Annotated in this window: 45 protein-coding genes and 1 pseudogene (2 of these 46 running past the window's edge); 41 read left to right on the top strand and 5 right to left on the bottom strand. The window is 44.4% G+C overall.

Annotation, left to right across the window (positions count from 1 at the left end; translation table 11 throughout):
* A protein-coding gene (locus AC50YO_RS20335; RefSeq protein WP_494850001.1) for an ABC-F family ATP-binding cassette domain-containing protein crosses the window boundary here: on the bottom strand, positions 1-1621 show its 5' portion. It extends 314 nt beyond the left edge of the window; the window shows 1621 of its 1935 coding nt (coding positions 1-1621); the start codon lies at positions 1619-1621; its stop codon lies off the left edge, out of view.
* 160 nt (positions 1622-1781) lie between these two features.
* On the opposite strand from AC50YO_RS20335, the gene AC50YO_RS20330 reads away from it, so the two are divergent.
* The 11 genes from AC50YO_RS20330 to groL all read left to right on the top strand — a co-directional run bounded on the left by AC50YO_RS20330 (position 1782) and on the right by groL (position 11253).
* On the top strand, positions 1782-2408 hold the full coding sequence (locus AC50YO_RS20330) for a 5-formyltetrahydrofolate cyclo-ligase (RefSeq protein ID WP_494850000.1): 627 nt from the start codon (positions 1782-1784) through the stop codon (positions 2406-2408).
* Positions 2409-2412: 4 nt separating this feature from the next.
* Complete coding sequence (moaC, locus tag AC50YO_RS20325; protein ID WP_494849999.1) at positions 2413-2886, top strand: cyclic pyranopterin monophosphate synthase MoaC; 474 nt, start codon at positions 2413-2415, stop codon at positions 2884-2886.
* Positions 2887-2925: 39 nt separating this feature from the next.
* Entirely contained in the window at positions 2926-3420 is a 495-nt protein-coding gene (locus tag AC50YO_RS20320; RefSeq protein ID WP_494849998.1) for a MogA/MoaB family molybdenum cofactor biosynthesis protein, read from the top strand.
* On the top strand, positions 3417-4460 hold the full coding sequence (locus AC50YO_RS20315) for a molybdopterin-binding protein (protein ID WP_494849997.1): 1044 nt from the start codon (positions 3417-3419) through the stop codon (positions 4458-4460). Before AC50YO_RS20320 ends, AC50YO_RS20315 begins: the two co-directional genes overlap by 4 nt.
* A 45-nt stretch (positions 4461-4505) precedes the next feature.
* Positions 4506-4736 (top strand): twin-arginine translocase TatA/TatE family subunit, encoded by a 231-nt coding sequence (tatA, locus tag AC50YO_RS20310; RefSeq protein WP_494849996.1) that lies wholly within the window; start codon positions 4506-4508, stop codon positions 4734-4736.
* A 110-nt stretch (positions 4737-4846) separates the two neighbouring features.
* Complete coding sequence (gene tatC, locus AC50YO_RS20305) at positions 4847-5578, top strand: twin-arginine translocase subunit TatC (protein ID WP_494850008.1); 732 nt, start codon at positions 4847-4849, stop codon at positions 5576-5578.
* A gap of 327 nt (positions 5579-5905) precedes the next feature.
* Positions 5906-7048, top strand: coding sequence for a YhgE/Pip domain-containing protein (locus tag AC50YO_RS20300; protein ID WP_494849995.1), 1143 nt, complete (start codon positions 5906-5908; stop codon positions 7046-7048).
* Positions 7049-7052: 4 nt separating this feature from the next.
* Positions 7053-7655 carry a TetR family transcriptional regulator gene (locus AC50YO_RS20295; RefSeq protein ID WP_494849994.1) on the top strand — a complete coding sequence of 201 codons (603 nt, stop codon included), beginning with the start codon at positions 7053-7055 and terminating at the stop codon, positions 7653-7655.
* A gap of 795 nt (positions 7656-8450) precedes the next feature.
* Positions 8451-9026: a hypothetical protein gene (locus AC50YO_RS20290; protein ID WP_494849993.1), complete on the top strand. Its 576-nt coding sequence runs from the start codon at positions 8451-8453 to the stop codon at positions 9024-9026.
* Positions 9027-9264: 238 nt separating this feature from the next.
* Positions 9265-9546 (top strand): co-chaperone GroES, encoded by a 282-nt coding sequence (gene groES, locus AC50YO_RS20285; RefSeq protein ID WP_494849992.1) that lies wholly within the window; start codon positions 9265-9267, stop codon positions 9544-9546.
* Between the two features lie 78 nt (positions 9547-9624).
* Positions 9625-11253 (top strand): chaperonin GroEL, encoded by a 1629-nt coding sequence (gene groL / locus AC50YO_RS20280; RefSeq protein ID WP_494849991.1) that lies wholly within the window; start codon positions 9625-9627, stop codon positions 11251-11253.
* Positions 11254-11826: 573 nt separating this feature from the next.
* Here groL and AC50YO_RS20275 read toward each other — a convergent pair.
* Both AC50YO_RS20275 and AC50YO_RS20270 read right to left on the bottom strand, forming a co-directional pair.
* Positions 11827-12123, bottom strand: coding sequence for a hypothetical protein (locus AC50YO_RS20275; RefSeq protein WP_494849990.1), 297 nt, complete (start codon positions 12121-12123; stop codon positions 11827-11829).
* A gap of 51 nt (positions 12124-12174) precedes the next feature.
* Positions 12175-12801, bottom strand: a complete 627-nt coding sequence (locus tag AC50YO_RS20270; protein WP_494849989.1) for a hypothetical protein — start codon at positions 12799-12801, stop codon at positions 12175-12177.
* Positions 12802-13152: 351 nt separating this feature from the next.
* On the opposite strand from AC50YO_RS20270, the gene AC50YO_RS20265 reads away from it, so the two are divergent.
* Positions 13153-14235 (top strand): hypothetical protein, encoded by a 1083-nt coding sequence (locus AC50YO_RS20265; protein WP_494849988.1) that lies wholly within the window; start codon positions 13153-13155, stop codon positions 14233-14235.
* A 521-nt stretch (positions 14236-14756) separates the two neighbouring features.
* Here the strand turns inward: AC50YO_RS20265 and AC50YO_RS20260 are convergent.
* Positions 14757-15731 (bottom strand): tRNA dihydrouridine synthase, encoded by a 975-nt coding sequence (locus tag AC50YO_RS20260; protein ID WP_494849987.1) that lies wholly within the window; start codon positions 15729-15731, stop codon positions 14757-14759.
* 288 nt (positions 15732-16019) lie between these two features.
* Here AC50YO_RS20260 and kduI point away from each other — a divergent pair, with 288 nt between their 5' ends.
* The 11 genes from kduI to AC50YO_RS20205 all read left to right on the top strand — a co-directional run bounded on the left by kduI (position 16020) and on the right by AC50YO_RS20205 (position 33875).
* A complete protein-coding gene (gene kduI / locus AC50YO_RS20255; RefSeq protein ID WP_494849986.1) occupies positions 16020-16850 on the top strand; it encodes a 5-dehydro-4-deoxy-D-glucuronate isomerase in 831 nt (276 codons plus the stop codon).
* A gap of 13 nt (positions 16851-16863) precedes the next feature.
* Positions 16864-17628, top strand: coding sequence for a 2-dehydro-3-deoxy-D-gluconate 5-dehydrogenase KduD (kduD, locus tag AC50YO_RS20250; protein ID WP_494849985.1), 765 nt, complete (start codon positions 16864-16866; stop codon positions 17626-17628).
* Between the two features lie 157 nt (positions 17629-17785).
* A complete protein-coding gene (locus AC50YO_RS20245; RefSeq protein WP_494849984.1) occupies positions 17786-19849 on the top strand; it encodes an alginate lyase family protein in 2064 nt (687 codons plus the stop codon).
* Between the two features lie 165 nt (positions 19850-20014).
* The gene (locus tag AC50YO_RS20240) at positions 20015-20953 is read left to right on the top strand and encodes a carbohydrate ABC transporter permease (protein ID WP_494849983.1); all 939 of its coding nucleotides are present in this window, start codon (positions 20015-20017) and stop codon (positions 20951-20953) included.
* A 15-nt stretch (positions 20954-20968) separates the two neighbouring features.
* Positions 20969-21805: a carbohydrate ABC transporter permease gene (locus AC50YO_RS20235; RefSeq protein ID WP_494849982.1), complete on the top strand. Its 837-nt coding sequence runs from the start codon at positions 20969-20971 to the stop codon at positions 21803-21805.
* A 218-nt stretch (positions 21806-22023) separates the two neighbouring features.
* On the top strand, positions 22024-23382 hold the full coding sequence (locus tag AC50YO_RS20230; RefSeq protein WP_494849981.1) for an ABC transporter substrate-binding protein: 1359 nt from the start codon (positions 22024-22026) through the stop codon (positions 23380-23382).
* Positions 23383-23498: 116 nt separating this feature from the next.
* Positions 23499-25220, top strand: coding sequence for a sensor histidine kinase (locus AC50YO_RS20225; RefSeq protein WP_494849980.1), 1722 nt, complete (start codon positions 23499-23501; stop codon positions 25218-25220).
* A 5-nt stretch (positions 25221-25225) separates the two neighbouring features.
* On the top strand, positions 25226-26806 hold the full coding sequence (locus tag AC50YO_RS20220) for a response regulator transcription factor (protein WP_494849979.1): 1581 nt from the start codon (positions 25226-25228) through the stop codon (positions 26804-26806).
* A 179-nt stretch (positions 26807-26985) separates the two neighbouring features.
* Positions 26986-28131: a glycoside hydrolase family 88 protein gene (locus AC50YO_RS20215; RefSeq protein ID WP_494849978.1), complete on the top strand. Its 1146-nt coding sequence runs from the start codon at positions 26986-26988 to the stop codon at positions 28129-28131.
* Positions 28131-30758: a beta-galactosidase gene (locus AC50YO_RS20210; protein WP_494849977.1), complete on the top strand. Its 2628-nt coding sequence runs from the start codon at positions 28131-28133 to the stop codon at positions 30756-30758. The genes AC50YO_RS20215 and AC50YO_RS20210 overlap by 1 nt, the downstream gene beginning before the upstream one ends.
* A 216-nt stretch (positions 30759-30974) precedes the next feature.
* Positions 30975-33875, top strand: a complete 2901-nt coding sequence (locus AC50YO_RS20205; RefSeq protein WP_494849976.1) for a polysaccharide lyase family 8 super-sandwich domain-containing protein — start codon at positions 30975-30977, stop codon at positions 33873-33875.
* An 80-nt stretch (positions 33876-33955) separates the two neighbouring features.
* On the opposite strand, the gene AC50YO_RS20200 is transcribed toward AC50YO_RS20205, so the two are convergent.
* Positions 33956-34501 carry a DUF2569 domain-containing protein gene (locus tag AC50YO_RS20200; RefSeq protein ID WP_494849975.1) on the bottom strand — a complete coding sequence of 182 codons (546 nt, stop codon included), beginning with the start codon at positions 34499-34501 and terminating at the stop codon, positions 33956-33958.
* A gap of 259 nt (positions 34502-34760) precedes the next feature.
* On the opposite strand from AC50YO_RS20200, the gene AC50YO_RS20195 reads away from it, so the two are divergent.
* The 18 genes and pseudogenes from AC50YO_RS20195 to AC50YO_RS20110 form a co-directional block, all read left to right on the top strand.
* Positions 34761-34895 (top strand): hypothetical protein, encoded by a 135-nt coding sequence (locus AC50YO_RS20195; RefSeq protein WP_494849974.1) that lies wholly within the window; start codon positions 34761-34763, stop codon positions 34893-34895.
* Complete coding sequence (locus AC50YO_RS20190; RefSeq protein WP_494849973.1) at positions 34886-36910, top strand: CdiA C-terminal domain-containing protein; 2025 nt, start codon at positions 34886-34888, stop codon at positions 36908-36910. Before AC50YO_RS20195 ends, AC50YO_RS20190 begins: the two co-directional genes overlap by 10 nt.
* A 14-nt stretch (positions 36911-36924) precedes the next feature.
* The gene (locus AC50YO_RS20185) at positions 36925-37359 is read left to right on the top strand and encodes a hypothetical protein (protein ID WP_494849972.1); all 435 of its coding nucleotides are present in this window, start codon (positions 36925-36927) and stop codon (positions 37357-37359) included.
* 374 nt (positions 37360-37733) lie between these two features.
* Entirely contained in the window at positions 37734-38879 is a 1146-nt protein-coding gene (locus AC50YO_RS20180) for a copper amine oxidase N-terminal domain-containing protein (RefSeq protein ID WP_494849971.1), read from the top strand.
* 156 nt (positions 38880-39035) lie between these two features.
* On the top strand, positions 39036-40175 hold the full coding sequence (locus AC50YO_RS20175; protein ID WP_494849970.1) for a copper amine oxidase N-terminal domain-containing protein: 1140 nt from the start codon (positions 39036-39038) through the stop codon (positions 40173-40175).
* A gap of 70 nt (positions 40176-40245) precedes the next feature.
* Complete coding sequence (locus AC50YO_RS20170; protein ID WP_494849969.1) at positions 40246-40506, top strand: hypothetical protein; 261 nt, start codon at positions 40246-40248, stop codon at positions 40504-40506.
* Positions 40507-40746: 240 nt separating this feature from the next.
* Positions 40747-41892: a copper amine oxidase N-terminal domain-containing protein gene (locus tag AC50YO_RS20165; protein WP_494849968.1), complete on the top strand. Its 1146-nt coding sequence runs from the start codon at positions 40747-40749 to the stop codon at positions 41890-41892.
* 49 nt (positions 41893-41941) lie between these two features.
* Entirely contained in the window at positions 41942-43087 is a 1146-nt protein-coding gene (locus AC50YO_RS20160) for a copper amine oxidase N-terminal domain-containing protein (RefSeq protein ID WP_494849967.1), read from the top strand.
* A gap of 49 nt (positions 43088-43136) precedes the next feature.
* Positions 43137-44279 (top strand): copper amine oxidase N-terminal domain-containing protein, encoded by a 1143-nt coding sequence (locus AC50YO_RS20155; RefSeq protein ID WP_494849966.1) that lies wholly within the window; start codon positions 43137-43139, stop codon positions 44277-44279.
* A gap of 127 nt (positions 44280-44406) precedes the next feature.
* A complete protein-coding gene (locus tag AC50YO_RS20150; RefSeq protein WP_494849965.1) occupies positions 44407-44757 on the top strand; it encodes a hypothetical protein in 351 nt (116 codons plus the stop codon).
* Positions 44758-45210: 453 nt separating this feature from the next.
* Complete coding sequence (locus AC50YO_RS20145; RefSeq protein ID WP_494849964.1) at positions 45211-46356, top strand: stalk domain-containing protein; 1146 nt, start codon at positions 45211-45213, stop codon at positions 46354-46356.
* Positions 46357-46451: 95 nt separating this feature from the next.
* Entirely contained in the window at positions 46452-47858 is a 1407-nt protein-coding gene (locus AC50YO_RS20140; RefSeq protein ID WP_494849963.1) for a zincin-like metallopeptidase toxin domain-containing protein, read from the top strand.
* A gap of 17 nt (positions 47859-47875) precedes the next feature.
* On the top strand, positions 47876-48340 hold the full coding sequence (locus AC50YO_RS20135) for a hypothetical protein (protein WP_494849962.1): 465 nt from the start codon (positions 47876-47878) through the stop codon (positions 48338-48340).
* Positions 48341-48613: 273 nt separating this feature from the next.
* Positions 48614-48934 (top strand): annotated as a pseudogene (locus AC50YO_RS20130) (deaminase domain-containing protein); the annotation flags it as partial.
* Between the two features lie 21 nt (positions 48935-48955).
* The gene (locus AC50YO_RS20125; RefSeq protein WP_494849961.1) at positions 48956-49318 is read left to right on the top strand and encodes an Imm3 family immunity protein; all 363 of its coding nucleotides are present in this window, start codon (positions 48956-48958) and stop codon (positions 49316-49318) included.
* A 592-nt stretch (positions 49319-49910) separates the two neighbouring features.
* A complete protein-coding gene (locus AC50YO_RS20120) occupies positions 49911-51053 on the top strand; it encodes a copper amine oxidase N-terminal domain-containing protein (RefSeq protein WP_494849960.1) in 1143 nt (380 codons plus the stop codon).
* Positions 51054-51541: 488 nt separating this feature from the next.
* Entirely contained in the window at positions 51542-56896 is a 5355-nt protein-coding gene (locus AC50YO_RS20115; RefSeq protein WP_494849959.1) for a glycine rich domain-containing protein, read from the top strand.
* Between the two features lie 147 nt (positions 56897-57043).
* On the top strand, positions 57044-57671 hold the 5' portion of the coding sequence (locus AC50YO_RS20110; protein WP_494849958.1) for a glycoside hydrolase. It continues 1679 nt past the right edge of the window; 628 of the gene's 2307 nt are visible here — the first part of the coding sequence; the start codon lies at positions 57044-57046; its stop codon lies off the right edge, out of view.

The following is a 57671-nucleotide window of genomic DNA, read 5'->3' as shown; positions in this document are numbered from 1 at the left end:
CTAATTCGCTCTTTTTCTCAATCATTTCGTCATAATTTCCTAGGAAATGTTCGGTTCCTGTTGGCGTGAGTTCGACAATCCGCTCAGCCATTTTGTTCAAGAAGTAGCGGTCATGGGAAATGAAGAGAAGGGTACCTTCATAATCCAATAGAGCGGCTTCAAGTACCTCTTTGCTAAAGAGATCAAGATGGTTGGTAGGCTCGTCCAAGATGAGGACATTGGCCTGAGCCAGCATAAGCTTGGCTAGCGATACTCTGGCCTTCTCCCCGCCACTTAGTGAAGAGATTCGCTTAAGCACATCCTCCCCGCTGAATAAGAAGCTGCCTAGTACGGTGCGAATACGTGACTCCTCCATATTAGGATATGTGCCCCATACTTCTTCGAGTATCGTATTGGCCGTATTCAGACCTGTCTGCTCCTGATCATAATAGCCAAGCTTAACGTTCGTTCCCCATCGGACGGCTCCGGTCGTGGGCTGTCTTTGCTCGACAAGCACCTTGAGCAAGGTGGATTTGCCAATACCGTTTGGTCCGATTAAAGCGACAGTCTCTCCACGCTGAAGTCGGAAGGATACGTGTTGGAACAGTGATTGTGTTCGCTCTGGGAACGTTACAGACAAATCGGCAACATCAAGAACATCCTTGCCAGACTGTCGTTCGATCTGGAAGGAAAAGTTGGCCTTCTTCAAGTCGCCTAGCGGCTTGTCTGTTATTTCCATCTTTTCTAGTGCCTTACGGCGGCTTTGAGCTCGCTTGGTGGTAGAGGCACGAACAATATTTTTCTGAATAAAGTCTTCCATCTTGGAAATCTCTACTTGCTGCTTCTCATAGACCTTCATATTTGCTTCATATTCCGCAGCCTTGAGCTCCATGTAACGTGTGTAATTCCCCGTGTAGCGTTTCGCGGCATGCCGTTCGATCTCTATAATTGAAGTGGCCAGTGCATCGAGGAAATAGCGGTCATGGGATACGACAAGTATCGCTCCCGAATAACTGCGCAAATACCCTTCGAGCCAAGTCAGCGTTGGAATATCCAAATAGTTGGTCGGCTCATCGAGCATAAGCAGATCAGGAGCCTGCAGCAGAATGCGAGCTAATGCGAGCCTAGTTTTTTGCCCGCCGCTCAAGGTGTGAATGAAAGTGTCAGGCGGGAAGGTTCCGAAGCCCATACCATGAAGAACGCTGTTAATGCGGGTATTGATCTCGAATCCGCCTTGCTCACGGAACCAATCCGAACGCTTCGCATAGCGGTCCAGCACTTCTTCATAGCGCTTAGGGTTATCATGGAGCACCGGATCAGCAATCTGCTGCTCCAGCTCGCGAAGCTCCTGCTCCGCTGCCAATAGATGAGAGAATACCGCACGCATCTCAGCATCAATGGTACGATCGGATTGAAGGCCGCTATTCTGCGCCAGATAACCGATTCGAGTCTCCTTCGCTTTATGTATGGCACCTGAATCGAAGGAGAGCTCTCCTGCAATGATTTTTAACAGCGTAGATTTGCCTGCACCGTTAACTCCGACGAGACCGATGCGTTCTCTTTCGAGCACCTGCATGGATATATTGGACAGTATGACGTCTACGCCATAGCTCTTACTTATGTTGGATACTTGGAATAGCATGAATGATACCTCCAGCAAATAGTGGCCTGAAGCGGAAGCCCGCTTATTGTTTCATTATATCTTATCACAAACGGGCGTCGCCATTGGCGAAAGTTGCATAACAATGGTAAACTACAAATAATAAGAAGGAATGATGGGAAGGCAGAGTAAAATTCAGATTATGAGACAAGAATCGTATGGGGCAAAGGAAGAGAAATCGTCACTTCGCTCGCAGCTAAGGGAGCTGCGAGATGGCATGGCTAACGATGAGCGGGCCATTCGTTCAAGCGCTGCGTGCGAACATTTCATTCTTTGGCTGGAGAGGAATGCTGTGGAGAAGATAATGGTATATCTCCCGTTTCGATCCGAGCTTGATTGCAGGCCAATAGTGGAATGGGCATGGCAAGCAGGTGTGCAGGTGATTGTGCCTCGATGTATTCAGGCGGATCGTTCTATGACGCTGCATGAGCTGCTGGCTTGGAGCCAATTGCAGCAAGGAGCCTATGGCATTATGGAGCCAGATCCGGCGCTTAGCCCCGCGCTGCCAGAGACCTGCATCCCTGACGTTATCTTGGTGCCAGGGCTCGCTTTCGATCTTCATGGCGGAAGGCTCGGCTATGGGGGCGGTTATTATGACCGGTTCGCAGAGCGGCTTCATCTGCATGCTGCAGGCAAGCGGACGAGATGGATTGGAGCAGCCTTCGAAGCCCAGCTTGTCAATCGCTTGCCTATGGACAGACATGACAAGCAAATGGATGGGCTGCTGACAGAGAACGGGTTACAGGACAATATGATTGTGACGGAGTGAAAGTATGGAACTAACGCATTTCAATGAGCAAGGCAGAGCGCGAATGGTCGACGTAAGCGATAAGGAGATCACTTCACGGACGGCAGCTGCCCGCACGACCGTCAAGATGCAGGCGGATACGCTTGCACGCATTAAGGGAGGCAAGATCGGGAAAGGCGATGTATTAGCCGTCTCTCAGGTAGCCGCCATTATGGCAGCGAAGAAGACATCCGATTGGATTCCAATGTGCCATCCGCTGCCGTTGACAGGAATTAATGTGATATTCGAGGATAACGGTACGGATGAGCTTTATATAGAAGCAACAGTGAAGACCACCGGTAAGACAGGAGTCGAGATGGAGGCACTAACCGCAGTATCGGCTGCCGCATTAACCGTGTATGATATGTGTAAGGCGCTTCAGAAGGATATCGTCATTGGGCCTACTTATCTGGTATCCAAGACCGGAGGCAAGAATGGCGATTATAGCAAGGCAGAGTAGGATAACCCATGATCGGACTAGAATGGGAGGAATAAGCAGATGCGGTGGAAAGTAGCCTTATTGACGGCAAGCGACAAAGGCTCACGAGGAGAGCGTGAGGATACAAGCGCCCAAGTTATTCGAGAGCTTGTAGAAGAGGAGCTGGGCGGCGAGATCGTCGATTACCGAATTGTCCCGGATGAGCAGGACGAGATTATGGCTTCCATTATCGAGATGACAGAATATTATCAAGCAGATCTGGTGCTGACGACAGGCGGGACAGGCCTTGCGCTCAGGGACGTGACACCGGAAGCAACGCTCAAGGTGATTGACCGCATCGTACCGGGTCTATCGGAAGCGATGCGTATTGGCGCCTTGCAAAAAACAAGGCGTGCCATGCTATCCCGCGGAGTATGCGGAATACGTGGCCGGTCACTCATCATTAACCTGCCAGGAAGCCCGAAGGGTGTACATGAGAGTCTTATGGCGATTATGGATCAGTTGCCGCATGCCCTTCAGATTTTGTCTGGACGTCAAGGAGAGCATGAGGAATGAATAGCAACGAGCAGCCAGAGGAAGCAGCAAGAGGTACGATATTAAAGGAAGTGCCCGTTCATGAGGCTGTCGGGATGCGGCTGGCTCATGATCTGACCCGGATCATACCCGGGCAGTTCAAAGGACGCCTATTCAAGAAAGGCCACATAATTGCAGAATCGGATATTCCTGATCTGCTGGATATCGGCAAAGAGCATATCTATATTATGGAGCTTGGTTCAGAGGAGCTTCATGAGGATGATGCTGCGATTAGAATGGCAAAGGCTCTGTATGGAGACGGAATTACGTTGACTGAGCCGCATGAGGGCAAAGTAAGCCTTCGGTCTGATAAGCTTGGCTTAGCCCAGATAGATGCAAGACTTGTGGAGACGATTAATAGATTAGGCGAGATTGCCCTTGCTACCGTGAAGACGAATACGGTCGTGAAGCAGGGACAGCCTCTAGCTGCAACAAGGGCAATTCCGCTTGTCGTCTCAAGGAGTAAGGTGGAAGAAGTAGAGCGGCTGGCTGCGGAGTATCGGGAAGCAAGCGGCGGCCAAGCTCCTGTAAGCGTTCTGCCATTCCGTAAGCTGCGAGTCGGGCTGTTAACAACAGGCGGTGAGGTGTACAGCGGCCGGATTGAAGACAAGTTTGGCCCTGCTGTCCGTGCGAAAATCGAAGCCTTGGGCTCTGAGATCGGAGAACAGCGATTTGTACCAGATAATGGACAAATAATTGTCAAGGAAATAAACTATTTGCTGGAGCAACAGTATGATATGATAATATTGACAGGTGGAATGTCGGTCGATCCCGATGATCGGACACCCGGCGCCATCAAAGCTGCAGGTACGGATATTATCAGCTATGGTACGCCAATGCTGCCTGGCTCGATGTTATTGATAGGTTATTTGAACGGGGTGCCGATTATGGGCTTGCCTGGTTGCGTCATGCATGATCCCTATACTTCCTTTGATGTGCTGCTTCCACGTATATTAGCTGGACAAACCATTACTAGAGAAGATATAACGAGTATGGGATATGGCGGATTATATGGCTGCTAAGCGAATTATGACGTACTGTGATAACAAATCTGGGAGGTTACAATTATGTCAGGCATAGGTGCAACAGGTATTATTCTGCTTGTGCTCGTCGCTCTGCTGCTGTTCGGACCGAACAAGCTGCCTGAGCTGGGTCGTGCTTTTGGCCGTACGCTGCGAGAATTCAAGGCTGGAGCCAAGGATATGATGGAAGACGATGACAAGCAGAAGGATGACAAAAGAATCGAAGTTAACCGGACGGAAAATAACGATTCGGACAATAAGCGGCTTCCGGACTAAACCGGGCCCGCTTTTTTGCTGAAAGGATGCGGTTGTAAGTGGGAACGTCATCGCAGAGCGAAGCTTCCAAGCAGCAATTCGACAGAGAGCGGATTCGAGAAGAAGGGCTCATGCCTTTGCTGGAGCATCTGGGAGAGCTTCGCAAACGGATTATTTATATGTTGGTTGTTATCGTAATTGGTCTGGTGATCGGTCTGATCTTCGCCGAGCCGGTATATAACTTCTTAATGAGCCAAGAGCCAGCCAATGGTTTATCGCTGCATGCGTTCTCCTTATGGGATGGCATTGGCATGTATATGAAGTTCGCGCTAGTTATCGCGCTTATTCTGGCGATTCCGTTCGCAGCGTTCCAGCTGTGGGCGTTCGTAAAGCCGGCGCTTCGAGTGACAGAGCAAAGAGCGACGCTGAAATATATTCCTTTTGCGTTAATTATGTTCTTGATCGGTCTAGCCTTTTCTTATTTTGTGGTATTCCCGCTTGCCTTTCATTTCACCCGGAATGTTGCGGCTAGTCTGGAGCTGGAGGAAACGATCGGTATTATTCAGTATTTTTCGTTTATGTTCAACATACTGATTCCGATCTCCCTGCTATTTGAGCTGCCACTCGTTATTTTATTCCTTACCGCTATTCGCATTCTGAATCCAATTCGACTGCGTAAAATGCGACGCATTGCCTATTTCGTTATGATCCTCATCGGTGTAGTCGTTACACCGCCGGATTTCATCTCAGACATACTGGTCGCTATACCATTACTTCTCTTGTATGAAGTGAGCGTGTTCTTATCAGGAACGGTGTACCGCAAGCAGCTTGCGGCTGATAAGAAGTGGGAAGAAGAGCAGTAGGTAGCGAATAAGAGCAATAAACAATGGAGAAGAGCAATTTCCTTAGAAGGGGATTGCTCTTTTTTGTCTTTCAATTTTTATAACTAATATTGCTGCATGAGAATACATAGCTGATTATACGGTGAGGATGGAATTATGTTATATGCTATTGTATTGCAGTATTAAATTTTATCGCTGTATTGGGTTGGAAAATCGCATTGTTCCTTTAAGGCGGAAGTTTTTGTTGACATATAGATGTTCTTCGGTTATTTTTAAACATGTGTTTTAAACAATTGTTTAAGAGAGAGTGGAGTGAGAGAGACAATGAAACAAGCTTTTCAAGCTTTTATGAAACGTCCAACAACATGGGTGGGTATTATAACGGCACTTGTTTTTCAGATTATTTTTTCCGTGATTTGGATGACAGGCTATAATGGTGTGACGGACCGTACGGATCAATTGCGAATTGCAATTGTGAATGAGGATCAGCAGCTGGGGCAACAAATCACAGGCTCACTTGTTAAGGAGCTTCCATTCGATATGGTACAGCTTGACAGCATTGATGAAGCAAAGCAACAATTAGATGATAGAGAGCTGCAGATGGTCATTCATCTGCCTAAGGATCTCTCGCAGAAAGCAATGGCAGCAGATAGCCAAGCAGCTATATCGTATTATATTAATGAGTCCAATCCTGCTCTTATCAAAAGCATGATGAGCAGCATTGCCACGCAAGTCACCTCTGAGGTGAATCGCCAAGCAGTAGCAGCGGGCGTGCAAGCACTGCTCAGCAATACGACGCAGATTCCTGCTGATCAGGCGGCTGCAACAGCCCAGACGTTGGCAGAGCGTGTCACAGCTGATATTCAATCGACCAATGTGGTCCAAGGCATGAACAATCAGATGGTGCCTATGATGATGGTGTTGGCTTCGTATGTCGGTGCGATGATCATGGGGATGAACCTAGAGCAATCCGCGATGGCTGTACGGGGCACTGTGAGCCGTTGGAGAAGATTCGCGGTAAGAAGCATGATTAATGTGTGCACCGCCTTCTTTGTATCGCTAACAGGCTCTTCCTTATTGATGCTGCTAGGCGGACAGGTTGAACAGGGTTATTTGCATCTATGGCTATTCCAATTCGTATTTTTACTTGTCTTTATGTTCGTATCGCAGTTGTTCCTGTATGTGTTCGGCATGGCAGGCATGCTGTTCAACATTATGATGCTGTCTGCACAGTTGGTATCCTCAGGGGCGATTGTGCCAAGAGAGCTGTTGTCAGATTTCTACGTGGGATTAGGCAATCTGCTTCCGGCTACTTATGCGGTGGATGGAAATATGAATATCTTGTTTGGCGGCCCTAGTATCGGCAGTGATGTGCTAGCCCTCCTGCTCATAGGCGGAGCCGCATTCCTACTCAGCGCAATCACTGTTGCAATCAAACGTGACTCCTCTGCACCACAGCAGCAAGGAGGGGCTATCAAGCAAGTCAGCTAATATGATGGAGGGGAATATGATTATACCCGATACGGATATCAAAGTCCGAATATTGCTAGCAGCCAAAAAGCTGTTTGCTGAGCAAGGATTCGATAAAACGACGGTGAGACAGATCTGTGAGGCGGCAGGCGCTAATGTAGCGCTCGTATCTTATTATTTTGGGGGAAAAGAAAATGTGTTCGGCGCGTTGTTCGAGCACTTTTTTCCGAATGAAAAAATCGCAACTATTAACAAAGAGCTGGAGCCATTAGAAGGCATCAGACTTATTGTTAGGGAGGTTGCCCGCTTCAGGCAGAGTGATCCACAGCTTATTCGTATTATTCAGCACGAAATTCTCTTGAACACAGTCCGCATCCAAAAAATTCGCGAGCATGTTGTGCCGATGTGGCAGTTGCTGCGACACTGGTTGGAGAAGGGACAAGCACAGGGGCTGTTCGTATATCAATCCGTGGATTCGATCTTCATGTCGATTATAGGCATCTTGCTATTCGATCGACAATCCGCGTATTGGCAGGTGCTGCTGGAAGATCGCCCGGTCGATATAGATGACATGATCGAGGAAATGACCCGTTTTATATTAGGCGGATTGCAGGCCAAGCCGTGTTGATTAGATAGCCGTAAGGGAAGCGATATCTCCCACGTTGTTTTCAGAACTAATTATGAGTGAAGGAAGAACCTTTTTTGCTACTGTTAGGGTGGCATGGAAGGTTCTCTTTTTCGTATTTAAAGGGAATTGCCTATCTAGATGCCTCCTTATGAGATGGCTACTCGTGCGCTCGTAGCGGAAGGTTCGTTAATAGAATAAATGATTGTCTAGATTAGTTGAACAACGTACTGATTAACAACTTGCGCTTCTCATTGGGATGCGAGCCATTCTGCCGTTGGACGGCAGCAGGTATGTTGAAGCTGTTAGTTGATTTAGTGGGAGCTAGAGGCAAGTTAGCTGGAATTAAGCAGAGTTTGAGCTGGAGTCAATTTATATGAGTCGAACTCATATAAGTGTGAGGGGAAGCGTATATATTTTGGGCGACTTGTGAGAGGGAGCGGAGGATATGAGGTAAAGCTCATATCTCGGGAGGCTAAGCTCTTGAGGTATGAGGATAGCCTCATAGAATGTTTGTTGTGGATGGGGAGCAGCTTGCGTGAATGAGGCTGACCTCACAGAATGTGAGGTTATCGGTGCGTGCGCAGGGGAAGGCTCGTTGTTGGAGTAAATAATTATGGAAGCTTGTTGAAAGCCCTGCTGTTAGCAGTTGTGTGCTTAACACGGGGGGGACGCTCGAGTAGAAGATTTTTTAATGGAGTAAATAATGGTGCAGATTTGTAATGATGGTGCAGCCATGTAACTAATGAAAGAGGAAAGCCGTCTGTTAATATAATTGGGGAAAACAGGGGGATATGAATGAGGCGAGCTATGGTTATGTTGCTTCTGATCGTTTTGCTTGGAGCTTGCAGTAATAGCAGTGTTCCTTCGAGAGGGCCTGGTGCAGCCGCAGACAAGATGGAACAAGCTTATCCGGGTATGAGCGTCGTATCCGAGGTGAGAAAAGATGATTTTGTGCTGCAGATTGGCTCCGAGAAGTCTTCCTATGAGAAAGGAGAGCCGGTGAAGCTGGAGGCCAGATTAATGTACGTAGGGAATAAAGACGAGGAGAAAATTTATCATGCGATGACTCCTTTGGCTTTTGATATATCTGAATCGACCCGACAATTCAATTTGGGCCACGTGATGGAGCAGCCGTTGATTGAGAGAATGATGAAGCAGCAGCAATGGTATGTTCAGGCGTACAAGAAGGGAGGCGGCTATAGCGAGCAAGACGGATGGAATGACTTCATGAAGGAATTCATGCAAGGGGATGGTTTTCCTGAAGGAAACTATTCGGTCAAAGTAATCGCTGATTTCTATACGCTGGTGGAGGGTGAAAAAATTCCCTATCGGTTCGATACAGAAATCAATCTGACGGTAGGCAAGAAATAATGGAGCAGTTGTTGCTGTACCTTATAGAAATGAAGGAAAAGGCTATAATGGATAAAGGTTATAGATTGAGGATAGGCGTATTTATAGCTTAGAAACGAATTTCTATTCGAAAATACCATGAACCACTTGAAATTAGAGCGGAAAATGAGTATGATAAAAATGGTTGTTAGCACTTCAAGCTTATGAGTGCTAATAAAAAACAATAAGCGACAAATTTTTTGAAGGAGGCTATTTTCAAATGATCAGACCTTTGGGTGAACGCGTATTGATCGAACCGATCGCGAAAGAAGAAACGACTGCAAGCGGTATCGTATTGCCGGATTCGGCAAAAGAGAAACCGCAAGAAGGTAAAGTGGTGGCAGTAGGTATCGGCGCACTGAAAGACGGCGTTCGTGTTGCGTTGGAAGTGAAAGAAGGCGACCGCGTTCTTTTCTCTAAATATGCGGGAACGGAAGTCAAATACGAAGGCAAAGAGTATTTGATTATGAAGGAAAGCGACATTCACGCGATCTTTGGATAAGCCCCGTTTGGGACACATAGAGGGCAAGACGGAACATTACTTAGCTTGACATTATCTATTTTGGGAGGTAACTGAACAATGGCTAAAGATATTAAATTTAGTGAAGACGCTCGTCGCGCGATGCTGCGCGGTGTTGATGCTCTTGCAAATGCAGTAAAAGTAACGCTCGGTCCTAAAGGCCGCAACGTGGTACTTGAGAAGAAATTCGGCAGCCCGCTCATCACGAATGACGGTGTATCCATTGCCAAAGAAATCGAGCTGGAAGATGCATTCGAGAACATGGGTGCTCAGCTCGTTAAAGAAGTAGCTACAAAAACAAATGATGTTGCCGGTGACGGTACAACAACTGCTACAGTTCTTGCACAAGCGATGATTCGCGAAGGCTTGAAAAACGTAACAGCTGGCGCTAACCCTATGGTTATCCGCAAAGGTATTGAAAAAGCGGTTAAAGCAGCGGTTGAAGAGCTGAAAAACATCGCTAAGCCAATCGAAGGCAAACAATCGATTGCACAAGTAGCATCGATCTCTTCGGCTGACGACGAAGTAGGCCAACTCATTGCTGAAGCAATGGAGAAAGTCGGCAACGACGGCGTTATTACAGTAGAAGAATCCAAAGGCTTCGTAACGGAGCTTGAAGTGGTTGAAGGTATGCAATTCGACCGCGGTTATGTTTCTCCATACATGATCACAGATACGGATAAAATGGAAGCTGTCCTTGACAACCCATACATCCTGATCACTGATAAAAAAGTTGCCAACATTCAAGAGATCCTTCCGGTTCTTGAGAAGGTTGTACAATCCGGCAAGCAATTGCTGATCATCGCTGAAGACATCGAAGGCGAAGCGCAAGCTACGCTTGTGGTGAACAAACTTCGCGGTACATTCACTTGTGTAGGCGTTAAAGCTCCAGGCTTCGGCGACCGTCGCAAAGCAATGCTGCAAGATATCGCTGCTCTAACAGGCGGCCAAGTGATCACAGAAGAGCTCGGCCTTGAGCTGAAATCGACTACTGTTGAACAACTGGGCTCCGCTCGTCAAGTACGCGTAACGAAAGAAAACACAATCATCGTTGACGGCAGCGGCAACTCCGCTGACATCGTTGCTCGCGTGAATCAAATCCGCGCTCAACTGGAAGAAACAACTTCCGACTTCGATCGTGAGAAGCTGCAAGAGCGTCTGGCTAAATTGGCTGGCGGCGTAGCAGTAATCAAAGTTGGCGCAGCTACTGAAACAGAATTGAAAGAGCGTAAGCTCCGCATCGAAGATGCTCTGAACTCGACTCGCGCAGCGGTTGAAGAAGGTATAGTATCCGGTGGTGGTACAGCTCTTATTAATGTATATAACGCTGTATCAGCTGTTAAAGCTGAAGGCGACGAGCAAACAGGCGTTAACATCGTATTGCGCTCCCTCGAAGAGCCGCTTCGCACAATCGCTGCGAATGCTGGTCAAGAAGGTTCCGTAATCGTTGAGCGTCTGAAAAACGAAAAAGTTGGCGTAGGCTACAACGCTGCTACTGGAGCATGGGTTAACATGTTCGAAGCAGGTATCGTTGACCCTGCCAAAGTAACTCGTTCCGCGCTGCAAAACGCAGCTTCCGTTGCAGCTATGTTCCTGACAACTGAAGCGGTTGTTGCTGACAAACCAGAAAAAGACAAACCAGGCATGCCTGATATGGGCGGCATGGGTGGAATGGGCGGCATGATGTAATAAGGTTGAAAAGGCCTTATGCATCAAAGGTTTCCGCAAGCAGAAATCTTGTGTGACCACATTTTGACCACGTTGTCTAAATTAGAGGCTTCTCATAAGTTCTCCGAACTTGTGGGAAGCTTCTTTTTTCATGGTTTTCGTCACGTGTAAATACACCTTTCTAGTAATTTGATCGTCCTGATGACCTAAATCTCATGAATTCCTACTCCGGCTTCTGCGAGCAATGACGTGTGTTTGTGTCGCAATGAGTGTGGGGGTAAGACTTGGATTGAGTCCAGTGAGCTTTAGCAATCGCCTCAAGCGGTTTTCAATCGTCTTTATAAACTCGGGTTAACCCATATACCTTTCAGTCTTTGCAAATACAAAGTCATGATCATAGCAAGTGTTTCGGTGTAATATTTTTAGCTCATCTTGTCTTGCTTTTAATTTTGTCAACTTCTTAAAGACAATAGGATCAAGCTCGATTGTCCTCCGTGAAGTATTGGTTTTGGGTGTCAGAAGAAGATGATACTCAGTTGCTCGATTTGTAGGGTTGTAGTAAGTTTTCGGAATACTAACTGTATGGTCAACGAATTACAGATCCCGCCATTTAAGGGCACACAATTCACCTACTCGCAAACCGCTATAAGCTAAGATGAGAAAAATAACATAATTACGATCTAAGCCTTTTTCCTTGGAGGTTCTTAAAAATTGTACTAGTTCCTCTTTTTCAAGATAATTTACATTTCCCCCCTCATTTTCTATTTCCTTAACAGTTTTTTTGCGAACTCGGGATTTTAGCGTATTTAGTTTAATCTCAATACCCTTTCGTGAAGATACACAGTTAATCGTGAGAGCATAAGAAAAAGACTTGTGTAAATGATTAATCATACTATACAAGTCCTGTAGGTTTATATTCGAGAAATTTAGAGTTATGAAATATTAGAAATGTGAGATATTGAATCGTTTACGTTGTTCAGTTGTCATAAACTGAGATACAAAATTTAATTCAGTTTGATTAAGTGTACCGATTTGCTCTTGTTCTCTCTGTTTTCTTAAACTTACTTTCACAATACTTCTAAATGCTCGTTTTCCCATATCACTAAGGCCTTGATAGAAATTGAATAAATGTTTTAATTGACTTGGTGTTAATTTTCCGTTTTTTTTAATTTGATTAGCAATGCTCTCGTAGAATGAATTATTTAGATTGGCTAATCTCTCATCCAACGCTACATATAATATTTTTTTGAAGTATTCATTCTTATCTTTTGATAAGCGCTTTTCATTAACAAGATTACCCTCTATATCATAGAAATCAGTTTGAAAATCATCAGTAAATTTCTTAATACATTCTGAACCAACAATCATTACATTTTTATTCAAACTATTGATAATAGTGTACTCGTAGCGGATTTCTTCATGGTTACATAATTCACACTCTGCTTCACAATACTCATTATCCTCTAGTCCGTTATAAAGCCATTCATTACTTGCTTTTTGGAAATCATATTTTTCTTCACTATTTTTAAAGAGATTTTCCATTGCACGTTTTAACCAACTGTTACTCATTACTATCCCTCCACATATTCCATTTCAAAATAATTGAAAAATATATGTAAAAAGCATAACATAGTAAATTTTAGTTTGATAGAGAAATAGAAATGTAGAACCTAAAATAGATTAAAAAAGAGATAATAGCAGTGAAGTTCATAAATAAGCTCGGACTCAAGAAAATATATTCTATAATATTAAGAAAGAGTATAAGAGAAATTAGAAATAAGTAACTAATAATGTATCAGTTAACCTTTGCTTCTTTTAGGATGATATTTAAGCCAATCGGATAGACATTTAAATGTTTGTAGAATAAAATAAGGTAATTATTCATTTTATATACAAACTGAAATAAAGAATGGTGAGGACATGCAAAAAGAACTAGATACAATATATAAGAAAATTATAGACAATTATAAAAAAGTATCTGATAAAGAGTTGACCAGACTTGTTGAGTTAGTCAATTCAAGATTTTCTTGTCATGATATAATTTTATCCTCCTTATCTCAAAAACAGATATTTCAAATTATTGACCATATTACACGGGCAACTTATGAGTTAACACAGCCTGTTTTTTCACGTTCAAAGCACTATATTCTATCTAATTTATGTAAAGCAAGATATGCATTTGAATCAGAATCCAGAAAAGCTATTTTTAGAAAACATAATATGATAATTGAAGACGAGTTTGAACTTAGGAAATGCTATGTTAGTTTTAAGTTCTTCTACGATGGAGAGAACCCTATATTATTATTTAAGCATAATTATGGATTTGGTAGTATTACTAACTGGGTAGAGGAATTTGTAAAGCATATTAATGAGAATTACCTAGAGGACATAGGGGTAGATGTTATGAAAGATAATGTTTCCATATATTATCGTGAAGTAGTGATTGAGAATGTTCCTATTTCGTATGATAAAGTTGAATTTATTAATGAAATAAAAAATCCCATATGGAAGAGTGTAGAAGAAGAATGGTTTGAAGATATATGGAGTCAACATTGTTTAGATGTAAACAATGAAGATAACTCAATATTTTTCGAAGGAAATACTCCATATACAGCGAATAAAAAAATAAGGGAGATTTTGCTTTCCAGTAAGAAGAGCATATCAATTATCGATCCGTATACCGATTCCAGTTTGTTGAAATTACTTGAAATTGTTCGGGTAGATATTCACATCAGAGTGGTATCCGATTTTTTACAAGGAGATTTTGAAGATATCTATAAGCTCTTTAAAAAAGAACGTGGAAAAATTGATATGGTTGTTCATAAAAAAAAGATTCATGATAGATATATAATTATTGATGATAGACATTATTATCTGCTAGGCTCTTCTATTAACTCCTTTGGTGATAAAGCTACTACATTAATTCAAATAAAGGAGCCGAAACTCAAAGAAGACATCCAAAATTTCTTTAAAAATGTTTGGACAGGGAAGGAATTCCTATAATATAAGATATGTAATTAAGGTTCACTACCTGGAGCCTAGATGTTTACTTAAGGAATAAGCAGCATCAAGATAAAATGCTTTTAATTATAATTCAGAGCGGACTCTTTATGAGAAACTAGCGAATAACAGCAAATGTGATGTTAGTAGTCTGATCGTTTTAATTTTTTCAATAGTTATTAAGTGATCGAGGAAACTGGGATATGGAGTATCAATTCTCATACAAGTAGTTGGAGAAATCAATTATTTGATAAGATAGAGAAGAAGGCAGAATTTCGAATTTCAAAAAGTTTAAATAAGATAAAAGATGTATTAAATGCAAAGTCAGCAGCTATAGCTCCCAATATGATTGCTGTTACGAATTCGTGAAACTTCATGTTGGGGAGGGTTTGATTAATATGACTGGCCTTTTCTCTACTACATCGCAAAAAATGAGAGACCCCTCAAAAGTTCATTGAACTTTTGAAAGGTCTCTCATTTTTTTCAATAACAAGTCTCTTTTATCTTGCACATTTGAGTATGATCTAATCTAGTTCCTGCTCCATAACCGCATGTACCAAACGACGTACTTCATCCGTTGACTTGGTATCCATCAATTGGTTTCTTAGTTCGCCTGCGCCTCTAAATCCACGGACATAGATTTTGAAGAAGCGAAGAAGCGGTTTAAATGAACGTGGTGCGATTTCTGTTGCATATTTATCATGAAGATCCAGCTGTAAAAGTAGTAAATGGAGAAAATCTTTCGCGCTATGTTCTTTAGGCTCTTTTTCAAAAGCAAAAGGATTGGTGAAGATGCCGCGGCCAATCATCACACCATCTACACCGTATTGTTCGACTAGTTTTAGTCCTGTTGCGCGATCAGGAATATCTCCGTTAATTGTTAACAACGTATTTGGAGCAATTTGATCGCGTAATTTTTTGATTTCAGGGATTAGCTCCCAGTGCGCATCTACTTTGCTCATTTCTTTTTTCGTACGCAGGTGAATGGAAAGATTCGCAATATCTTGCTTCAATATATGTGCTAACCAATCGTGCCACTCCTCAACCTCAGAGTACCCCAATCTTGTTTTCACACTAACGGGTAACCCGCCTGCTTTGGCTGCTTGAATAATTTCTGCTGCAATTTCAGGATGGCGGATTAATCCAGAGCCTTTTCCATTGGATGCGACGTTCTGTACAGGACATCCCATGTTCAAATCAATGCCACGAAAACCGAGTTTTTTCATATCTATACTCATCTGAGCAAACAGTTCCGGCTTATTGCCCCAAATGTGAGCGACGATCGGCTGCTCATCCTCTGTGAACGTTAACCGACCGCGAGTGCTCACTCTACCTATAGGATTACAATAGCTATCTGTGCTTGTGAATTCCGTGAAAAATACGTCGGGTTTTGCAGCTGTACTAACGACGTGACGAAATACTACATCTGTGACATCTTCCATTGGCGCTAATATAAAAAATGGCTTCGGCAAATCAAGCCAAAAATTCTCGTTACTCATATGATCTCCTTCTTATGCAACATATAAAAATGATTTGGTATTGTAAAGTCCTTTACCCATCATACATAGTATCATTTTTTTTCGTACTTAACCAACCATCGTTTCAAATGAAGTTAATTTCTTTTTCCATATAAACAATTACTATGTTGATGGGAGAGTGAAACCCATTCGCCATCGCTTGTCCTAAGCCTAGTGTCAAAATAATGCACAAAGGGGTCAGAATTATGACCTGTTATGGACCGCTCCATGCTTCATAGTAGTAGGAAACCACAAGAAGGAGCGGATTACATGGAAAACAGATATGCAGTACACCCTAGCGATGCGCGTAATTACGGAACGAAAGAGCTGAGAGACAACTACCTGGTCGAGGGCCTGATGGTTGAAGGTTGTCTGCGGATGTGTTATTCCCATGAAGACCGTATGGTTATGGGAGGGGCAGTACCGACGGCAGAAGGACTTAAATTAGAAGCCGGAGAGATGCTGAAAACCGAATATTTCCTAGAGCGCCGGGAAATCGGCATTATTAATGTAGGAGCGTCTGGCTATATCATGGTTGGAGGCGACCGCTATACGCTTGCTGCGAAGGATTGTCTGTACATTGGCCTGGGACATCAAGAGGTAACCTTCCACAGTGATGATGCGGCTCAGCCTGCACGTTATTATCTCGTATCGACACTTGCTCATCGGTCTTGCCCGACACGCAAGGTGGCTATTGCCGAGGCAGCGCCTACCCATCTTGGCTCGATCGCGCAGTCGAATGAACGGACGATCTACAAGTACATTCACGCTGACGGCATCGAGAGCTGCCAGTTGATGCTTGGCATGACGCTGCTTGAGCCGAACAACATGTGGAATACGATGCCGGCACATATTCATGACCGTCGCAGCGAGATGTATTTCTACTTCGATATGCCTCAGGACGGCCTTGTATTTCACTTAATGGGTCAGCCCGAAGAGACGCGCCATCTTGTCGTACGCAATGAACAAGCGGTCATCTCTCCGGCATGGTCCATTCATTCCGGCGTTGGAACTAGCAATTATACGTTTATCTGGGCAATGGCGGGAGAAAATTATACCTTTACGGACATGGATGGAGTCCCGATGGATGAGTTGAAGTAAGGAGGCTGCGGACATGAGCGAATACAGAGGACCTTTCTCGCTAACGGGAAAAAAAGCACTCGTCACAGGTGCAGCATCTGGAATCGGACAAGCCATTGCAATTGGTCTGGCGGAAGCGGGTGCTGAGCTGCTGCTGCTTGGGCATCGCAGCAATATGGAGGATACAGCCGCACGAATCGCTGAAGTCGGCGGCAAATGCCGTGAAGTGCTTATCGACCTGCGGGACCTCCAGAATTTGAACGACAATTATCAGGAATGGATCGGTGATGAGCCGATCGACATTCTAGTGAACAACGCAGGCATCATTTGGCGGGAGCCAGCGGCGGAGTATGATATGGACAAATGGCATGAAGTGATCAACATTAATATGCATGCCGTGTTCCAGCTCTGCCAATTGACCGGCAAGGGCATGTTGGAGCGAGGGCAAGGTAAGATTATCAACATCGCTTCCTTGTTATCCTTCCAAGGCGGCATTCTGGTACCGGCCTACACTGCAAGCAAGCATGCGGTTGCCGGGCTGACGAAGGCGCTGGCTAATGAGTGGGCAAGCCGCAACGTGCAGGTGAATGCAATAGCTCCAGGCTATATCGCAACAGCCAATACGAAGGCGATTCGAGAAGATGCAGAGCGCAACTCCTCCATTCTAAGCCGAATCCCGGCAGCGCGCTGGGGCGAAGCATCGGACTTGGCAGGGGCCGCGGTATTCCTTGCATCGGATGCGTCGAATTATGTGAACGGACATATTATGGCAGTAGACGGAGGCTGGCTGGCTCGTTAAGCCTGATAGATCGGCAAGACCACACAATAATCAAAGTCTAAGGTATTGAAGAAGCAAGCAGCTAAGCTGCGAAATCAGAATAAGAGAAGGGGGAGCAAGTGTTCAGCGGAGGCTGGGACTTGCTCTTCTTTATAACTAGATACAGGGAGAGGACCTTATGAAAATGAACAAGGAAATGAGCAATCGTCGCCGAACCCCTCAGTTTTATTGGTCACAGACGGATCGGGAATTTATCGTTCAGGCTTGCTTGGAGCTGTGGCCGGAGGAAGTGGAGGAGGTTATTCGCAGAGCGAGGCTGGCTGCGGAGGACACCTTTATCTTCACATCCCGCTGGGACATGGAGCCTTGTCCCGAGCCCATCTCCTTCCGGGAGGGAATAGATTGGAGCTATGTCCGTGAAGGCGATGTGGAATGGACGTATATGCTCAATCGAATGAGCTATATGAGGGATCTGGGACAAGCCTATTGGCTGACGGGGGAGGAGAGCTACGCTGCTGCCTATATCCGCTTGCTCCGGGATTGGTGCGCACATAACAGCATGAGTCTGAAGGACATGGAAGATAGTGAGCAGCGCGGCTACAACGTGAATGCACAGTGGCGTCGCATTGACGCCTCCATCCGAATGACCAATTGGCTTAAAGGCTATGCATGCGTCGTACACTCGAAGGCATGGAGTGAGGAACGGTCAGTGCTGGAGGAGCTGCTGAAGGCGCAGGCTGAGCAGCATGGCCTATTTTTGCATATGGCCTATACCGCCTTCGATGTTCAGAGCAACTGGGGATTCATCTCCGCTAATGGCTTGTATCAGATCGGAATGATGTATCCCGAATTGAAGCATTCTGCCAAGTGGAGAGCTGATGCCCTGGCTCGAATGGAGGAGATGGCATCCGCACAGTTCTTTGCGGACGGATTCCATGGCGAGCAGTCGCCGCAGTACCATCATGAAGTGATGCATCATCTCTTCGAGACGGTATGGCTTGGCGAATTGAACGGTGAACCTGTACCTGAGCCATTGCTCCATACGCTGTCTGCGATGCTGGATGCGTCTGTTGCGATCGTGAAGCCAAGCCGTAAGCAGCCGATGCTAAGCGACAGCGACGATGTCGATGTGCGGGACAAGTGGTGCCAAGGCGCACTTCTTCTGCGAAGGCAGGACCTGAAAGCTCTATCTTATCCTTGCCCGGACTACGAAAGCCTGTGGTACTTCGGCGCACAAGGAGCGGCTGATTATGCGGAGCTGGCTGGCGAGCTGCCGGCATATACCTCCACTTCGCTTGAATCTTCCGGCCTTATGATGATGCGCTCAGGCTGGGGCGAGCATGATGATTATCTGCTCATGGATGGGGGACATCTTGCCCTGTCCGGTCATGGGCATGATGATTTGCTTCATATGGAGCTTCATGCCAAGGGCAGGGAATTTCTAATCGACACGGGCCGATTTACGTATAAAGAGGGAGCGGATCGACGTTATTTCAAGCCTTCCCTTCAGCACAATACCTTGTCAGTGGATGGTCTCCCCGCGGCAGAATACAGGGATACTTGGACCTGGGGCAGACCTGCCATCCCGATGAATGCGGCATTTAGTGCGAAGGAGGCATACGACTATGCCCAGGCGGGGCATGACGGCTATTGGAGGCTGGACGCTCCAGTCAGCGTAACCAGACAGATTCTATATATCAAGCCGGAGTATTGGATCGTGGTAGATACATTCCGCTCAACGGGCAAGCATATGTACGGCGTTCATTTTCACTTTGCGGAGAATACGCCGCTCCAGATAGATCAAGAACGGGGGAGCATTACAACTGTGCACAAGGAAGGGGGCAATCTGCTTATTCATGGCTCCGCGACAAGTATTCAGCAAGAAGAATGTTGGATTGCAAGACATTACAACGAAAAGACCCTTTCAAGCAAAGTGGTGCTGGAGAGCGCAAGCGAGGGAGAATTCACGACGCTGATCACCATTCTCTGCCCTTTTGAGAACTTGGAGTGCCCGGATATTACCGTGCTTCCGCTTGAAGTCAAGTGGAAAAGCGAGCAGCCGATGACTTCGGAGCAGGCACTCGGCTTCGCCATTACAAGAGATGGAGCTGGTACGGATTATATTGTCATCTCGCGCCAGGGCCCGCAGAGCTACCGGTTTGCCGGTGTTCAGCTGACAGGGGAAGTGTTGTGGCTGCGCCGTCGCCATGGGGAAGAAGATTCCACCTATGTGGTTAGATAGCTGTTGAATCAGCTAAACGAAGAAATCGTATGATGGAGGGCGGAGCGCAGCCGCCTGTACAACAGGTCAAAAAAATGCACGTTTCAGTCAGAATTGTGTCCTGTAGGCATAGGGCCTGCGGAAGTAAGATGAGGATACAATAACAGGTAGCAGAGGTGAGGCATGATGGAAATGAGCAAATCAACTGGAGCGGAATCTCCCGCTCCCAAACGCCGTTATTGGAACAACAGTCGCAAAGAAGCGCTATTCGGCTGGCTGTTCCTAGGCCCGGAAGTCATTGGCATTATATTGCTCTATGTTTTTCCCGTCTTTTTTTCCTTATATTTAAGCTTTAGCGAATGGAACCTGATGGGCGGATTGTCTACGGTGAAGCTGATCGGCTTCGACAACTTTGTTGAAATGCTGGGGGATCAGAAGGTCCACATGGCGCTGAAAAACAATCTGATCTATACCCTAATGACGGTGCCTATCAGCATGATCTTATCGCTCATTCTGGCGGTCATTATTCACAATCGGGTTTATTTCCAAAGTTTTTTTAAAGTGGCGTTTTTCATTCCCTACATTTCCTCCATCATTGCGGTCGGAGCGGTGTGGAGCGCTCTGTACCATCCTTCAGAGGGACCTATTAACCGAATGCTTATCTCGATTGGCATTACCAATCCTCCGAAATGGCTTGCAGATCCTGACTTTGCCTTAATCTCGATCGCAATTATCGCTGTGTGGGCAATTGTCGGTTATATTATCATCATCTATCTTGCAGGCATGACCAATATCCCGGAAGAGATGTATGAGGCGGCCAGTATGGACGGCGCTACAAGCCTTCAGAAGTTTTATAAAATCACGCTGCCGCTGCTTGCGCCAACAACGACATTCCTGTTCATTACGCTGCTGATCGGCTCCTTCAAAGTATTCGATATCGTGGCGTTCCTGACCTCAGGAGGACCGTTCAACTCCTCCACCGTGCTCGTCTATCGGATTTACGAGGAAGGCTTCCAGAACTTCCGTATGGGCTATGCATCCGCCCTGTCCTGGCTGCTCTTCATGATTGTAGGCTTACTGACGCTGCTGACATGGCTGTTCCAAAAACGTTTTGCACAAGATTAAGGAGGAGGCACACAAATGCATACAACAACGAATAAAGTTTCTAAGATTATTACTACAGCATTAATGGGCGTCTTCTCGCTCATCTTTCTTGTGCCGCTTCTATGGATGATGTCCGCAGCCTTCAAATACGAGAAGGATGTTATGGCTTTCCCGATTCAATGGATACCGGAAGCTTGGAATATCGTCGGCAACTTCAAGGCGGTATGGATGGGCAGTGTTCCGTTCCATCTGTTCTACTTTAACTCCTTGAAGCTGTCGATTATAATGACGGTCCTTACTATGATCATCAGCTCCATGGCGGCTTTTGCCTTCACGAAGCTGCAATTCAAGGGGCGTGGCTTTATCTTTACCCTGCTGCTCACCTTCATGATTATTCCAGAGCAGGCCACACTGGTTCCCCGCTTCCTGTTGATGAAGTGGCTGGGACTGTATAATACACATACCGGGCTGATTACCATGGGGATGTTCTCGATCTACTTCACCTTCCTAATGAGGCAGTTCATGGCCAGCATTCATAACGACTTTCTGGAAGCGGCCAAGATGGATGGCGCGGGGTACTTTACGATTTTCTGGAAGATTATATTGCCGCTGTGCAAGCCGATCCTGGCGACAGTCGGTATTATCAAGTTCATCTGGACATGGAATGATTACCAGAATCCGCTTATCTTCCTGCTGAGTAAGAAGCTTTACCCCATTACGCTCGGCATTCAGCTGTTCCGTGATGATTATGCGGATAACTTCGCCGTGCTGATGATGGCCTCACTATCAGCCATTATCCCGCTTGTCATCATCTTCATTCTATTGCAGAAGCATGTGATTAAAGGCATCTCGCTCGGCGGAGTGAAAGGTTAAGAGGAAGCAATTCCTCGCAAGGTGAAGCTAGCAGGCATTCCGCTGAGCGGCAGCATGCATGAGCTGTTGTAGAGTGGCCGCAGAACAGCGTTGTGCCATAAAGTCAAATCTTTGCACGTATAGAATCAAATTGTACACACTCAGGCAAGAGCAGCAATTATATAATCAGTCATGTAATCGCGATCGCGCTCAACATTCTATACTCAGGGGGAAATAACATGAAAAAGCACGCGACATTGCTGCTAAGCGTCATTCTGCTTACAGTTTCGGTATTGGCAGGCTGCTCGTCCTCAAATGGCAACAACAGCTCCAAAGGCAATACGGATTCCAGCTCGAAGCCAGCGGCAGAGGAGAAAGTAACCATTCGCTACTTCAACTGGGACAATGAAGTACAAGCCCAGACGACAGCAGAGTATATCAAGCAATTTGAAGCGGAAAATCCGAATATTAAAGTAGAGTCCGTAGCGCTGGTTCCCGGCAACTCGCTGGAGACGATGAAGAAGCTCGATTTCCTCGTCGCTTCTGAGGAGCAAGTCGATCTCATCGCATTCCCGAACTCTTCCGAATTGATAGCTCGTGCGCAGAACGGTGTGCTTGCGCCGCTGAATGAATTATATGAGGCTGAAGGCATCAAGCCGGCAGAAGAATATATGGTTAATCCCATGATGAATGGAAACTATTATGCCATACAGACCAATGCCACAACCAACTTCATCCTGATGAACAAGGATGCGCTGGACGATGCGGGTCTTGAGGTTCCGAAGGTAGGCTGGACATGGGACGACTTCCGTGACTATGCCAAGAAGCTAACGAAGGACAACGACGGAAAGAAACAATACGGAGCTTATTTCCACAGCTGGCCGCTGTATATGAATCCGGTGGCGCAAGTGAATATGAGGCATCCGTTCATGACGGAAGAAGGAAAAACGAACTTCAGCGATCCTTCCTTCAAATATTTCTTCGAGCTTCGCCGCGCGATGGAGAACGAAGATAAGTCGGCCAAGCCTTACTCCGATGTCATTGGAGCAAAGCTGGCATACCGCACAGAGTTTTTTGACGGCAAAGCTGCCATGCTGCTGGCGGGGAGCTGGATGATCTCCGAGATTGGCGATACAACCAAATACCCGCATACGTTCAAGACAGCCATAGCTCCTGTTCCGCTTCCTTCGAAGGGTGCTGATCCATCCGTCTACATCGGCGGCAACTTTGTATCAGTAGGCGCAAGCTCGAAGCATAAGGAAGAGTCGTACAAGTTCGCACGCTTCATCTCGACGAATCTGAGCGAAGCGCGCATCGAGCTTCCGGGCTGGAGCAAAGGCGACGCTAAGCCGATTGTGGAACGCATGATCGGAGAGAACGAGGAGCTGTACGATCTTGATTCCCTTATGTACACCTTATTCACGGATGAGATTAAGCCGCTTCCTGCTTCCAATGTAGTCGTGACTTATGACAAGGAATTGGATCAAATTCTGACAGATGGGTTCAGCAAGTTCATCCTCAGCGACGAGTCGGTGGATAACATTCAGAAATGGATGGTTGATGAAGCCAACAAAGTCATTCAGAAAAACAGCAAATAACGATGGCGTTAGGGACAGCGTCAGGGGACACCTTCGGGTGTTCCCTTTTCCCTTTCTTCTCTCTGTTCATGACACAAGGGAGCCAGTATAATGGATAGGCGGAAGGGAGGCTGCAGATGTTTCAATTCTCATATTACAGACGTATTCAACTCTCGTTCCTAATTCTGGTGCTGCTGCCGCTTATCGCAGTGTCATTGCTGTCCTATCATACGACGAAGGCCAACATTGTGGACAAGATTCGTGCCTCCAATCAAGGAACGCTGAATGTGATGGCGCGGGACATCTCGAAGACGATGGATGACCTTATTTTTGCCTCCGACTTTATTATTCAAGATAAGAATTTGCGTCCCAGACTAAAGTACTTTATGAACATGAAGGGCATTGAGCAATATGCTGATTATGAACAATATATCGCCCTAAAGGATACGTTCAGCCCGATCTCGATGAAAGCATTGAACTCGGAGCTGCATATGTTTCTCGTCAATCCTCAAGGCTTCATTATTCCATCTGTCGAAAGCCCCGGCGGCATGGCCTATCTGGGCAATCACTGGAATCAGGTGAAGGATGGACTCGATGCAACGCTGCAAAGCCGTGTCCAGTGGCTCGGCATGGCGCATGGAGAGCATGGAGACAGCAATGAATATTATTATGCTGCAAGAGTAATGCGCGACTATGGGGCAGATGAATATATGGCTTCGATCGTGATCGGCATCTCCAAGAGCTACTTCGAGAAGCTGTTCAGCCAGTCCATCGAGGGTACTTACGCTCTGCTCGATAGCAAAGGAGAGCTTATTGCCGGAGACCGTTCCTTGCTGAAGGAGGAGCAAATCAGCTCCGTGCGCAATGAAGTGGTAATATCCAGAACGAATTGGCGGCTGATCTATGATCTGCCGGAAGAGGATGTGCTGGGCCAGATCTCCAAGACCTACTATACCAGTGCATTGCTGATTATCCTGTTTGTCGCATGCTTCTATCTGCTTTCTTTGCTGTTGGCTAGAGGATTGCATCGTCCAATTCGCAAGTTGGAAGCGGTTGCACGTAAGTTCGGCGAAGGTAATTACAAAGTGCGCTTTCCGGTCAAGGGCAAGGATGAGATCAATGCTTTGGGGAGCACCTTGAACAATATGCTGGATCGCATTAACCAGCTTATTGCCGATATCGAGCAGGAGCAGGAGCAGAAGCGGACAATGGAGATGCAGGCAATCTTCTCCAAAATCCGTCCTCATTTCCTGCTGAACACGCTCAATTCGATTAAATGCAGTCTTTCGCTTCACGATGATCGGGAGCACAGCATGAAGATTGATGCGCTGATGAGCCTGCTTCGTGCCTATATGAAGGTGCATGAGCCTTCAACGGTGAAGAAGGAATGCCAGCTGCTGCAGCACTATATTGAAATTATGGAAATGCGCAATGACAAGCATATTGTGTTCCTGACCGATATTCCTGCTGAGCTGGAAGACGTGATGCTTCCGAAGCTGCTGCTGCAGCCGCTTGTGGAGAATGCCATTGTACATGGCTTTGCCGATATGGATGAAGAGGAGCAGGCTTATATACGCGTCGAGGTTAGCCGTGATGAAGGCAGGGTGACCATCAGGCTAAGCGACAATGGCACCGGGATGCAGGGAGATAAGCTGGAGAAGCTGAATAGACTGTTCACGCCTTTGGAGGCGGATGAGCATGCCTCTTATGAGCGCGTTGGATTGATCAGTGTCTACCAAGGGCTGCAGCTCGCTTACGGCTCCAGTGCCGAGCTTAAGCTGTCCGGCTTGGAGGATGGGGGCATTGCGGCGGAGATTGTTATACCGGCAGGAGCTACAGGCAACGATAGAGGAGTGTGATGGTGATGTACAAGGTGATGCTCATTGATGATGATGTACCGATGCTTAAATATTTGCGGCAATTAGTGAATTGGGGAGAGCTGGGCCTGCATGTTTGCGGCGATACGTACTCCAGCGTCAAGGCTCTTCGAATGTTCAAGGAGCTCCAGCCGGACATCGTTATCTCGGATATCGGTCTTCCCAAGATGAACGGTCTGGAGCTTGCTGCGGAATTCAAGCAGCAGAATCCGGAGACACGCATCATTTTCCTGACCTGCCATGAAGATTTCTATTACGCCAAGAAGGCGTTAACGTTGAACGCCAATGATTATCTCATTAAGGATGAGCTGACATCGGAGCAATTGGAGACCAGTCTGCTGAACTGCGTGCGCAGCCTGCGCTCAGCCGCGCAGCTGCCGGATGGCGTATCTTATCGCGATGATCTGATCCGCAATGCGGATGTGTTGAAGCTGTCTCTATTCCGCCAGCTTGTTAAGGGCGGAGACACTGCATCGCATATTGCGGCAGCGAAGCGACTCGGAATTTCTTGGAGCCATCCCGCTTATATGATGGCGTTTGGCTTGCTGGAATATGCTTCGCTGCTGCCGCGGTATGAAGCGAAAGACATCCATCTCATTCGTTATTCTATCTATAATATTGCCAGTGAGATAGCTAGAGGATATGAAGGCATAACTGTATTTAATGAGGATCACGGTATAGTTGCTCTTCAGAATTACAAGCCTTCGCTGAACTTTAATTATGAGCAGCGCATGCAAGCTTACTTGAAGGAGGTTCAGGAGCGGTGCAGCCAGTATCTCCAGGTACAGGTTCGGATGCTGTGCGGACCGGGCAAGCTTGCGGCGGAAGGGATTGGACCTGTCTATAAGCAGCTGCTGCGCATGAAGGCACGAAGCTACTACACGAAGGGCGCGATACTGGCCTGGAAAGGAGATAAGGAAGATCTCTTCTTCTATCCGCTTGGCAGCTTTCTGGAGCAGGAGAAGCGGGAGCTGTCCAATGCCGTTCGAGACGGTGATCGGGACAAGCTGCTCCGCAGCATGGAGAGCATGACCGAGACGGCGAGCAGCCGAGGGGTTGATCCCGCTGAGCTGATACAATTCGCGGTACAACTGTTGAGGCTGCTGGAGCTGCAATATGCGCCGCACAGTGTCAACGAACAGTATTACGCCTGCTTGCAGGCGACGGTGACACTGGGGGACACGATGGATATGCTGCGCTGGCGGCTATTGAGACTGCTGGATATTCGTCAGGAAGCGGAAGAAACGGTGAATAAGGAGCCCAAGCTTCAGGAAATTGACCATTATATTGCCGACCACTTCTTCGAGAACATTACGTCCATTGATGTCGCCAACCATCTATGCTTGAATTCCAGTTATTTCTCCCGTTACTTCAAGCGGCTGACGGGGGATAACTTCACCGATTATTTGCACCGTCACAAAATGGGAATGGCAGCGCGCATGCTGGAGCAGCGCGAGGAGTCGGTCGAGATGGTGGCACTGAAGCTGGGGTATTCAGATCGAACCTATTTCTCTAAAGTGTTCAAAAAATATATGGGCGCAACGCCTCGGGAGTATCGGGAGAAATAACATCCGATCTCCCGGTTTTTTTTGCCCAAACAGGAGCATAAGGCTATCAGATTTCGATGCAGTTTATTTCCTCAACTCGTATAGATCAAAATTATACACATTGGAGCAAAAATACGCTCTAGGTCATCGGCTCGGAAGAGGGTACAATGCGGGGAACAAGCACGAGGAGGGTGAAGTAGATGAGAAAGCTAGCGATTGAAGATGCTATTAAACGCATAAGACGCAATATAGAATCATTCGACGGGAAGTTCCCTCATATTGGACATGACGGCAGCTATGAACGTATAGAGAATGACGATTGGACGAATGGATTTTGGCCGGGGATGCTGTGGCTGTGCTATGAATATAGCGGTGATCGCGTATTCGCGGATGCGGCCCGCAAGGTGACGGAAAGCTTTGAAAGAAGGCTTAATGACAAAATCGTGCTGGATCATCATGATATTGGATTTCTGTACTCCCTGTCCGCTAAAGCGGAATGGCTCGTAACAGGCAATAAGACAGCGAAGGAGCTGGCGCTGCGAGCAGCGGACAAGCTGATGGAGCGTTGGCGTGAGCAGGGCCAATATATTCAGGCATGGGGATCGGCCGGGGATGCAGCCCAAGGGGGGCGTATTATTATCGACTGCCTGCTTAATCTGCCGCTGCTCTTCTGGGCTGCCGAAGAGACGGGGAAGGAGCGTTATCGCCTTGTGGCTTTGCGGCAAGCGGAGCTGACGAGACGTTATCTGGTACGCGGGGACGACAGCTCGTACCATACCTTTATATTTAATCAGGACACTGGCGAGCCGATTGGCGGCACGACGCATCAAGGCTACAGCAATGGCTCCACTTGGACAAGGGGGCAGGCATGGGGCGTATATGGCTTTGCGCTGGCTTATCGGTATACGGGCGATCAGGTCTATCTGGACACCTCCAAGCGGATGGCGCTTTATTTCCTTCGTCACCTGCCAGAGGACCATGTCGCTTATTGGGACTTCAATGCTCCTGCTGGTCCTGACACGTATCGGGACAGCTCCGCTTCAGCTATTGTTGCCTCAGGCCTGCAAGAGCTGCTGGAGCATCTCCCACCGGATGATCCGGCTAGGCAGGAGCTGAGCGATGGTTTAACCGCTTCCTTAGATTCCCTAGTGGAGCGTTACGCGACGCTGGATGATCCGCAAGCGGAAGGACTGCTGCGAAGAGGCTCTTACCATGTCAGAGGCAATCTTGCGCCGGACGACTTCACGATCTGGGGCGATTATTATTATCTTGAAGCGCTAATGAGGCTGGAAAGCGGTATTCGGGGATATTGGTACAGCTCCCGGATGGCCAGAGGAGGTCAATGATGAATAACCAACAACTCGTAGCCTATGATCGGCATAGCTGGAAGATCGGAGGCCAGCGTTTGTTCATTCGCTCCGCAGCGGTACATTACTATAGGTTGACCCGTGGAGAATGGGCAGAGCTGCTGGACAAGGTGAAGCAGGCTGGCTGCAACACAGTAGAGACCTATATCCCGTGGAATTGGCATGAAGAGACGCTTGGGGAATGGAATTTCAGCGGCGATAAGGATTTGGAGCATTTCCTCTCCCTATGCGCAGAACGAAGCTTGTATGTCATCGTTCGTCCAGGTCCCTATATATGTGCGGAATGGGACTTCGGAGGATTGCCTTGGTGGCTGTCGACAGAAGAAGGAATCCAGTATCGCACGATGAATGAACGCTTCCTCAGCCATGTCGATCGGTATTGGGATGAGATCGTACCCCGAATTGCCAGACATCAGATTACATCAGGCAGCGGCACCGTCATTATGGTACAGGTGGAGAATGAATTCCAAGCCTATGGAAAGCCCGACCGTGCCTACATGGAGTATTTGCGCGATGGGCTGCTCGAACGGGGCATTGATGTGCCCTTGGTTACTTGTTACGGCGGGGTAGAGGGCGCTGTGGAATTCCGCAACTTCTGGTCAGGAGCGGATGACCATGCCCGTATTCTGGAGGAGCGCTTCGAGGATCAGCCCAAAGGCGTCATGGAATTCTGGATTGGCTGGTTCGAGAAGTGGGGAGGGGCGAAGGCAAGCCAGAAGAGCGCGCCGCAGCTCGAGCGCGCTTGTTATGAGCTGCTGCAGGCGGGTTTTACCGCCATCAATTATTATATGTTTTTCGGAGGAACGAACTTTGATCATTGGGCGGGACGCACCATTGGCGAAGATACGTATATGATTACATCCTATGATTACGATGCACCGCTCACCGAATATTTGGAGCCAACTCCCAAGTATAAGACGCTGCAGCGATTCCATGCGTTCTTAGGTTGGCTGGAGCCGATTCTGACTGAAGCGGAGAAGACAGCCTGCAATATCCCGCTCCATAAATCCTTTACGGGCCGAACACTCCATCATAAGGACGGCAGGGTGCATTTTATTACGAATCTGGATGGGGAACGAAGCAGTGGACAGGCGGTATTCGGGGAGCTTCCGGTCTTGGCAGATTATGCAGTGGAAGGCAATGGCATGCTTCCTGTTGTAGCGGGGGTTGCCGCTTATGAGACGTCCGCAGGAGAGGGAATTGTCATAGATGCGCTGACAGGCTTTACAACCGGTATTCATGAAGGAAAAGGCATAATCTATCATGAACTTGGCCAGCGGTCCTCTCTCGTACTCAATATGAGTGCGATTCAGGACTGGGAGGTAGAGTGTCCACTGCCAAATCAGGCGAAGCGCTTGGATGGAGGCCATCTGCATCTGAAGCTGTTTCACGGAAGCAGTCCGAGAACCATTACGATTCGCAGAAATGGAGAGGTGCTGGTTAGTCTCCATGTGACACATCGCGAAGCGGTAGAGGAAGCAGGAGTACGGGATATGGTGAAAGCGACCCAGCCTTCTGCACCGGAGCTTATAGAATGGCATTATGCCGAAGAGAATCCTGATGATTACAGAGGGGAAGGCAGCCAGTCGCAAGTGCCGCTGGATTTCAGCACATTCGGCAAGTGGAGCGGGCATTTGCTGTATGAGGCATCGTTCGATGCGGAGCTGCCCGGCAAGCGGACACTGCTGCTGCCTCGACTCGAGGATCCTGCGCAGGTGTTTGTCAACGGCATGCATGCCGGGAGCACCGATGAAATCGGAGCCGCTTCATTGAACATTTCCGTTCAGAAGGGAAGCAATCTGCTGCAGATCTGGTCACAGAACATGGGAAGGTACAACTTCACAGCGACGCTTGGCGAAGCGAAGGGATTGAGTGCAGCGCCTGCCCTCGATGGACAGCGCGTTTGTATGCTGGAAGGCTGGCAGGTAGATGGCGCTGGCCGTGGTCATTCCTTGCTGCGGCTTCCCGAGATCGAGGGGCGCATTGGGCTATACAAAGCTTGGAACAACGAGCAAGGCTATGATCGGGCCGTTATCGTCGGGTACGGCTTGTCACGATTGAGGCTTAATGATCGCCACGTTCCGTTATATTTGCAGAATGATACAGCCTGGAATTGTGACGATGCTCCTTACGGCGTGGCTGATGCCAGCGAGCTGCTCCAAGCGGGAGAGAACATGCTGGAGCTGGACGCTGCCGGATTATCATCCATTCCGAAGCTGAGCCTGTATGTATACCATAGCTCTAAGGTGCTGGACTCATGGACAACGATGCCTGCCGCCTTGCCTGAGCTGGAGCGTGAATGGCATGCTGCGCCGAACCTTGGGGAGGCTAGCGCTTGCGCCAGTCGTTATCCGCGCTGGTGGAGGTCAAGCTTCAATTGGAGCGGAAGCGATGCGGATCAAGCGGATCGCAAGCTCAAGCTGAAGCTTGACGGTATGACGAAAGGAACCGTATGGGTGAATGGCTTCTGCATTGGCCGATATTGGCAGATCGGCCCACAGGAGTATTACAAAATTCCAGTGGACAAGCTGCGGGAGCATAACGAGCTGCTCATCTTCGATGAACTGGGCGCAGCACCAAGTGAAGTTGCATTCTTTGTCTTATAATATCGGGCAAAGCGCTGTGTGATTGTAATTAGGCTTAAGCTGACGTACGCAAGAGCGGGTTGTGAAGCCGTTCCGGTGTGCGTCAGCTTGCTTATATGGCAAAAAAAAGCACATCTAAGTCAAAAATAGACATGCTTTTGTCAATGAATTGAAGGTATAGTGTTCACAATCACATTTTTGCAAACGCTTACAATATGGATGGGAGGAAATAAAACAATGAGACGAATGAGATTAGGGATGCGTTATGCGGCTTGTGCTTTATTATCGGTTGCGTTGATGACGACTGCTGTGCCAGTAAAAAACGGGTCATACGTGCATGCGTCAGGAGGGAATGTGCCCAATGGCAGCTTCGAGACGGTGCAAAGCGCAGGTGGATATTGGAGCGGCTCGCAGCCTGCCTTATGGAGTCATTGGGTGCCTGCAGGTACGCCTACGCTTTCTGTAGACTCAACTATTTCTTATGAGGGAACCCGATCCTTGAAAATAACTGCGGCTGCCAGCGCGCGAGCAGATGTGCTGCAGACGGTTGAGGTTGACCCGGGAGAGACGTACATGCTGGAGGGCTGGATAAAGACGGAAGCTTTGCAGTCCAGTCTGTCCCATGGCGGAGCATTTATTCGGACGCAATATTTGAACAGCGCTAATGTGAAAATCAGCGATGGGCCATCTACTGCGCCTGTGCTTGGAACAACCGAATGGGCCAAGCACAGCTTGCAGCTCGCCATTCCGGCTAATGTGTCACGAGTTAAAGTTGAATTGTTTTTCGAGAGCGCTACAGGATCAGCTTGGTTCGATGCAATCTCCATTAGCGGAGGTGCAACCCAGCCGTCGGTTGATCCCGCCCTATTCCAAGCTGTAAGGGATAAGCGATTTCTGCAATTAACGGGCAATGCGCGTTATAATCCTGCTGATGGGGATATGAACGCATCCATTGCGGCTATGGCAAGCGGCGTCAGCAATAGCAGCGGTACTGGTTACTGGGATACGATGAACAAGCAGAGCGGGCGAAGCTTCTTGTGGAGCGATCTGTCCAGCAAGTCGGAATCTGCTCATGTAACGGGGGCGTACAGCCGCTTGAAGCAGATGGCACTTGCTTATGAGACAGCAGGCTCGCCTCTCTTTCATCATGCAGGGCTGCTTCAAGATCTGCTGGACGGACTGGATTGGATGTATGCGAATCGCTACAACGAGACAACCTCCATGTATAAAAACTGGTGGGACTGGGAGATTGGCGCCCCACAGCATCTCAATGACATTGCGGTGCTGCTGTTTGATCAACTCTCTTCTGTACAGGTGGGCAATTACAATAAAGCCATTGACCGTTTCGTTCCGAACCCTTCAGTCAGGACAGCTCAGCCGGGCTTGAAGGAAACAGGAGCTAATCTGGCAGACAAGGCATTTGTCGTCGCTTTGAGAGGAGCAACAGGGTTATCCGCTGCGAAGCTGAGTCAGGCTAGGGATGCGTTAAGTCCTGTATTTCTTTATGTGACAAAAGGCGATGGCTTCTACAGAGACGGCTCGTTTGTCCAGCATGATTATATCGCCTATACGGGCAGCTACGGCACCGTATTGCTGGATCGACTTGCCGATATGTTCAATCTGCTGCATGCTTCTCCTTGGATGCCGACTGATCCACAAGCGGATAATGTGTACCGCTGGATCGAGGATTCCTTCGAGCCTTTAATCTATAAAGGAGCCATGATGGATATGGTGAGAGGACGCGCGATTTCCCGCGAGCAATCTACCGATCATACGACTGGAAGAGGGGTTGTACGGAGTATGCTTCGGCTGGCCCAAGGGGCTCCTCTTGCAGAAGCGGAACGCATGAAGTCTATAGCAAAATCATGGCTGCTCCAGGATACTTCCTTTGATAATTATTACATTGGCTTAAGCGTATACGATATTGCAAACATCAAAAGTCTGCTTCAGAATCAAAACGTATTGCCAAGAGCGGATCTAAGCAAGTATCAGGTGTTCGCTGGAATGGATCGCGTTGCTTATCAGCGTCCTGGATTTGCAATGGGGCTTAGTCTGTCCTCAAACCGCATCGCCAGCTATGAATACGGCAACGGCGAGAATAAGAAGCCATGGCATACAGGCAACGGCATGACCTACTTATACAATGACGATTTGACGCAATTCAGCGATGGCTACTGGGCGACTGCAGATATGCTGCGTTTGCCGGGTACGACAACCGACCATGCACAAGCTCCGCTTAAGGACTGGGGCTATTATTTCAGCTCAAAGCGTTGGGTTGGCGGAGCTTCACTGGGGGGATTGTATGGGGCTGCAGGTATGGAGCTTGCTATGCAGAACAGCACATTGACCGGCAAGAAGTCATGGTTCTTCTTCGATAATGAAGTTGTCGCACTAGGTACTGGCATTACAGGCGGCGACGGACGTCAGGTAGAGACCATTGTAGAGAATCGCAAGGTTCAGAGCGGAGGTCAGGCGCTGACGGTGGATGGAACCGTGCGACCGATGCAGGCGGGCTGGAATGAGAGCTTGCCAGATGTAACATGGGCACATCTGAGCGGTGACGGCAAAGGGGATATTGGCTATTACTTCCCTAAGCCAGCTCAGCTTCAAGGGATGCGAGAGAGCCGTACAGGCACATGGAATGAAGTGAACAGTGGAGGGTCAACTGCGCCTATTACGAGAGAATATGTCAGCTTGGCTTTTCAGCATGGCATCAATCCGAATACGGGATTCTATTCCTATGTGCTGCTGCCTAATGCGACTACAGCAATGACGCAACACTATAGTCAGTCTCCTGATATTACTGTGCTGAGCAACGGGACAAGCGTACAGTCGGTCAGGGAGCATACGCTGGGCATTACGGCTATCAACTATTGGGCATCCGCTGTCGTAGACGGCATCGCTGCCAAGGGACCGGCTTCGGCAGTCGTGAAGGAGAGTGCAACGGAGCTAGTCATAGCGGTGGCTGATCCGACTCAGAACCAAGCCAGCATTGCAATGGAGCTGAATAGGAGCGGATGGACGCTGGCTTCCAGCGATCCTGCTGTAACGGTGCAGCAAGTATCGCCTTCGATCAAATTGACGGTCGATACAGCAGGAGCCAAGGGACGGACGCATACAATTAAGTTTACGAAATAATGATGTGATAGGATCGGCTGTCCGATATGGTTTTTTAATGTAGTTATTCTTGCGGTTAGTCGATATAAAAAAAGTCCCTATTAAGGGGCTTTTTCCACTTTTGATTTTTTTACGTAAGTATTATTAACCCGCTTAGAAAGGAAAAAATACGGAATCCAGACTCCCGTATAGAGAACTGTTCTAATTAAATTGGAATAGGAATAATTATCCTCTACTATTTTTCCGGGATTGAAATTTTTTATATGCTGCAATACCGCAATATCGGATACATTGAACAAAAACAAAAATAGTATGTATATAATAGATATAATTTTGAATTTATAGTCCATTTTTATACAATAGTAGGTCATTAAAAGAATCAATAGTATCACGATTATTTGTATTATGCATTCAAATATTATCGTACCTTCTAGAAGAGAGTAGTATGCTTGACTCCGATCATCAGTAAAATAAGATCCGGAATCTAAGGCTGCATAATTGTCATATAAGGCTATTAAAGTTGTAATGAAACTAAATGTAAGTCCTAGAGCAAAAACGATAAGCCACCCTCCGAAGCCGTGGTAGGCAGCCCCGTCATTTTCTACAGCTTCTAACGGATTATTTATTGCAGAATTTTTTCTCTTCATCAAAATAGCCCCTTAATTTCAAATAGTAGAGTTCTTTAAAGGAAATATTTTACTCTTTGTTTCAGGTGAATGGCAATAGCAAAATTCGAGCGGGGTCATGAGAAAGGCAGTATTCATTCTCTGTATTGGTATTGACTATATAGATGTCATAAATTTCTACCATTATTATTTATTATTAGAAGGAAAAGAGTGGAAGATGTCGAAAAATGACGTATCGAGGGAATTCAAGGACATGAAGCGCCAATGATCGTGTGAGCATGTGACGAAGAGCGAACGAGAGCGACGAGGTATCGCTAATCGACTGAACGTCAGCGGTCATGAGCGCGAAGATAACGACAGCGAGAGAGAGTTCATCGGAAATCGGATGAAGATCGGGGAATACGTATGGCGTTGATTCATTTTGATTCTCAGCGTTTGGAATTGACTCGCTCCCAATTGGATACGCTTGTGCGGCGTGCCAATAATGCGTCCAGAGATATGCCGCTGATGATAAGCAGGGTCGATGCTGCCATTCGGGTACGGCGGAATATTGGGGGACGGCTGAACCAGGCGGCGAGTAGACTTCAGCAGTTGGAATATAAACTAAAGGCCCTGCAAGCTATGCACGGGGAGGGACTCAAACGATACGGCAGCACGGAAAGTGAAATTGTGAATTCAGCACAGACGATAGAGGAGCTGATCCGGCTTCGTGTGGCAGAAGCGAAATGGCGGGAGCAGCATCAGGAATTGATTGACCTGGCGGCATCAGGAATGGGGGCCGCCTCGGATTGGGCGCAACGGATGCTGGATCAGAAGAAGGCAGCGTTCGACTGGGTTCAGCAGTACCGAGATTTGGTGACGTTGGCGGAATCGGGGGGAGCAGCAGCAGAATGGGCGCAGCGGATGCTGGCTTCCAAGGCGAGTGAATTCGAGGGTCTGATTCCAGAGATTCGCGCGTTGCTCCCGGAGGCGGCATACTGGCTGGAGGCAGGGCTGAAAGCGAAGGGTCCGGGAGTAGCATCAGCGGATCGGTACACATTTGATGATGAGCGCAATCAGTATGTATTCCACACGGACAGCGGGCAAAAGCAGACGCTGAATATGGATAATCTGGAGAACTTGCTGTGGCTGTACAATGGTTTGGACTGGCGGCAAGTGCCGCTGATCGTCGGAGATGTGCTGGTGCAAACGAGGAATTTTGAAGGAGAGAAGCTGGAGGCATTCCTGTTATTTGCGCTGGAGCAGGGATATGATCCACGAACGTTCGAGAAAGTAGGAGCGGATGCAATCGATCGGAAGGATGCCCTAGACTATATTGCCGAGCGTAAGCAGTATTATGACACGACAGAATTTGTGTTCCAGCAAGATGTGGTCACCGCATTTATTTCGGGGTTTGGTCAAGGTCTCGCGCAGGTGTTTGTGGATATTGGGGATTTAGCGGTGCAGTTTTATGAAGACCCGAAGGAGACGACTCAGAAGTTGATAGATGGCGTGGTACAGATTGTCATCGACTTGGATCAAGAGGCTAAGAAGCTGCAAGATGATCCTCAGGCTTATTTTGGAGAAAAGTGGGATTCGATAAAAAACGCATATTCGGACTTCGCGGCGCTAAGCCCAGAGGAGAAGTCGAAGGCCATGGGCAATATGCTGGGCCAAGTGGTCGTATCGGCGCTCCCGGTGGGAGCCGCAGGTAAAGTGGCGGTTACAGGTAGCAAAGCGGCACTGACCCGAATTGAAAAGATCCTGGTAAAGGAACTTGGGGAAGGTGATGTGAAGAAGGACGGTCCAGCGGGTAAGAAGGGCGGGAATGACGAAGGTAAAGGAAAACCAAATGATGAGCAAAGAAGAAGAGAAGAAGAGGAGAGAAGAAGACGAGAGGAAGAGGAGAGAAGAAGACGAGAGGAAGAGGAAAGAAGAAGACGAGAGGAAGAGGAGAGAAGAAGACGAGAGGAAGAGGAAAGAAGAAGAGAAGAAACTGAGGGGACGGGTAAAGGCATAACTGAACCGATACTTCCTGAAGGCGGAAAACCTAAGGGCAAGTATGAAATTCCTGATCTTAATGAACCGAATCCAATAACCTTACAAAATAATGCGGCAGATTTATTAGCAAACAAAGGTTACGATTTAGAAATGCTGCCTAATACAAAGGGAGGAAACGGTTACGGTATTAAACCAACATCAAATCCTGATTTTCTAATAAATGGAAAGCCATTTGATTGCTATTCGCCAGAGACACCTAAAGTGAGAAATATATGGGGGACAGTTGTGAAAAAGACAGAAGAACAAGCTAGTCGAATTATAATGAACTTGGATGAATACAAAGGTTCAATGGATGAGTTATATGAACAATTTAATAATTATGATATTCCAACTTTAGATGAGCTAATTATTATCAAAGATGGGCAAATCACGAGATTGAAACCATTGTAGTGGAGGCGGAAAGTATGTTTTGTTCTTTTTATTTTGGGGGCAACTCTGAATTCAGTGAATTAAAAAAAGCGATTATAAGAATATTTCAGGGTGTTGAGATGATAGATACTGATGATAATCTCACAGTATGTAGTGATGGATTTACACTTTCCATAAAGGAAGGTGGACATGGTGTGGTGTTTGCTAGTGAAGATCACAGTATTGAATTGAAATTTGATTTTTATATTGACATTATAGTTTCCTATACTAATTGGGCATATGAATTAATGGAGTTTTTAGGTGAATTACTTAATTCCATGAAAGGGGATTGTATTCTCGAGTTGAATGATAAACCGATACTTTTACGAAAGGATAATGTTGTAATTGTAGATGAAAAGAAATTGAGTGGAGCAGGAGGTTTTCCTTTTCATGGGTTGGGTATTGATTATCAGATAGGAGATATTGATTAAGAGAAATTCCTGAAAACCTATTCGGTTGTGTATTAAATGCTTTAATTTTATAAACTAAATAACGCTCTTCCGTTACATTAAACAGGTCAATTATGGTCAGATCATCATAATTGACCTGTTTTTATTTTAAGTATATTTGCTGAATTAATCGTAACAACACAATGGTAGGGATGTTTCGTTATTCAAAAGCTTATCGAGTTAGAAAAACGTAAAACGACATTGTCTATTTTGCACAGGATACAACAATTGAGAAAATAGTCCTTGGTTTTTGTGAAGAAATTATTTAATATATAGGAAATATATACTAGTTTTAAGAGGGGCGTTATTAACTTTCTAAACTAGTTAAGAGCAGATAGATAAAAGGAGAACTTATAATGTACAAGAAATTTATTGGAGCTGTTGTTGCATTGAGCCTTGTTATAGGGAGCGCATCAGTAGCGGCGGCACCGGGGAAAGACCTTCGTATTTTGCCCATCATCGTAAATGGTCACAAAGTAAAATTCCCAGATACGGAGCCGTATATTGATACCAATGGTAGAACGATGGTTCCAGTACGTTTTGTAAGTGAGAAGCTAGGCGGCAAAGTAACTTGGTCGGCTAAAACGCAAACGGTAGGAATTCAATACAAGGGGAAATTAATCAGTCTACCTGTAGGCTCTAAAACCGTTAGCATCGACTCTACTAAGATTCAGTTGGATACGGCAGCAGAAATGTTTGATGGTCGTACGATGGTTCCGTTGCGTTTCGTAAGTGAAGCGATGCAATCTACTGTAAAGTTTGATAAAGGAGCTCACGCTGTTCTCGTAACTGATGCTGCTTATGCAGTTAAAGTAGAGAGTGGACAAGTCAAGCTTGATCCGTGGGGAAGAGAATTGAGCAAGGAAGTATCGTCAGAGTGGAATAAACTATCTGATCTTCCGGCTAGTTTTTATGATGTTAAGAAGACTGCTTCTGGTTTTATATCAAATAAAAAGTATATGGCCGATGAATCGGAGTACACAAATAAGCAATATATAGATCAATGGTCTGAACATATTCGACAATATTATGCTACTCAACTAAATATTAATTATAAAACGGTTAGCAGTTCTTCATTTGTGAAGTCTCTCCAAGCTCACATGCCAGATCGGGGGGATTATTATAATGCAGAAACCAGACGTATTATAGAGGACTACGTTAGATGGGCTAAAAAGAACAAAGTAATAGCCAAAGGTTACGCTGATCCTGAAAATTCCTTAGTTCGTTATGCTAATGGAAAAATAATTATGAGAACTTATTTTAAATTTATTATTGTCTCAGCTACTGATACGTCTCAGACCTTCATGGATAATTACGATCCTTCATTAAATTCGGAGTCAGTGAAGTTAAAAACAGGTGTGTGGTATGGAGGATATAGTGATGTATTTTTAAGTACTAATGCCGGAAATATGCAGTGGTTATCTTATAAGTTGGATTCAAATGAACATATGTTTATTAAGGGAAGGTATAATTACTCAATCTTGAAAACTAGTAACGGATAAACGAATCATAGAGTAGAAGAGTGTTGAAAGAAGCATTAATATTTCCCCCTTTTTATTTATACGATAGTTATGATCTTGCAATTTTATGTTTAGCTAAATCTCGCCAGATTAGTCAAGAGAATAGTACGAGCAGATAGATAAGAAGGAGAACTTATAATGTACAAGAAATTTATTGGAGCTATTGTTGCATTGAGTCTAGTTATAGGGAGCGCATCAGTAGCGGCAGCACCGGGGAAAGACCTTCGTATTTTGCCTATTATCGTAAATGGTCACAAGGTGAAATTTCCAGATACGGAGCCGTATATTGATACGAACGGTAGAACGATGGTTCCTGTACGTTTTGTAAGTGAGAAGCTAGGCGGCAAAGTAACTTGGTCGGCAAAAACGCAAACGGTAGGAATTCAATATAAGGGGAAATTAATCAGCCTACCGGTAGGATCTAAAACCGTTAGCATCGACACTACGAAGATCGAGTTGGATACGGCAGCAGAAATGTTCGATGGTCGTACGATGGTTCCATTGAGGTTCGTAAGTGAAGCAATGGAATCTACAGTATCTTTCGATAAAAGTGCTCATTCAGTTCTAGTTAGTGATGCTACATTTTTGGAAAAGGTTAAGATAGGGAAAATAAAAATCACTCCTTGGGGGCGCCAGCTGAGTGGCGAGGCTTCAACAGAGTGGAACAAACTTTCTGATATACCAAAGAGCTTTTATAACATCAAGAAGACAGATGGTCTCTGGTCGAACAAAGACTATTTGAATAGAGAAAGTGAGTACACGGCCAAAGAAAATCTTGATAACTGGGCAGAAGAAATTAAGCAATACTACGCTACTCAGCTTAATATCAACTACAAAACAATAAACAGTAGTCAATTCACTAAGTCACTAATGTCTCATATGCCAGATCGAGGAGATTACTACAATAGTATTGACGAAGCTATAATAGCCGACTATGTGAAATGGGTGAGAAGTAATAAAGTAATAGCTAAGGGATACGCTGATCCTGAAACTTCACTTATTCGACGTGAAAATGGTAAAACAGTAATTCGTACTTATTTTAAGTTTATGATTATATCAGCAAATGATAGTTCTCAAACATTTTTAGATAACTATGATCCTTCCAGCAGTTCAGAGTCAGTTAAATTAAAACTAGGGGTCTGGTATGGTGGATACAGTGATGTACCGCTTATTTCAGATTTGGCTAACTATCAATACGAATCCTATAAATTAACTTCTGGTGAGAATATGTTTGTAAAAGGCAGATATCAATATTCGATTCTTTCACCAAATAAATAATACATTCATTATTAGGGGATAGAGGCGAGTAAAGCTAACGAGTAGATTCTCTTTATGGAGGTGTCCCATAATGAAGTTATCGAGAGAAAGAGCAGAACAACTGGCGCTTGAATATGTAGATAAAGATAAGAATGAAAACTATAAATTAGGACTAATTGGTTTGGAATTATCTGAAATTCATCTGAAGTATTGGGCCGCAACTTTTGAAGTTCGAACTTCAGAAGGACATGTTATAGATGGTCCTTTACTCGTACTTGTTAATGATGATTTAGAAAAAGCAATGAGTTTAGATGAGGCTGTCGAGGCACACATAGCTCATCAAGATAAGTAAATTAAGATAGGCTTTGTGACTTTTAAGGTTTCTTTTGTGATGGGGCTAGTCAGTGCCTTAACGAACCCAACTAACATATAACCTTTGTAATACCAGTATAAGCACATCAAGGCTTGATTTTTAATACTTTAATAACGCAGTTACGTTACGTAGAACAGGTTGACTATAATCTCTTAATTATAATTAGCCGTGAACTCGCCAAACTAGTTAAGAACCGATAGATAAAAAGGAGAACTTATAATGTACAAAAAATTTATTGGAGCTGTTGTTGCATTGAGCCTTGTTATTGGGGGAGCATCAGTAGCGGCAGCACCGGGGAAAGACCTTCGTATTTTGCCCATTATCGTAAATGGTCACAAGGTGAAATTTCCAGATACGGAGCCGTATATTGATACGAACGGTAGAACAATGGTTCCAGTACGTTTTGTAAGTGAGAAGCTAGGCGGCAAAGTAACTTGGTCGGCTAAAACGCAAACAGTGGGAATCCAATACAAGGGGAAATTAATCAGCTTACCTGTAGGCTCTAAAACGGTTAGCATCGACTCTACTAAGATTGAGTTGGATACGGCAGCAGAAATGTTCGATGGACGTACGATGGTTCCGTTGCGTTTCGTAAGTGAAGCAATGCAGTCCAATGTAAAGTTTGACAAAGGGGCTCACTCTGTTCTTGTAACCGATGCTGCTTATGCAGCCAAAGTACAGAGTGGACAAGTCAAGCTTGATCCGTGGGGAAGAGAATTGAGCAAGGAAGTATCGTCAGAGTGGAATAAACTATCTGATCTTCCGGCTAGTTTCTACAATATTAAACAGACTTCTTACGATAAATTGAATAATAAAGAATATATGTCTAACAATCCAGAACACAAAGATAAGCAATATATCGATCAATGGTCTGATCACATCAGGCAATACTATGCTGCTCAACTAAATATTAATTATAAAACGGTTAACAGTTCTTCTTTTGCGAAATCTCTTCAAGCTCATATGCCTGATAGAGGAGATTATTTCAATGCTGAGTATAAACGTCTAATTCAGGGTTATGTAAACTGGGCTAAGAAGAATAAGGTTATAGCGATAGGTTATGCTGATCCTGAGAATTCTTTGGTCCGTTATGAGGACGCAAGAGTCGTAATGAGAACCTATTTTAAATTTAAAATTATATCTGCTACTGATTCTTCTCAAACATTTTTAGATAATTATGATCCGTCTAAAAAATCAGAGTCAATAAAATTAAAGATAGGTGTTTGGTACGGTGGCTACAGCGATGTTTTATTAGACACTAATGCTGCAAATATGCAATGGCTAACGTACAAAGTTTCCTCTACTGAGAATATGTTTGTTAAAGGAAGATACAAGTACTCTATCCTGGATTCTAGCAAGGGATAAAGCACTTAAGAAAATAATAGAACCAGATAGATAAGAAGGAGAACTTATAATGTACAAAAAATTTATTGGGGCTGTTGTTGCATTGAGCCTTGTTATAGGGGGAGCATCAGTAGCGGCAGCACCGGGGAAAGACCTTCGTATTTTGCCCATCATCGTAAATGGTCACAAAGTAAAATTCCCAGATACGGAGCCGTATATTGATACCAATGGTAGAACAATGGTTCCTGTACGTTTTGTAAGTGAGAAGCTAGGCGGCAAAGTAACTTGGTCGGCCAAAACGCAAACAGTGGGGATTCAATACAAGGGAAAATTAATCAGCCTACCTGTAGGCTCTAAAACAGTTAGCATCGATTCTACTAAGATTGAGCTGGATACGGCTGCAGAAATGTACGATGGGCGTACGATGGTTCCATTGAGGTTCGTAAGTGAAGCAATGCAGTCCACTGTAAAGTTTGACAAAGGGGCTCACGCTGTTCTTGTAACCGATGCTGCTTATGCAGAAAAAGTAGAGAGTGAACAAGTTAAGCTTGATCCATGGGGGAGAGAATTGAGCAAGGAAGTGTCATCAGAGTGGAATAAACTATCTGACATTCCGGCTAGTTTCTACAATATTAAACAGACAACATTTGGGAAATTATCAAATAAAGAGTTTATGTCTAATAACCCAGAGTATAAGGATAAGAAGTACATAGATCAATGGTCTGAGCATATTCGTCAGTATTATGAGATTCAATTAAATATTAATTATAAAAATGTTAATAAATCTTCTTTTGCTCAATCTTTGCAATCTCATATGACAGATAGAGGATCTTACTACAATCAAGAGACCATACGAACCATAGAAAAATATGTGGAATGGGCTAAGAAGAACAAAGTTGTATCTAAAGGATATGCTGATCCAGAAAACTCTTTAATTAGATTTGAAAATGGGAATGTTCTAGTTCGCACATACTTTAAGTTTATGATTATTTCAGCTACGGATACCTCTCAAACCTTTATGGATAATTATGATCCGACTATTTATTCAGAGTCAGTAAAATTAAAAAAGGGTGTTTGGTATGGAGGATATAGTGATGTTGCTTTATATACTACTGCTGGAAATATGAATCATTTATCTTATAAAGTATACGCTAATGAGAATATGTTTGTTAAAGGAAGATACAAGTACTCTATCCTGGATTCTAGCAAGGGATAAAGCACTTAAGAAAATAATAGAACCAGATAGATAAGAAGGAGAACTTATAATGTACAAAAAATCTATTGGAGCCGTTCTTGCATTGAGCCTTGTTATAGGGAGTGCATCAGTAGTAGCAGCACCGGGGAAAGACCTTCGTATTTTGCCTATTATCGTAAATGGTCACAAAGTAAAATTCCCAGATACGGAGCCGTATATTGATACGAACGGCAGAACGATGGTTCCAGTACGTTTTGTAAGTGAGAAGCTAGGCGGTAAAGTAACTTGGTCGGCTAATACGCAAACGGTGGGAATTCAATATAAGGGGAAATTAATCAGCCTACCCGTAGGCTCTAAAACCGTTAGCATCGACTCTATTAAAATCGAGTTGGACACGGCAGCAGAAATGTTCGATGGTCGTACGATGGTTCCGTTGCGTTTTGTAAGTGAGGCGATGCAGTCTACTGTTAAGTTTGATAAAGGAGCTCATTCAGTTCTAGTAACAGATGCTGCTTATGCAGCTAAAGTAGAGAGTGGCCAAGTTAAGCTTGATCCATGGGGAAGAGAATTGAGCAAGGAAGTGTCATCAGAGTGGAACAAACTATCTGACATTCCGGCTAGTTTCTACAATATTAAACAGACAACATCAGGTAAATTGTCGAACAAGGAATTTACAAAAAGTGACTCGCAGGGGACAGATAAGAAATACATTGATCAGTGGTCAGAACACATAAGGCAGTACTATGCAACCCAGCTAAATATCAATTACAAGAATATTGATAGTGCATTGTTTGTAAAATCAATTCAATCTCATATGCCTGACAGAGGGGATTATTTTAATGCAGAAGATAAAAGGATAATCGAAGATTATGTGAAGTGGGTCAAAAAAAATAAGGTCATTGCTAAAGGCTATGCAGATCCAGAAAACTCCTTAATAAGATATGAGAATGGTAGAGTATTAGTTAGGACTTATTTTAAATTTATGATTTTATCTGCGACGGATTCTTCTCAGACTTTCATGGATAACTATGCTCCTTCTAAGTATTCCGAATCAGTCAAATTAAAATTAGGCGTATGGTACGGAGGATACAGCGATGTTCCGTTAGATAGTAATTCTGCTAATATGAAATGGTTATCGTATAAGGTTTCTTCAGGAGAGAATATGTTCAGCAAAGGTAGATATAATTATTCTATTATAAAATCTAATAAATAATATATCACACGGTTGAAACGAATAACTCATAAAATTCTCGTCATTATTAATTATTTTGTTACCTATAATGATCCTAAACGAATATTCAAACTGATAAATTTGTCTCAACCAAAGGATTGGATGATTAATGGATGAAAAAATCAATGCTAATTTAACAGCTCTCCAGGCAATGAGAATAGCTCAAGATTATAAAAAAAAGTATAGACTACATGGGGATATACATGATGACATCGAAAAGTCTGTAAAATATCACAATGAGTTTTATAGAATTAAAGGAAGTGCATGGCTTGTTTTGGCAGATATAACACCAAAAAATTATGAGGGGGATAATGAAATTACTTTTGTTGTTTCGGATCATGACGGTATTGTCGATCATGTCCTAGATCATAATGGACTACCACAACGTTATCATATGCCTAGTAATAGGAATTATAGCGATGAAGAGTTTGAAGCGATATTTGATGACGACAAAAAATAGGTATTGGCTACTCTTAAGGTTAGCTGCCGACTGAATTCAATATTCCAAAAACCTATACTTAACCTATGTAATACTGTTACAGTTGAATTTATAGTTCTTGTGTTTAATCTTATAATTTATATGAAAACCGCAGATTCAGGTCAATTAGGGTTAGATACCACCATAATTGACCTGTTTTTATTTTAAGCGTAGTCACTGAATAAATCGCAACAACGTAATAGCTGGGATGTTCGTTATTCAAAAACTTATCGAGTTGGAAAAACGTTAACGACATTATCTATTTTGGGCAGGATACAGCAATTGAGAAAATAGTCCTTGGTTTTTGTGAAGAAATTATTTAATATATAGGAAATATATACTATTTTTGAGAAGGGCGTTTACTCCTGACAAAATGTTAATTATCCGTGTCTCGTCAAACTTGTTAAGAGCAGATAGCTAAAAGGAGAACTTATAATGTACAAGAAATTTATTGGAGCTGTTGTTGCATTGAGCCTTGTTATAGGGGGAGCATCAGTAGCGGCAGCACCGGGGAAAGATCTTCGCATTCTGCCTATCATCGTGAATGGCCATAAAGTGAAATTTCCAGATACGGAGCCGTATATTGATACGAACGGTAGAACAATGGTTCCTGTACGTTTTGTAAGTGAGAAGCTAGGCGGCAAAGTAACTTGGTCGGCCAAAACGCAAACAGTGGGGATTCAATACAAGGGGAAATTAATCAGCCTACCTGTAGGCTCCAAAACCGTTAGCATCGATTCTACTAAGATTGAGCTGGACACGGCAGCAGAAATGTTCGATGGGCGTACGATGGTTCCATTGAGGTTCGTAAGTGAAGCGATGCAATCTACTGTAAAGTTTGATAAAGGAGCACATGCTGTACTCGTAACCGATACTGCTTATGCAGCCAAAGTAGGAAGTAGACAAGTTAAGCTTGATCCGTGGGGTAGAGAATTCAGCAAGGAAGTGTCAGCAGAGTGGAATAAACTATCTGACATTCCGGCTAGTTTCTACAATATTAAACAGACAACATTCGGTAAATTATCAAATAAAGAGTTTATGTCTAACAATCCTGAGCAAAAGGATAAGAAATACATAGATCAATGGTCTGAGCATATAAGAAAATACTATGCCACTCAGCTAAATATTAACTATAAAACTATCGACAGTTCCTCTTTTGTGAGATCTCTTCAGTCACATATGCCTGACAGAGGCGACTACTATAATGCTGAAGATGCAAGAATTATTGAAGATTATGTGAAATGGGTCAAAAAGAATAAAGTCGTAGCTATAGGCTATGCTGATCCAGAGAATTCGCTAGGTAGGTTTGAAAACAGTAGGGTAATTATGAGAACTTATTTTAAATTTAAGATTATATCTGCTACGGACTCTTCCCAAACATTTTTAGATAACTATGATGCTTCCACAAGTTCAGAACCTATGAAATTAAAAATTGGAGTTTGGTACGGTGGCTACAGTGATGTTTTCTTAGATTCTAATGCAGGAAATATGCACTGGTTATCGTATAAAGTAGCTTTTACTGAGAATATGTTTCTCAAAGGTAGATACAAGTACTCTATCCTGAATTCTAGCAATGGATAAACGAGTCAAAGGGAACACTTCAATAGAAAAGGTGTTGAAAAAGAGAAGCCTATCAAGTTTTTTAAGATACTATGTAAAGATAGGATGGTGCATTCTTGATTCGAATTGATCTGAACGCAGTAGGAGCAAGTAAGCCAAAGCTCAATCAGGGGGTACAGAGGTGTTCGCAGCTAACAGGGAGATTGCCGATGATGATCTATCAAGTGGAAGGTCGCATTTCAGCCCGAAGGAATATCCGGGGAAGAATGGAATGGAGCCAGCAAAGGCTGCGGGAGCTTGACAGAAGATTAAGAGAGCTGGATACTTTTATTCAGAGTATGCAGGAAGCGTATAACCGAGCAGAAGGTGAATTAACTCAGCAGGCTCAAGCGGTAAGTGGACAAGTACAGATCAACCAGACAAGTGCACTGGATGAGTGGAATGGAAAAGATCCTGCGCTGCAAGATAAGATAGATGCCTATATTAAAAGTAACCTGCCACCTACACATTTCCCAGATGGTACACCTATTACGAAAGATAATAAGAACAGCGAGTTTACCTTTGCTTATTTTTTGGAGCACGTGCTGGATAAAAAGGATGGCTATAGAAATGTAGAAGTACCGATGACTGCCTATGATGCATGGGTTAAAGAAACCTATGGGAGAACAGATTGGGAGCAAGCTGTTCACTTAAGCGGCGAATTCGTGCTTGGCCTGACGACGGAAGTGGTAATGGGGGTTGTTGATCTGGGCGGACTCGTATTCGAGTTCGCTGTAGATCCCGCAAAAACAACCAAGGAAGCGATTGAAGCAGCTAATCAAACCGCAGCGAACGTGGCTTACTTCGTTAATAACCCGGAGAAACTTGTAGAAGCTGCAAAGCAAGTGTATGCAGATTACGATAAGATGAGTCCAGAGGAAAAAGCGCGTGCTCTGGGAGCATTGACATCCATATTGATTCCGGGAGCGGCTATTACGAAGGTATCAAAAGCAGATGCAGTGGTTGATGCGTTGAATGATTTGGCACGGAATGGTAAGGTGAAAACGGATAGCCCCAATACATCAAAAGTACAGACTTTTACTGATGGGACGGGAAAAGGTGAAAAGTGGACAAGTGAGACTTATGATTATAGAAAAATAAATAACCAAACTAATAGTATAGGGGAAACGCTCGCTACAAGGAAAGATATTAAGCAATTCAAGAAAGAATGGGAAAAATTAGGTATATATGTGACAATAGACAAAAAAGGAAAGATTCTTATAGGTAATTACGAAGCGGCATTTGATTTTGGAAGTGGACAGATTATAATTAAGAAAAATCCTTCAATTATTAATCTATATCATGAAGGCTATCACGCTGAACAATGGTTAAATATAGGGAAAGATGCTTATATGAAGTTAAGTCGTCTAGAAAGAGAAGAATATGTATTTGAACAAATAATGAAGTATCAACATTTGTTCGATGATGCGTCAATTAAACATTCAATAGAGTACATAACTGGGTTACGGTCTAGGCTTAAATAGTTGAAAGGAGTATAAAAGTGCGAAAATACAACAGAACTAAAGAGGAACTTGAAAAATTGATAGAATCAGTTAATAAAGATTTTCCAAGACATTATCGTAGAGTAGGAGAAATTACAATTCAAACAGTATTAACACCAGAAGAAGCTATTGAAGTTGCGAAAAAGTACCATCGAGAACATGAAATGGATGGGACGATTAATGAACAAATTGAAAATTTATTTTTTGATGAGGCCTATACGTTTAAAGTAGAGTTAGACAAGAATGAATATGAAGATATTCGTCCTGCTTGGAGAGTTACTGTAGATTTACAACCAAATTCATTTTTGTTTGAAGATTACACTTTAATTGTCTCAGACAGAGATAAAGCGGTAATGGGAATGTTAGATTCAAATGGACATCCAGTATCAGAAGGCAACGAATTTACTGATGAAGATATAGCGTATATTATGAGCGATGAAGATCCAGAAAGTGATAAGGAATGAAGACGAATTATCAGGCTAAGTGTACTTGGGTTTGTGATGTGTGGCTGACTATTGTCGCTAAGTAAGGCTATAGCGTTATAAAAATAGGTCGATCATGGTCAATTACCATGATTGACCTATTTTATTATCTGGAATTTTCCTTAATTAATCACCGCAATGTATCACTAGGAGAACTTCGTGTGTGAAAGTCTATTCAATATAAAAGAGTTAGAATCATCGACGAATTTGTCAAAGATACAACAAATGATAAAATAGTCCTGTTTTTTATCACATAGTTCCATAGATAATGTTAAGGATAGAGGAGCAGATAAGCTATCAGGAGCATCATTAAAACCTGAAAAACCAATGTTTGAGGCAACTGCAGTGGCAGGAAAAGATGGTGTTCCATATGTAAGGGATATGGACACAAAATATAAGATTCTGAATGATGTTGCTAAACAATTAGGAGATAATACTAAAGCTACTGGAACTTTGAAATTATATACAGATAGAATACCATGTGATAGTTGCTCTAAAGTAATATCTGAATTTAGTAACAAATATAAGAATATTAAAATTGAAGTGATTTATAATGATGGAGATATTCTTAAGTAATATAATGGGGGAAGAATTAATATGAAGGAATGGCAGTACAAGGAGCTACAAGAAGCAATCATAGGTTGTTTTGAGAGAGAATTGCTAAGGTCAAATGGAAATAGCACAGTAGCTGCTTCTAGATGTTTTTATGAATATGAACCAGTAATAAATGAAGGAATTGCGGAACGCTTGATAATTCATACTACTCTTGGAAATCAGTTAGTGAAAAATCAGAATAAAATTTATTTTACTCAATTCAATTTAATTAAAGATGAGATTAGTAAATTCGATGCGTCAAGTTTAGAAACGGAATTAATAGATTCTGAAATTAAACAGCTTGCATATGAGATTTTAACCCTACAAGAAAGTTTAAATAAAACAGAAATTATTCAATCTTTGTAGCTTAGAATGGAACGATAGACTTATATTTTTACAAAAGAATATCACATCTTTTGTGGATAATTCGTTTCTTGGAAGAGTTACCAATACCTAATGAACCTAATAATAAGCTAATTGATTTAACACCTATTTCAGTTTCATAGGTTTGTTTAGAGCTTATAACATAATTAATTCTGAATTTTAGATTGAACAAGTCGATCATGGTCATATACCACCATGATCGACTTATTTTATTTCCGTGGTCAATCGTCACAATGTATCGGTAGAAATGCTTCTTTTTTACAAAGCCTTGACTAGTGGGGAAAAACGATAGGGTCAGTAACGAATTTGTCAAAGATACAACAAATGATAAAATAGTCCTGTTTTTTGTAAAAAAAGCATTTAAGATATAGGAAAAATATGCTAAGGTTAATTTGGGTATTTAATGCTATTAACTAAGAATTAGAGAATAAAGGTGAAAAAAGGTTTCGTGTTTTTTAAGTGTAGATTTGATTTCTACGTATTTTGAATTTATTCCAAATGCTAATAAGCCATGATTTTGTTGCTCAACTAATCAGGAATTAACGAAAAAAGATAGATAAAAGGAGATGTTACTATGTATAAGAAATTTATTGGAACGGTTGTTGCATTGAGTCTTGTTATAGGGAGCGCATCAGTAGCGGCAGCACCGGGGAAAGACCTTCGCATATTGCCTATTATCGTAAATGGTCACAAGGTGAAATTTCCAGATACGGAACCGTATATTGATACGAACGGTAGGACAATGGTTCCAGTACGTTTTGTAAGTGAGAAGCTAGGCGGCAAAGTAACTTGGTCAGCTAAAACGCAAACAGTGGGGATTCAATACAAAGGAAAATTAATCAGCCTACCTGTAGGATCTAAAACCGTTAGCATTGACTCTACTAAAATCGAGTTGGATACGGCAGCAGAAATGTATGATGGGCGTACTATGGTTCCATTGAGGTTCGTAAGTGAAGCGATGCAGTCCACTGTAAAGTTTGATAAAGGGGCTCATGCTGTCCTCGTGAACGATGCTGCTTATGCAGCTAAAGTAGAGAGTGGACAAGTCAAGCTTGATCCATGGGGGAGAGAATTAAGCAAGGAAGTATCTTCAGAGTGGAATAAATTATCTGATCTTCCGAGTAGTTTTTACAATATAAAGAAGCCAGCAGCAGCTTCTATGACTAATAAGGAATTTATGATAAACAATCCAGAAGCCAAAGATACGCAGTATATTGACCAATGGTCAGAACATATTAGACAGTACTACGCTATTCAGTTGAATATTAACTATAAAACTGTAAATAGTAATTCTTTCTCTCGATCTTTACAGTCTCATATGATAGACAGAGGATCTTATTATAATGAGGAGAGTATTCGAGTAATCCAGGATTATGTGAAATGGGCAAAGAAGAATAAGGTGATAGCAAAAGGTTATGCTGATCCAGAAAATTCATTGATGAGATACGAAAATGGAAAAGTGATCGTCCGCACATATTTTAAGTTTATGATTATCTCTGCTACGGATACTTCTCAAACATTTATGGATAATTATGCGCCTTCAAAATACTCAGAATCTGTAAAGTTAAACACAGGCGTTTGGTATGGCGGATACAGTGATATAGCTTTAGATAGTACTGATGGCAATATGAAACACTTATCTTATAAATTAGCGGCTAATGAAAATATGTTTGTTAAAGGAAGATATAAGTACTCTATCCTTACTTCTACAAATTGAAATATTTTGTTTGGGGTGACTATGAAACTATGAAAAAGGTACTTAGCCTTGTAATGCTACTGATAATCTTAATAACAACTATTATATCACCTATATCAACTTCCCCTATATACTCTGCTGGAAGTAATGTAGGAGTAGATGAAGAGAGATTAGGAATACGTTTCATAGATAAAGAGGAAGCACTTACTAATAAATACGGTTTAGCAGAAGGAGATATTATATTCGTAGCTATTAATCAGAAGGCTACAACTAATACTAAGTATAAGACAGCAGGATGGATAATAAGGAAATCTGGAGATAAGGGAAAAAACAATGAACCTATGACTTGTACAGATCAACCTAAGCCTTCTGACGCTAGTAAGCTAACAGCTAAATGCACGCCTTTACAGGGGACAAATCATATAGAAATAACTACTGGGCAATTTAAGCCAGTATATGAAGATGAGATTCCTGGAACTAATCCTGTGCAGCTAAAGACGGTTTACGCTATGAAAGCTGATGATTTTAATACAGCGATAGAAGATAATAAAATATTTCTTGGACTAGAGAACGGGGCAACATTATATTTCAATGCTACTTTTAATGTTACTGTAAATGGAAGTATAACAGGTCCTGTGTATAAGACTCTTGATTCCATACGAAGTGCGAAGCCTTGGAGAAATAAGAGCGGATTCCGGCAATATTATGATCAGCCGGTTACCTTCCATGCAGGAAAGGCTAAGCTCACCGTTGAGACTCGTCTGGAGTCTAATCAGGCAACTAAACTCAAGGACGACGTAGTAAGCAAAGAGGAGTATCGAGTCAGTTCGCCAGTAAAAGCGGAATTCGAGCGGGATTTCAAATCTACCAAGACCAATAAAGATTATGTATTTGTATGTTCTTATTTGATGCCTGAAGGCGTAGCGGACAGGACGACTTGCAGCGCAACGAAGGATGGCGATAAGCCGTATTTCAAACGGGGGTCTGATCTGCTTCAACGACAGCCTACGATGGCTGTGGGAGGACTAAAGGTAGTAGCCCTGTACAAGGAGATAGCGGATTGTGACTGCTCGCAAGCTATAAATATTCCCGGGCAGAGCACTTTAGGTGGGAAGATTGAGAATCCTAAGATCGGCAAGAAGGTTCCTGTACAGGTTAAGATGAAGGAAAGTGAAGCATCTATTAAGAATTGGAAAATCTACTTGAAGACCCGCAAGGATATTAAATTATATGTCCGCTTGTGGAGAAATGATGTTGCCCAAGCCAACTCGGGGAATACGGGAGCTGGTCCGAAATGGGCGGTTGTCGGGGCAAGTCCCGAGTGGGATAAAGAGATTCCTGTATCAGCAGATGATGCAATAAAGTATCTCAATGGTCAGAAAATCCCGAGCTATACGGATGATCTGATGGACTATCCTATAGAGCCAGGGAAGAAAGTAAGCTTTAAATATAATGTATCTGTATCGATTATATCTACGAGTATTGCAACTAACAAAAAAGAAACTGTCAGCTGTGTAGGCATTGCTTCTCCCAAGATAGACTTCTATCGTCCAGAAGAATTGAAGAAGGAGTCAGGGGCGTACACGTCCACTCCACAATATTGGTCGGAGATCAAGGAGGGTTCGCCTAGCCTGTCAGGCACTGGCTCGAATGAAACCTTCGAGGCGATGGCGGGCACGCCTACGACAAGGAATCTTTATTTTGCCTCCGGCGGTTCGGAATTTATCGTGGATATTGTAACGGAATATGTTCCGTCGGCAACAGCCACTCGTACGTATACATCGAAGTTCAATAAAGTGAAGAGCGGCTTATATATTCCAGCTGATACAGGCCCGGAAGTGAAGGATACGACAGCGACCTGCAGAGCGCCTAATAAATCTACCGATATATCAGGGGCTACCTTCACAGAGTCCGTATCCTTAGGAAGCGGTACGTATGAGAAGGTGCCAGCAAGCGGTACGCCTGGCAAGCCTGGATACAAGCCGGCAGTTATGGGAACGACCTCGTGGTGTATTTATTCCGGCGGCCATAACATCATGGTTGGAGGCTACTCTGATACGTGGACCCAGACGTCTACCTTCGACTATATGAAGATTGTTAAGGCACAGGTATGGAAGCTCAGCAGGTCTAAAGTAAATGGTATGGATGAACTGCTTGCAACGCAAGAAGTAACGGCAACAATTAAGCAGGGCGATCCCACTATATTCAAAAATATAGCAGCTTCAAATACCAGCGCTGCTGGACGACTCCGCTATTCCAACGAAACGAATCAGCACGATAACGTGGTTTGGAATGAGGGAGATTCGGACAATAGAGACGCTAATAGTGACTCGGACAGCTATGTGAATGAGAAGCAGGTATTCGCGAAAAGAAGAGCGGAGACGACCAATGTTACAGCGATATCGGATTTCTTGATTCTCCAGACTTCATCGGGTGATCAATCGGTGATGTACTTTGAGAAGCCTTCCCAGCCTGCCAAGCTAACCGATCCTTTAACTGTACCTGTCACCGGGTTTGATGATATGTGGACAAGCAATTCGAAATCCGCTGCCAAATGGGGAGAATATGATATTAAGATAGGGTCATACAACGGGAAGTATTCGACTCCCTCCAGCAAATATTCGGGCTATGGAGGAGCGCTTGTCTCTACCATATTTGATACTTTGCCAGCCGGATTAAACCGAACAGCCAGACCTTCCAGCGCTATGCGCCTAATGGAAACTGGACTGGATGTGCCGGATACGAAGCCTAATCGCTTGTATGTGACAGGGGAATCCACAGTATTTTATGAGAATATCATGAATCACAACCCGACGGGTCTGCCTGAGAAATATTCAACAGAAGTTGATGATCTATACAAATTAGTTGGTCAATCGTATACGAGCACGTATTCTTCGATGGATTCCAAGGTGAATGATATCATTATTCATAATCCGGTATCGACTGAATTTGCGATGATTGAGACGCTGCCTCAAAAATTGGATCAGCGGACAGACGCCTCTGTGAACTTGGGCGGCAATCTCATGGATTCTGTGACTGAATATGAACGTGTCCTGAAGCCAGGCTATGTATTCGAGGCGATTCCGCCTACTTACGAGAGGACAGAGGTTCCCAATCCTGATTATGTACCTGCAAAGGCGGCGAGCTCTAAGAGCTTCGCCTATACAGGAGGAGCACAAGTCTATGATGTGCCGACTACCGGTACGTATATCTTGGAAGTATGGGGCGCTCAAGGCGGAACAGCGGGAGGCGACGCTGACAATCATGGCGGCTATGCCAAAGGAACGGTCACGCTAACTGCCGGAGACAAGCTTAACATTCTGGTCGGCGGCAAAGGTGAGAATGGCACTGCGACTATTGATACATGCGATAGCTGCTTCAAGGCTGGCGGGTATAATGGCGGCGGTCGAGGGGTAGGAAGTGCAGGCTCAGGGGGCGGCGGTGCTTCGACCATTGCTTCGGCAGGCGGCAGCGCATTCGTAGATCGAGTCGTAATGAATGTGAATGAGAGCTACCGGACGGGAGAGGATACGTATTTCTTTCAAACGACCAATTACAGTACGGCTAGCAGCAGTGATGTTGTCGAAATAAGAGTAAGGAACAACTCCACAAATACGAGCGGAGCCATCTATTTCATTGGCGAAAATGCTCCAACTTGGTCGGAGAGCTATGTGAAAGGGTTCAGTATGACAGCCTCGAATTCCGATTATGTGATCTACACGGTAGATATCGGGTCACATCCAAGCTGGAGAGGACAGATCGACAGAATGCGATTTGACCTGGCGAATGGATCGGATACTTACTCTTCTATAGACGTTGATTATATCAAAATACGTTCAAAATCAGCCGCTGGCACTAAGCTGGTCGTAGCAGGCGGAGGCGGTGGAGACACAACGAATGGTAAGGTAGCCAATACAGTCTCTTATGGAGGATCAGCCAAAACAACGGATATTCTAGAGAACGGGGGGAATGCAGACACGGATCGTCACTCCTCCAGCTATCCTAATGATGAAGGCGGAGGCGGTGGCGGCTACTATGGGGGCAAAGTCAATCATGCCGATGATGGCCGATGGTCCTACGGTGGAACGAACTATGTAGATGTTGCCCTTCTTGATCCCGTCGTATTGCAAGGGAACCTGACTATGCCTAATCCAGAGGGTGGACATCAAGTCGGACAAACCGGTCATGGCTATGCCCGAATCACTGCTCCGGGCAATCCAGCAATAGGGACTCCTACGATTGTAACCGAGGTGATGACAGATCCTGGCGTATCGGTACCGCCGGATGACGCTTATAAACTTGTTAAAGTTGAGGTTGATCCGAACAAGACGATAACGATAGGGTCAAGACCTTACCAGCCGGGGAAATTTGTCTTGCTGGATCACGAGTTTACAGTATTTTTCCCGAATATGGGCAATTTTTATGGGACTGGCGTGAACGGGATTCTAAATGTGACCTCAGACAGAGGCAAGGGATTCGTTGACTATATGGATACGACAGAGTGGACGAAGGAGAAGGCCGTTCGGTTCGCCTTCAATGTCATTCTGGATAACGTCTTGTATCAAGCGAATGAGTGGATTGATTTGCCAGTGGAGCAAACGTCCTTCAATTTCTATATCCCATTAGGCAACAAGGAGCGGATCAGCGCGCTAGTGGAATATAGAAGTATTGCGATCAATGGCGATGAGGACAATGAAGCGCCTACTAACAAGGTTCGTTATGAGAACTATGCAGCCAGACACAGCGCTAATAAGAAATACAATGTAGATGTGGTTGGACGAATAGGCAATATGACGATACAGGATACGGGTGACTTCAGGTATTCCAATCTATTCAAGATGCCGCTCGTCCCTACGCAATGGTTGGTCAAGAATGTGGTGAAAAAGGTTGATCCAACTAGGCAAAATAAAATTGTCGGCGATACAAAAGATATTCGAGGAGAGGATTTGACGAGCAGGAAAGGGTATTTGGATACGTACGGACTGCTTCCTCACTTGCGGCAGAATCCAATCTCCTTCCCGTTGCTGCCCGATAAGAACAATATTGCTTCCTTGAATAAGCAGCCAATTCGTCTGGGCTACAATACGTTCACCGACATTCAAACGATAGGCAACTATTATGACAGGATGCAGATTATCCCTTATTATTACGCGATGGACCTGAAGACAGGGAAATTGAGCGAGGTGGATATCTACATGTCGGTTAACGGGCAATATAAGCCGATTAATATGTTCGGAGCGGCTACTCCGAATTGGGACCCCACAACGGTCTATAAGTACTTAATCGGATTGAACTGGAATGGAGAAGCAAAGAGACGAAATTTCGGTGTGGAGGAAGCGATTGTTACGGATGAGGTCGCTAACTTTAAGTATAATCAAGGACTGGATACGGATACAGGAGCAGCAGGAACGCCAAACGGAGGAACCTACAATTACGGAACCGCTCAGATTCTCTATCCGAATGGGCGCAACCGGACCTATATTGGCAGTTCAATGACCAATGGAGGGGATAAGAATCCGGGCTATGTCTTGCCAGAGATCTTATATCAGGAGCAAGCACAGAGATGGCATTTCACTATGGGGCTTCCCTCCTCTTCAGTAGCGATAGAGAAGGGAAAGAAGCCAACGCAGAAAAACATAGATGTATTCCGTAAAAGCACGACTCATGTACTCATTATGGCAGCAGATATTAAGGCAGTCGGGGATACCTTTGTTTTGCAGTATAAATCACCTATCAACAATGGAACCCTTAAGTTCAAGGGCTTCCCGGAGAGATCGCTGGAAGAGGTTGAGCACCCAGTTATCAACATTTATTCCATTAATAAATCTTCAGCGAATGATCTCAACATATCAGGTACGCACTAATAGCTTGCTTAGCTTAAAAAAGTTGGCAGGATGTATAGATCCATTTTTAAGGCGTTTCCCATGGTTTCAGCATGGGGGCGTCTTTTTTTTGGCTATGTAACATTGATGTAACACACCTGGAGTAGTCTAATGCAGGAGGTGTACGAGATGAAAAAAATAATAGCAATCATCTTATTTGCTGCGATGGCAGCAAGCGTGCTTGCTGGATGCAGCAACGACAATAATAAGCTAAGCGGAGAGGACCAATCACCCGCAGATAAGAGGGATTTCACCTTTCGTGTGAAGCCAGAGACCTTCGCCCTTGAGGTGGAGTCCAATGGTGTTACAGAAAGTGTGTCGGAGCCGCTGGAGAAGATGGCCGTTACGAATTTGCAAGAGAGTGCAGATCAGACGAGCTGGACCTATTCAGAAATGGGCATTAATGTTGCAATTGAGCAAAAAAACAAGTACATCGATGTAACTATTGCGTCCACCAAGGAGGAAGATAATAACTTCGCATGGCCTAAGGTGCAAGGCGAAGGTTATATGCTCCCTTTGAATCAAGGAAAGTATATTCCTAGTCAGGATTCTGTATGGAAGGATTATTTGAAGGATGCCAAGCTGAAAGTAATCGAGTCATTGTCGATGCCGTTTTTTGCCGTTAACAAAAGCGAATATTCGGTCGTCTATATTATTAAGAACGCTTATAATAATGAGCTTGCTTTTCATACTGATAATGATATCGCATTTACCTTTAACCATGAATTCCCGTCTATTAATAAGCAGAAGGAATATA

Source organism: Paenibacillus sp. J22P59 (assembly GCF_059383895.1).
The sequence above is the reverse complement of the archived record's forward strand: the minus strand, read 5'-3'. Positions and strand labels throughout refer to the sequence as shown.

Coding starts and splice junctions, on each gene's coding strand:
- AC50YO_RS20330 (WP_494850000.1), top strand. CDS start 1,782: ATGAGACAAGAATCGTATGGGGCAAAGGAAGAGAAATCGTCACTTCGC.
- moaC (WP_494849999.1), top strand. CDS start 2,413: ATGGAACTAACGCATTTCAATGAGCAAGGCAGAGCGCGAATGGTCGAC.
- AC50YO_RS20320 (WP_494849998.1), top strand. CDS start 2,926: ATGCGGTGGAAAGTAGCCTTATTGACGGCAAGCGACAAAGGCTCACGA.
- AC50YO_RS20315 (WP_494849997.1), top strand. CDS start 3,417: ATGAATAGCAACGAGCAGCCAGAGGAAGCAGCAAGAGGTACGATATTA.
- tatA (WP_494849996.1), top strand. CDS start 4,506: ATGTCAGGCATAGGTGCAACAGGTATTATTCTGCTTGTGCTCGTCGCT.
- tatC (WP_494850008.1), top strand. CDS start 4,847: ATGCCTTTGCTGGAGCATCTGGGAGAGCTTCGCAAACGGATTATTTAT.
- AC50YO_RS20300 (WP_494849995.1), top strand. CDS start 5,906: ATGAAACGTCCAACAACATGGGTGGGTATTATAACGGCACTTGTTTTT.
- AC50YO_RS20295 (WP_494849994.1), top strand. CDS start 7,053: ATGGAGGGGAATATGATTATACCCGATACGGATATCAAAGTCCGAATA.
- AC50YO_RS20290 (WP_494849993.1), top strand. CDS start 8,451: ATGAGGCGAGCTATGGTTATGTTGCTTCTGATCGTTTTGCTTGGAGCT.
- groES (WP_494849992.1), top strand. CDS start 9,265: ATGATCAGACCTTTGGGTGAACGCGTATTGATCGAACCGATCGCGAAA.
- groL (WP_494849991.1), top strand. CDS start 9,625: ATGGCTAAAGATATTAAATTTAGTGAAGACGCTCGTCGCGCGATGCTG.
- AC50YO_RS20275 (WP_494849990.1), bottom strand. CDS start 12,123: ATGATTAATCATTTACACAAGTCTTTTTCTTATGCTCTCACGATTAAC.
- AC50YO_RS20270 (WP_494849989.1), bottom strand. CDS start 12,801: ATGAGTAACAGTTGGTTAAAACGTGCAATGGAAAATCTCTTTAAAAAT.
- AC50YO_RS20265 (WP_494849988.1), top strand. CDS start 13,153: ATGCAAAAAGAACTAGATACAATATATAAGAAAATTATAGACAATTAT.
- AC50YO_RS20260 (WP_494849987.1), bottom strand. CDS start 15,731: ATGAGTAACGAGAATTTTTGGCTTGATTTGCCGAAGCCATTTTTTATA.
- kduI (WP_494849986.1), top strand. CDS start 16,020: ATGGAAAACAGATATGCAGTACACCCTAGCGATGCGCGTAATTACGGA.
- kduD (WP_494849985.1), top strand. CDS start 16,864: ATGAGCGAATACAGAGGACCTTTCTCGCTAACGGGAAAAAAAGCACTC.
- AC50YO_RS20245 (WP_494849984.1), top strand. CDS start 17,786: ATGAAAATGAACAAGGAAATGAGCAATCGTCGCCGAACCCCTCAGTTT.
- AC50YO_RS20240 (WP_494849983.1), top strand. CDS start 20,015: ATGGAAATGAGCAAATCAACTGGAGCGGAATCTCCCGCTCCCAAACGC.
- AC50YO_RS20235 (WP_494849982.1), top strand. CDS start 20,969: ATGCATACAACAACGAATAAAGTTTCTAAGATTATTACTACAGCATTA.
- AC50YO_RS20230 (WP_494849981.1), top strand. CDS start 22,024: ATGAAAAAGCACGCGACATTGCTGCTAAGCGTCATTCTGCTTACAGTT.
- AC50YO_RS20225 (WP_494849980.1), top strand. CDS start 23,499: ATGTTTCAATTCTCATATTACAGACGTATTCAACTCTCGTTCCTAATT.
- AC50YO_RS20220 (WP_494849979.1), top strand. CDS start 25,226: ATGTACAAGGTGATGCTCATTGATGATGATGTACCGATGCTTAAATAT.
- AC50YO_RS20215 (WP_494849978.1), top strand. CDS start 26,986: ATGAGAAAGCTAGCGATTGAAGATGCTATTAAACGCATAAGACGCAAT.
- AC50YO_RS20210 (WP_494849977.1), top strand. CDS start 28,131: ATGAATAACCAACAACTCGTAGCCTATGATCGGCATAGCTGGAAGATC.
- AC50YO_RS20205 (WP_494849976.1), top strand. CDS start 30,975: ATGAGACGAATGAGATTAGGGATGCGTTATGCGGCTTGTGCTTTATTA.
- AC50YO_RS20200 (WP_494849975.1), bottom strand. CDS start 34,501: ATGAAGAGAAAAAATTCTGCAATAAATAATCCGTTAGAAGCTGTAGAA.
- AC50YO_RS20190 (WP_494849973.1), top strand. CDS start 34,886: ATGGCGTTGATTCATTTTGATTCTCAGCGTTTGGAATTGACTCGCTCC.
- AC50YO_RS20185 (WP_494849972.1), top strand. CDS start 36,925: ATGTTTTGTTCTTTTTATTTTGGGGGCAACTCTGAATTCAGTGAATTA.
- AC50YO_RS20180 (WP_494849971.1), top strand. CDS start 37,734: ATGTACAAGAAATTTATTGGAGCTGTTGTTGCATTGAGCCTTGTTATA.
- AC50YO_RS20175 (WP_494849970.1), top strand. CDS start 39,036: ATGTACAAGAAATTTATTGGAGCTATTGTTGCATTGAGTCTAGTTATA.
- AC50YO_RS20170 (WP_494849969.1), top strand. CDS start 40,246: ATGAAGTTATCGAGAGAAAGAGCAGAACAACTGGCGCTTGAATATGTA.
- AC50YO_RS20165 (WP_494849968.1), top strand. CDS start 40,747: ATGTACAAAAAATTTATTGGAGCTGTTGTTGCATTGAGCCTTGTTATT.
- AC50YO_RS20160 (WP_494849967.1), top strand. CDS start 41,942: ATGTACAAAAAATTTATTGGGGCTGTTGTTGCATTGAGCCTTGTTATA.
- AC50YO_RS20155 (WP_494849966.1), top strand. CDS start 43,137: ATGTACAAAAAATCTATTGGAGCCGTTCTTGCATTGAGCCTTGTTATA.
- AC50YO_RS20150 (WP_494849965.1), top strand. CDS start 44,407: ATGGATGAAAAAATCAATGCTAATTTAACAGCTCTCCAGGCAATGAGA.
- AC50YO_RS20145 (WP_494849964.1), top strand. CDS start 45,211: ATGTACAAGAAATTTATTGGAGCTGTTGTTGCATTGAGCCTTGTTATA.
- AC50YO_RS20125 (WP_494849961.1), top strand. CDS start 48,956: ATGAAGGAATGGCAGTACAAGGAGCTACAAGAAGCAATCATAGGTTGT.
- AC50YO_RS20120 (WP_494849960.1), top strand. CDS start 49,911: ATGTATAAGAAATTTATTGGAACGGTTGTTGCATTGAGTCTTGTTATA.
- AC50YO_RS20115 (WP_494849959.1), top strand. CDS start 51,542: ATGAAAGCTGATGATTTTAATACAGCGATAGAAGATAATAAAATATTT.